Annotated in this window: 50 protein-coding genes and 3 tRNA genes (2 of these 53 only partly in view); 15 read left to right on the top strand and 38 right to left on the bottom strand. The window is 57.1% G+C overall.

Translation table 11 applies throughout. The features are described from left to right. Positions 1 to 85, top strand: partial view of an MFS transporter gene (locus ASF29_RS14680; protein ID WP_062451407.1) — the 3' portion only. 1,088 nt of this gene lie to the left of the window's left edge; the window shows 85 of its 1,173 coding nt (coding positions 1,089-1,173); its start codon lies off the left edge, out of view; its stop codon occupies positions 83 to 85. Between the two features lie 89 nt (positions 86 to 174). Beyond that, positions 175 to 342 carry a 50S ribosomal protein L33 gene (gene rpmG, locus ASF29_RS14675; RefSeq protein ID WP_003496403.1) on the top strand — a complete coding sequence of 56 codons (168 nt, stop codon included), beginning with the start codon at positions 175 to 177 and terminating at the stop codon, positions 340 to 342. Between the two features lie 772 nt (positions 343 to 1,114). On the opposite strand, the gene ASF29_RS14670 is transcribed toward rpmG, so the two are convergent. Both ASF29_RS14670 and ASF29_RS14665 read right to left on the bottom strand, forming a co-directional pair. Next, positions 1,115 to 2,482: a PleD family two-component system response regulator gene (locus ASF29_RS14670; protein ID WP_062451406.1), complete on the bottom strand. Its 1,368-nt coding sequence runs from the start codon at positions 2,480 to 2,482 to the stop codon at positions 1,115 to 1,117. A 15-nt stretch (positions 2,483 to 2,497) separates the two neighbouring features. Next, positions 2,498 to 2,869, bottom strand: a complete 372-nt coding sequence (locus ASF29_RS14665) for a response regulator (RefSeq protein ID WP_062451405.1) — start codon at positions 2,867 to 2,869, stop codon at positions 2,498 to 2,500. A 129-nt stretch (positions 2,870 to 2,998) separates the two neighbouring features. Here ASF29_RS14665 and ASF29_RS14660 point away from each other — a divergent pair, with 129 nt between their 5' ends. From ASF29_RS14660 to ASF29_RS14645, 4 genes are all read left to right on the top strand, one after another. Continuing rightward, complete coding sequence (locus tag ASF29_RS14660; RefSeq protein WP_062451404.1) at positions 2,999 to 3,307, top strand: DUF3572 domain-containing protein; 309 nt, start codon at positions 2,999 to 3,001, stop codon at positions 3,305 to 3,307. Positions 3,308 to 3,524: 217 nt separating this feature from the next. Next, entirely contained in the window at positions 3,525 to 4,811 is a 1,287-nt protein-coding gene (locus ASF29_RS14655) for a DNA polymerase IV (RefSeq protein ID WP_062451403.1), read from the top strand. A 151-nt stretch (positions 4,812 to 4,962) separates the two neighbouring features. Beyond that, the gene (locus tag ASF29_RS14650) at positions 4,963 to 6,204 is read left to right on the top strand and encodes a L,D-transpeptidase family protein (protein WP_062451402.1); all 1,242 of its coding nucleotides are present in this window, start codon (positions 4,963 to 4,965) and stop codon (positions 6,202 to 6,204) included. Between the two features lie 95 nt (positions 6,205 to 6,299). Continuing rightward, positions 6,300 to 6,590: a hypothetical protein gene (locus tag ASF29_RS14645; protein WP_062451401.1), complete on the top strand. Its 291-nt coding sequence runs from the start codon at positions 6,300 to 6,302 to the stop codon at positions 6,588 to 6,590. Positions 6,591 to 6,628: 38 nt separating this feature from the next. Here the strand turns inward: ASF29_RS14645 and dnaE are convergent, their stop codons facing one another. The 25 genes from dnaE to ASF29_RS14520 all read right to left on the bottom strand — a co-directional run bounded on the left by dnaE (position 6,629) and on the right by ASF29_RS14520 (position 34,020). Then, positions 6,629 to 10,123, bottom strand: a complete 3,495-nt coding sequence (gene dnaE / locus ASF29_RS14640) for a DNA polymerase III subunit alpha (RefSeq protein WP_062451678.1) — start codon at positions 10,121 to 10,123, stop codon at positions 6,629 to 6,631. A gap of 419 nt (positions 10,124 to 10,542) precedes the next feature. Further along, positions 10,543 to 11,226, bottom strand: coding sequence for an ABC transporter ATP-binding protein (locus ASF29_RS14635; RefSeq protein ID WP_062451400.1), 684 nt, complete (start codon positions 11,224 to 11,226; stop codon positions 10,543 to 10,545). Positions 11,227 to 11,241: 15 nt separating this feature from the next. Beyond that, positions 11,242 to 12,549, bottom strand: a complete 1,308-nt coding sequence (locus ASF29_RS14630; protein WP_062451399.1) for a lipoprotein-releasing ABC transporter permease subunit — start codon at positions 12,547 to 12,549, stop codon at positions 11,242 to 11,244. A gap of 20 nt (positions 12,550 to 12,569) precedes the next feature. Then, complete coding sequence (proS, locus tag ASF29_RS14625; protein ID WP_062451398.1) at positions 12,570 to 13,892, bottom strand: proline--tRNA ligase; 1,323 nt, start codon at positions 13,890 to 13,892, stop codon at positions 12,570 to 12,572. Positions 13,893 to 14,541: 649 nt separating this feature from the next. Then, positions 14,542 to 14,811, bottom strand: a complete 270-nt coding sequence (locus ASF29_RS14620; protein ID WP_062451397.1) for a DUF1467 family protein — start codon at positions 14,809 to 14,811, stop codon at positions 14,542 to 14,544. Between the two features lie 100 nt (positions 14,812 to 14,911). Then, complete coding sequence (gene mce / locus ASF29_RS14615; RefSeq protein ID WP_062451396.1) at positions 14,912 to 15,316, bottom strand: methylmalonyl-CoA epimerase; 405 nt, start codon at positions 15,314 to 15,316, stop codon at positions 14,912 to 14,914. Positions 15,317 to 15,337: 21 nt separating this feature from the next. Further along, positions 15,338 to 17,005 carry a ribonuclease J gene (locus ASF29_RS14610; RefSeq protein ID WP_062451395.1) on the bottom strand — a complete coding sequence of 556 codons (1,668 nt, stop codon included), beginning with the start codon at positions 17,003 to 17,005 and terminating at the stop codon, positions 15,338 to 15,340. A 187-nt stretch (positions 17,006 to 17,192) separates the two neighbouring features. After that, positions 17,193 to 17,948: a biotin--[acetyl-CoA-carboxylase] ligase gene (locus ASF29_RS14605; RefSeq protein ID WP_062451394.1), complete on the bottom strand. Its 756-nt coding sequence runs from the start codon at positions 17,946 to 17,948 to the stop codon at positions 17,193 to 17,195. 11 nt (positions 17,949 to 17,959) lie between these two features. Continuing rightward, complete coding sequence (nuoN, locus tag ASF29_RS14600; protein ID WP_062451393.1) at positions 17,960 to 19,402, bottom strand: NADH-quinone oxidoreductase subunit NuoN; 1,443 nt, start codon at positions 19,400 to 19,402, stop codon at positions 17,960 to 17,962. A gap of 18 nt (positions 19,403 to 19,420) precedes the next feature. Further along, positions 19,421 to 20,932 (bottom strand): NADH-quinone oxidoreductase subunit M, encoded by a 1,512-nt coding sequence (locus ASF29_RS14595; RefSeq protein ID WP_062451392.1) that lies wholly within the window; start codon positions 20,930 to 20,932, stop codon positions 19,421 to 19,423. Beyond that, positions 20,932 to 22,929, bottom strand: a complete 1,998-nt coding sequence (gene nuoL / locus ASF29_RS14590; RefSeq protein WP_062451391.1) for an NADH-quinone oxidoreductase subunit L — start codon at positions 22,927 to 22,929, stop codon at positions 20,932 to 20,934. Before nuoL ends, ASF29_RS14595 begins: the two co-directional genes overlap by 1 nt. A gap of 7 nt (positions 22,930 to 22,936) precedes the next feature. After that, positions 22,937 to 23,245, bottom strand: a complete 309-nt coding sequence (gene nuoK / locus ASF29_RS14585) for an NADH-quinone oxidoreductase subunit NuoK (RefSeq protein WP_042619655.1) — start codon at positions 23,243 to 23,245, stop codon at positions 22,937 to 22,939. Positions 23,246 to 23,272: 27 nt separating this feature from the next. Next, the gene (locus ASF29_RS14580) at positions 23,273 to 23,887 is read right to left on the bottom strand and encodes an NADH-quinone oxidoreductase subunit J (RefSeq protein ID WP_062451390.1); all 615 of its coding nucleotides are present in this window, start codon (positions 23,885 to 23,887) and stop codon (positions 23,273 to 23,275) included. A 135-nt stretch (positions 23,888 to 24,022) separates the two neighbouring features. After that, positions 24,023 to 24,514 carry an NADH-quinone oxidoreductase subunit NuoI gene (gene nuoI / locus ASF29_RS14575; RefSeq protein WP_003512679.1) on the bottom strand — a complete coding sequence of 164 codons (492 nt, stop codon included), beginning with the start codon at positions 24,512 to 24,514 and terminating at the stop codon, positions 24,023 to 24,025. A gap of 38 nt (positions 24,515 to 24,552) precedes the next feature. Further along, on the bottom strand, positions 24,553 to 25,596 hold the full coding sequence (gene nuoH, locus ASF29_RS14570) for an NADH-quinone oxidoreductase subunit NuoH (protein ID WP_045230686.1): 1,044 nt from the start codon (positions 25,594 to 25,596) through the stop codon (positions 24,553 to 24,555). A 12-nt stretch (positions 25,597 to 25,608) separates the two neighbouring features. After that, positions 25,609 to 27,690: an NADH-quinone oxidoreductase subunit NuoG gene (nuoG, locus tag ASF29_RS14565; protein WP_062451389.1), complete on the bottom strand. Its 2,082-nt coding sequence runs from the start codon at positions 27,688 to 27,690 to the stop codon at positions 25,609 to 25,611. 172 nt (positions 27,691 to 27,862) lie between these two features. After that, positions 27,863 to 29,167, bottom strand: coding sequence for an NADH-quinone oxidoreductase subunit NuoF (nuoF, locus tag ASF29_RS14560; protein ID WP_062451388.1), 1,305 nt, complete (start codon positions 29,165 to 29,167; stop codon positions 27,863 to 27,865). An 11-nt stretch (positions 29,168 to 29,178) separates the two neighbouring features. Next, entirely contained in the window at positions 29,179 to 30,297 is a 1,119-nt protein-coding gene (locus tag ASF29_RS14555; RefSeq protein ID WP_062451387.1) for an NADH-quinone oxidoreductase subunit E, read from the bottom strand. A gap of 16 nt (positions 30,298 to 30,313) precedes the next feature. Then, positions 30,314 to 30,568 carry a hypothetical protein gene (locus ASF29_RS14550; protein WP_062451386.1) on the bottom strand — a complete coding sequence of 85 codons (255 nt, stop codon included), beginning with the start codon at positions 30,566 to 30,568 and terminating at the stop codon, positions 30,314 to 30,316. Continuing rightward, positions 30,568 to 31,758, bottom strand: a complete 1,191-nt coding sequence (locus ASF29_RS14545; protein ID WP_062451385.1) for an NADH-quinone oxidoreductase subunit D — start codon at positions 31,756 to 31,758, stop codon at positions 30,568 to 30,570. The genes ASF29_RS14550 and ASF29_RS14545 overlap by 1 nt, the downstream gene beginning before the upstream one ends. Continuing rightward, positions 31,755 to 32,357, bottom strand: a complete 603-nt coding sequence (locus ASF29_RS14540) for an NADH-quinone oxidoreductase subunit C (RefSeq protein WP_062451384.1) — start codon at positions 32,355 to 32,357, stop codon at positions 31,755 to 31,757. Before ASF29_RS14540 ends, ASF29_RS14545 begins: the two co-directional genes overlap by 4 nt. A gap of 17 nt (positions 32,358 to 32,374) precedes the next feature. Continuing rightward, positions 32,375 to 32,959 carry an NADH-quinone oxidoreductase subunit B gene (locus ASF29_RS14535; RefSeq protein WP_062451383.1) on the bottom strand — a complete coding sequence of 195 codons (585 nt, stop codon included), beginning with the start codon at positions 32,957 to 32,959 and terminating at the stop codon, positions 32,375 to 32,377. Beyond that, complete coding sequence (locus ASF29_RS14530; RefSeq protein ID WP_042619792.1) at positions 32,950 to 33,315, bottom strand: NADH-quinone oxidoreductase subunit A; 366 nt, start codon at positions 33,313 to 33,315, stop codon at positions 32,950 to 32,952. The genes ASF29_RS14535 and ASF29_RS14530 overlap by 10 nt, the downstream gene beginning before the upstream one ends. Positions 33,316 to 33,821: 506 nt before the next feature. Beyond that, positions 33,822 to 33,898, bottom strand: a tRNA-Asp gene (locus ASF29_RS14525). Between the two features lie 45 nt (positions 33,899 to 33,943). Beyond that, a tRNA-Asp gene (locus ASF29_RS14520) sits at positions 33,944 to 34,020 on the bottom strand. 550 nt (positions 34,021 to 34,570) lie between these two features. On the opposite strand from ASF29_RS14520, the gene ASF29_RS14515 reads away from it, so the two are divergent. Further along, positions 34,571 to 34,646 (top strand) — tRNA-Val (locus tag ASF29_RS14515). A 76-nt stretch (positions 34,647 to 34,722) separates the two neighbouring features. Here the strand turns inward: ASF29_RS14515 and ASF29_RS14510 are convergent. Further along, the gene (locus ASF29_RS14510) at positions 34,723 to 34,941 is read right to left on the bottom strand and encodes a hypothetical protein (RefSeq protein ID WP_062451382.1); all 219 of its coding nucleotides are present in this window, start codon (positions 34,939 to 34,941) and stop codon (positions 34,723 to 34,725) included. 104 nt (positions 34,942 to 35,045) lie between these two features. Then, positions 35,046 to 36,641: a S8 family serine peptidase gene (locus tag ASF29_RS14505; protein ID WP_062451381.1), complete on the bottom strand. Its 1,596-nt coding sequence runs from the start codon at positions 36,639 to 36,641 to the stop codon at positions 35,046 to 35,048. Between the two features lie 277 nt (positions 36,642 to 36,918). On the opposite strand from ASF29_RS14505, the gene ASF29_RS24425 reads away from it, so the two are divergent. From ASF29_RS24425 to ASF29_RS14480, 4 genes are all read left to right on the top strand, one after another. Continuing rightward, positions 36,919 to 38,046: a hypothetical protein gene (locus ASF29_RS24425; protein ID WP_156462682.1), complete on the top strand. Its 1,128-nt coding sequence runs from the start codon at positions 36,919 to 36,921 to the stop codon at positions 38,044 to 38,046. 136 nt (positions 38,047 to 38,182) lie between these two features. Then, on the top strand, positions 38,183 to 39,304 hold the full coding sequence (locus ASF29_RS14490) for an aminoglycoside phosphotransferase family protein (RefSeq protein WP_062451378.1): 1,122 nt from the start codon (positions 38,183 to 38,185) through the stop codon (positions 39,302 to 39,304). Further along, complete coding sequence (locus ASF29_RS14485) at positions 39,301 to 40,353, top strand: T3SS effector HopA1 family protein (RefSeq protein WP_062451377.1); 1,053 nt, start codon at positions 39,301 to 39,303, stop codon at positions 40,351 to 40,353. Before ASF29_RS14490 ends, ASF29_RS14485 begins: the two co-directional genes overlap by 4 nt. Positions 40,354 to 40,365: 12 nt before the next feature. Next, the gene (locus ASF29_RS14480; RefSeq protein WP_062451376.1) at positions 40,366 to 41,640 is read left to right on the top strand and encodes a lanthionine synthetase LanC family protein; all 1,275 of its coding nucleotides are present in this window, start codon (positions 40,366 to 40,368) and stop codon (positions 41,638 to 41,640) included. Between the two features lie 394 nt (positions 41,641 to 42,034). On the opposite strand, the gene ASF29_RS14475 is transcribed toward ASF29_RS14480, so the two are convergent. Next, positions 42,035 to 42,835 carry an NAD(P)-dependent oxidoreductase gene (locus ASF29_RS14475; protein ID WP_062451677.1) on the bottom strand — a complete coding sequence of 267 codons (801 nt, stop codon included), beginning with the start codon at positions 42,833 to 42,835 and terminating at the stop codon, positions 42,035 to 42,037. 283 nt (positions 42,836 to 43,118) lie between these two features. Between ASF29_RS14475 and kdgD the strand changes: the two genes are divergently transcribed. Both kdgD and ASF29_RS14465 read left to right on the top strand, forming a co-directional pair. Beyond that, positions 43,119 to 44,024, top strand: coding sequence for a 5-dehydro-4-deoxyglucarate dehydratase (gene kdgD, locus ASF29_RS14470; RefSeq protein ID WP_062451676.1), 906 nt, complete (start codon positions 43,119 to 43,121; stop codon positions 44,022 to 44,024). Next, on the top strand, positions 44,021 to 45,154 hold the full coding sequence (locus ASF29_RS14465; RefSeq protein ID WP_062451375.1) for a mandelate racemase/muconate lactonizing enzyme family protein: 1,134 nt from the start codon (positions 44,021 to 44,023) through the stop codon (positions 45,152 to 45,154). The genes kdgD and ASF29_RS14465 overlap by 4 nt, the downstream gene beginning before the upstream one ends. Positions 45,155 to 45,237: 83 nt before the next feature. Here the strand turns inward: ASF29_RS14465 and ASF29_RS25110 are convergent, their stop codons facing one another. The 8 genes from ASF29_RS25110 to clpP all read right to left on the bottom strand — a co-directional run bounded on the left by ASF29_RS25110 (position 45,238) and on the right by clpP (position 54,499). Further along, complete coding sequence (locus ASF29_RS25110) at positions 45,238 to 45,408, bottom strand: acetyltransferase (RefSeq protein ID WP_348271311.1); 171 nt, start codon at positions 45,406 to 45,408, stop codon at positions 45,238 to 45,240. Between the two features lie 5 nt (positions 45,409 to 45,413). Beyond that, positions 45,414 to 45,656 (bottom strand): hypothetical protein, encoded by a 243-nt coding sequence (locus ASF29_RS24700; protein ID WP_200925541.1) that lies wholly within the window; start codon positions 45,654 to 45,656, stop codon positions 45,414 to 45,416. A gap of 26 nt (positions 45,657 to 45,682) precedes the next feature. Further along, positions 45,683 to 46,321 carry a VOC family protein gene (locus tag ASF29_RS14455; protein ID WP_062451374.1) on the bottom strand — a complete coding sequence of 213 codons (639 nt, stop codon included), beginning with the start codon at positions 46,319 to 46,321 and terminating at the stop codon, positions 45,683 to 45,685. Between the two features lie 188 nt (positions 46,322 to 46,509). Further along, positions 46,510 to 48,708 carry an esterase-like activity of phytase family protein gene (locus ASF29_RS14450; RefSeq protein WP_062451373.1) on the bottom strand — a complete coding sequence of 733 codons (2,199 nt, stop codon included), beginning with the start codon at positions 48,706 to 48,708 and terminating at the stop codon, positions 46,510 to 46,512. A gap of 228 nt (positions 48,709 to 48,936) precedes the next feature. Beyond that, a complete protein-coding gene (gene hupB / locus ASF29_RS14445) occupies positions 48,937 to 49,212 on the bottom strand; it encodes a DNA-binding protein HupB (RefSeq protein ID WP_042619695.1) in 276 nt (91 codons plus the stop codon). Positions 49,213 to 49,413: 201 nt separating this feature from the next. Next, positions 49,414 to 51,831, bottom strand: coding sequence for an endopeptidase La (gene lon / locus ASF29_RS14440; protein ID WP_062451372.1), 2,418 nt, complete (start codon positions 51,829 to 51,831; stop codon positions 49,414 to 49,416). 408 nt (positions 51,832 to 52,239) lie between these two features. Further along, positions 52,240 to 53,517, bottom strand: coding sequence for an ATP-dependent Clp protease ATP-binding subunit ClpX (gene clpX / locus ASF29_RS14435; protein WP_062451371.1), 1,278 nt, complete (start codon positions 53,515 to 53,517; stop codon positions 52,240 to 52,242). Between the two features lie 349 nt (positions 53,518 to 53,866). Further along, the gene (gene clpP / locus ASF29_RS14430; RefSeq protein ID WP_062451370.1) at positions 53,867 to 54,499 is read right to left on the bottom strand and encodes an ATP-dependent Clp endopeptidase proteolytic subunit ClpP; all 633 of its coding nucleotides are present in this window, start codon (positions 54,497 to 54,499) and stop codon (positions 53,867 to 53,869) included. Positions 54,500 to 54,974: 475 nt separating this feature from the next. On the opposite strand from clpP, the gene ASF29_RS14425 reads away from it, so the two are divergent. After that, positions 54,975 to 56,201 carry a GGDEF domain-containing protein gene (locus ASF29_RS14425; RefSeq protein WP_244473566.1) on the top strand — a complete coding sequence of 409 codons (1,227 nt, stop codon included), beginning with the start codon at positions 54,975 to 54,977 and terminating at the stop codon, positions 56,199 to 56,201. Positions 56,202 to 56,264: 63 nt separating this feature from the next. Beyond that, positions 56,265 to 57,671, top strand: partial view of a gamma-glutamyltransferase gene (gene ggt, locus ASF29_RS14420; RefSeq protein WP_062451675.1) — the 5' portion only. The gene runs 351 nt beyond the window's last position; only the first 1,407 of its 1,758 coding nucleotides appear in the window; it begins with the start codon at positions 56,265 to 56,267; the stop codon falls past the right edge of the window.

Raw genomic sequence — 57,671 nt, 5'->3', positions numbered from 1 at the left:
TTTTGCCTGGGCTTTGGCGATGTTTTTCGCGCTTTACGTGGTTCTTTCCATTGCCCGTTCAGTTTTCGGATCAAATCGGACTTGACTTTTCGAGCGCGATCCGTAGTTTCGCGCCAGATTTAGCCGGGGTCCAACAGGTCCGCGGACTCACTATTTGTTAAAGGCAGGACGACCATGGCGAAAGCTACAACAATCAAGATCAAGCTGCTGTCGACGGCCGACACCGGTACTTTCTACGTCACCACCAAGAACAGCCGTACCTTCACGGACAAGATGACGAAGACTAAGTACGATCCAGTCGTACGCAAGCACGTTGAATTCAAGGAAACGAAGATCAAGTAATTTTCTTGATCATCGCATGCCAAGAACGCGCCCTTTGAGGCGCGTTTTTTGTTGCCTGATCTTCAGACACGACTGTTACCGAATGCAGCCACAGAGGCGCAGGATGCGACGCTGAAGAGGGAATGAAATGTCTGGAAATAGTGGGTCGACCGGGACGGCAAAGACGGCACGAGGAACCGTTCTAGAGCATCACCGGTCGACCGACCCCAAGACCCAGGAAGTGCGGCGGACCTGAGCACCATGGGGTATCTGAACCGACAGCCTTTCCAAGGAGAGGCAACCTGTCAAAAACCGAACTGTCTGTCAGCTTGCAGTCTAAAGTAAAGGCGACACATGCGGACGTTCTTGATAGGATGAAGTGTCGCGTAACATCTGAAGAAAATCAACAAATTCTTAATCGAATCACATTTCGACAACCGGATATGGTTAAATATCCCGCGATGAAACAAAAAAACTACTAATTTAAATTCGGATGATACACGCTGCTCGTCAGAATTGACGACCGTTTTTCTATCTCATTTACACTATAAAATTTACCTTACGCTACGTCAGGCGATCAGGCGAAGATTGAACGCAATAAAACGGGCTTTTCAGCTTACGCGGAATACTTCGCCTTACCTGCCGAAACACAGCGTCCGCGTCGTCGCATAGAGAATTGATGACGGTTTTCGCTTCGCGTCACCAGCGAGACCGCGTTCGCATCACGACTACGTCAAACAATGATTGTTGTTGTGGATAACCTTCTTCGTGACCGAGAATCGTCACAGGGAAATCAGGCAGCGGCAGCGACTACGCGGTTACGACCTGCGCTCTTGGCCTCGTACAGCGCCCTGTCTGCCTGCCGCATGAGTTGCTCCGGCGTTTCAACAGCGACAGCGTTGGTGGCGATGCCGAGAGAGGCCGTTATATGCAGCTCCTGCCCGGAGCGCAGAACAAATGGCGCACCTTCGATGATGGAGCGCAAGCGTTCTGCGACGGATGCTGCGAGATCGACGGACGTGTCCGGCATAACCACGACGAATTCTTCGCCGCCATAACGGCATGCCAGATCCGCACCGCGGACGGTGGACCGAAGCCTGGCCGCAAATTCGCGCAGCACCTCGTCGCCAGCCTCGTGACCATAGGTATCGTTGACCTGCTTGAAGCGATCGATATCCGTAATACAAACCGACAGCGGACGCTCTCGAAGTGCGGCGCGGTTGAACAGGATTTTCAGGTGACTATCGAGATAGCGCCGGTTGTTAAGGCCAGTGAGCGCGTCGATGACAGCCAGCTCCATCGTCTGATCGAGATTTTCGCGCAGCCGGTTGTTAAACCGCTTGCGCCGGATTTGCGTCAGTGAGCGAGCGACAAGTTCATTGGGATCGATTGGACGAATGATGTAGTCGTTAACGCCGAGTTCCAGCGCACGCACGATCATGGCCTCGTCTCCCTGCTCCGTAACCAGCAGCAAAGGCAGGAACCGCGTCCGCTCCAGCGAGCGCAATTGCGAACAAAGCCGCAGCGGATCAAAATTGTCGAAGTTGGAATTGACGATGACCATCTCATAGTCATTTTCAGCGGCCTCGAACAAGGCCGTGGCGGGTTCCGTTAAGGCAACGACCGTCGCAACGGGCTTTAACGCCTTGATGATCCGCTCCTGCGAACTTGCGCGGCCATCGATCAAAAGCACACGGCCGGGCTGTTCGATCTGCGAGGCTTCGGAAATCGGATCGCCGACGCCGATGGTCTGGGCGGTCTGAGCGCGTGCACGCAACTCGTCACTCATCGTCTTGAGGCGGACGAGGCTTTTCACCCGTGAAATCAATTGGAGATCATTGACTGGCTTGGTCAAAAAGTCATCTGCACCGGCTTTCAGACCGCGCACGCGGTCTGCCGGCTGATCGAGCGCGGTGACCATGACCACAGGAATATGGGCCGTCGCCGGGTTAGCCTTCAGGCGTTCGCAGACTTCGAACCCGTCCATATCCGGCATCATGATATCGAGAAGGACGATATCGACCTGCTCCGTATTGCAGATCGCCAGCGCTCTGGTGCCATTGTCCGCGCACAGGACATCGAAATATTCAGCCGACAAGCGCGCTTCGAGCAACTTCACATTAGTCGGGATATCATCGACGACCAGAATTCTTGCAGTCATGCACCCAGCCTCGCCTCACACGTCGCCAAGATATGTTTTAATGGTTTCGATGAATTTCGGAACGGAGATCGGTTTCGACACATAGGCTTCGCACCCGCCCTGACGAATTCGTTCTTCATCGCCCTTCATCGCAAAGGCCGTAACGGCGATGACGGGAATGACGTGCAGCTCGTCATCTTCCTTCAGCCATTTGGTAACTTCGAGACCGGAGACTTCCGGGAGTTGAATGTCCATGAGGATAAGATCGGGACGGTGCTTGCGCGCCAGATCGAGCGCTTCCATACCATTGCGTGTCTGGATAGTGGTATAACCAGACGCCTCGATCAGATCACGAAAGAGCTTCATATTCAGCTCATTGTCTTCAACTATCATGACCTGTTTGGGCATGGGACCAGTCCTCGTTTCACTTTGAAACCTATTCACAGACATATAGAGTGCCAGAGAAGCGATTCCATTATCCCCCAAGGATGCACGCTAGTGGGATTTGGTTGAGAAATAGGTAACTTCAGTAAACAAATGTCGCACGATACAAAAAACGGCAAAAAAGCCCCTAAAGACAGTCATGAAACGGCAATCGCCATACTTGGCTGGCTCGCCAGCGAGCCGGATATGCTTGCCAGATTTCTGGCCCTCAGCGGCTTGCAACCCAATATGCTGCGACAGGCGGTCAATGATCCCGGTTTTCTCGCTGGCCTAACGGACTTTCTCATGAGCCATGAGCCAGACCTGATGGCCTTCTGCGATGCCACAGGCACAAGACCTGAAGACGTCGAAGCGGCCTGGCACCACTATTCCGGACCTGGCCTCAGCTCTGGCGAATATTAACCGCCACCGCCATCCACCCACACGCTTCAGAACATTCCTGGCTTACGCATCGAGCGCGACTTCTGCATTAATCATTGCCCAGCCAAGTTGAGTGCCGCAGCGACGCCTTCCCCAGCCATTCAAGAACGTCATAAACTGACTGGCATGTAGGATGCACTCTTGAGCGCAGGAAAGCAAAGGAATAAGGTGGGTAACGTTCCCTTTTTGTTTCTGAGCCATGGCCCCAGTGATTTCGAGCTACGATCCCGGTTTTTGCCGTGACTGCCTTGCCGGACAGCGGGAGGGGTTGAGACGGTGTGCGCGATGCGGAAGCCCTCGCCTCGTCTTTCATGCGGAACTCTACGACCTGCCGATTGCCCACATAGATTGCGACGCGTTCTATGCTGCGGTCGAAAAACGAGACAATCCCGAACTGGCGGACAAGCCGGTGATTATCGGCGGCGGCAAGCGCGGCGTCGTCTCCACAGCCTGTTATATTGCTCGCATCCATGGCGTGCGCTCGGCCATGCCGATGTTCAAGGCGCTGGAAGCGTGCCCCCAGGCGGTGGTCGTCAAACCGGACATGGAAAAATATGTGCGCGTTGGACGGCAGATACGGGCGATGATGCAGGATTTGACACCGCTCGTGCAGCCGATTTCAATCGATGAAGCGTTTCTTGACCTGTCCGGCACCGAACGGCTTCATCACGACCCGCCTGCCCGGGTTCTGGCCAGCTTCGCCAGACGTGTGGAGAAGGAAATCGGCATCACTGTTTCCGTCGGGCTTTCTTATTGCAAGTTTCTGGCCAAGGTGGCGTCGGATTTGCAAAAGCCGCGCGGGTTTTCTGTCATCGGCGAGCAGGAAGCCTTGTCGTTTCTGGCGGCGCGTCCGGTAACGACCATATGGGGCGTCGGAAAGGCCTTTGCAGCGACACTGGAGGCCGATAGCATCCGGATGATCTCACAATTGCAGCAGATGAATGAAGGCGATCTCATGCGCCGCTATGGCACGATGGGCCAGCGTCTGTTTCGCCTGTCGCGCGGCATAGACGATCGCGATGTTCACACCAACGACCCGGCAAAAAGCGTATCGTCGGAGACGACCTTTTTCAACGACATATCCCGGCACGATGAGCTGGTTTCGATCCTGCGGTCCCTTTCGGAGAAAGTCGCGTGGCGGCTGAAGAAGAACGAGGTTGCGGGCCACACGGTCGTCCTGAAGATGAAGACCTCAGACTTCAAATCCCGAACGCGCAACAAGCGGCTGGAAGACCCGACACAGCTTGCCGACAGGATTTTTCGAACCGGCATCTCCTTGCTGGAAAAGGAAACAGATGGAACCAAGTTCAGACTGATCGGCATTGGCGTGACCGACCTTTGCAACCCCTCGCTGGCCGATCCGCCGGACCTTGTCGATGCCCATGCCGGGCGACGCGCGGCGGCGGAAGCCGCAATGGACAAGTTGCGAGACAAGTTCGGGAAAGGCGCAGTCGAGACCGGATACACTTTCGGCACGAAAAAATAGTCGCCCGACACACAGTCGTGATCGACATTTAAAAGTTTCCTTAAATCCCCGCTGTCATTCTACCTCCACGAAAGCCGCACTGGACTTATCCGGTTCTCGAGGCTCCCGCGCCCACTGTCCGGGCGTGTCTTGTAATGCGTTGGAGTGACACATGATGTTGCGTGCCTTTGTGGGAGCCTGTCTCCTTTCGACATCCGTTCTGGTTCAGACGGCGCTTGCGGGTGATGCCCGCAGCCTGCAGATCGTCGTCTCCAAAAGCGAGCAGACACTTTCGCTCTACGAGGACGGTGAGATAGTCGCCACATCGAGAGTTTCCTCCGGCAAGCCGGGTCATCAGACACCGAGCGGTATCTTTTCCATTCTCGACAAGCGCAAATACCACGAATCCAACATCTATTCGGCAGCCCCCATGCCCTTCATGCAAAGGCTGACATGGTCCGGCATCGCCCTGCATGAGGGACGCGTGCCGAATTATCCCGCTTCGCATGGCTGCATTCGCCTGCCGGCAAAATTTGCCAAGACACTGTATGGCATGACGGCACGGGGCGTGCATGTCATCGTGGCCGACGACCCAGGCGCTCTGCGTGCCATCGACCACCCTGCCCTGTTGCAGCCGCGAGACGCGCCTGCGGCAGACGGGCTTATGCTGTCTGATGTGGAATTGCGTCCGGCAAGCTTCGATGCATCGCTGAAGCTGGTGGAGGTTGCCGTCAACCAGACGACAAGCTCGGTCAAGCGCAAACCGGTCGCCAGCAAGGACCTCGCTCCCCTGCGCATTCTCATCACCCGGCGCGGTGACCGTGAAAGGATCATGGACGTTCAACGCCTTTTGACCGATCTCGGCTTCGATGCGGGTGTCGCGGATGGGTATGCCGGGACGATGACCGTCAGTGCCGTGAATGGCTTCAAGCGCTGGAAAGACATGAAGACCACCGGCCCGCTGCTGACCGACGCCTTCATGGATGCGCTTTACGCCTCTGCCGGCGCAGAAGCAGCGCCAAACGGCCAGCTTATGGTGCGGCGCAATTTCAAGCCGCTGTTCGAAGCGCCGATCCACATCAAGGATCCGCATATCGCGCTTGGAACGCATTTCTTCGAAGTCATTAATATCGACCAGGACCAGGGAAAAGCCGAGTGGAACGGCCTGACGCTGGACAATCATCTGCCGACAGCTGCACGCAAACGTCTCGGCATCGATGTGGCCGATGCACCGGGGCGCCCAAATTCTCTGAGCGCGGTTCTGGACCGTCTCGACATACCGGAAGGGATTCGCGACAGGCTGGAAAGCGAGCTGACGACAGGCAGCTCAATCACGGTTTCCGATCTCAGTCACGGCCTTGAAACCGGCGAAGGCACTGACTTCGTTACCATCACAAAGGATGGTCCAACCTGATATGCAGCAGCGCGGCGCGTGACTGCACGTAGAGCGGGAACGAAGTGGCTGCCAAGGCGTTCAAATGGCTCGGCAAGACAGCTTGGAGAGCCCACATGAACCTCAAATATCTCGCTGCGGCAGTTCTTGGACTGGCCTGTGTATCGGCCGCTGAAGCGCCGCAGAATTACAGCATCTATGCCGGACCTCCGGTGACGAGCGATCCCGTTATTCTCGATATTTACGACCAGGCCCTGGTAAGGTGCACGGCAGAAGCCAGCACGCCACCTCGCGGCACGGCATACGCCAGCTCATATTACTATAACGCAGCCTTGAGAGCGTGCCTGTCACGACAGGGTTTCATCGACAATGGCGCCTATGCCTATCCGACCAACAGCCTGTTTTGAAACCACTTTAAAAAAATTCAATAACAGGTTGCAACCAATCAGATAAGCTCAACATCGATCACACCTGATGCGGAGCGGAATGCAGCACCGATCTCCGGCGAGATTCGATATTTACCGGGCAGTTCGAGTTCGATCTCGCGCTGCCCGTCGTCCTTGATCAGAACAAAATAAACCGAGCCGTCGCCCTTGTTGAGGTGGTGCGCCAGCGCCTTCATCGGGCCGGAATCGCGCAAATAGACACGCAAGGCCTTCTGCATCTGGACGGACTTCTCCTCCAGCGACTGCGCCGTCTGAATGCGCAGGCCGATGCCTTCGGGGCGCTCTTCGGCCTGCACGGTGATGACAAGCGATTTGCCGACTTCCAGCAGATCGCGATACTGACCGAGCCCTTCGGAAAACAGCACGGCTTCATACTGGCCGGACGCATCCGAGAACGTGACGATGCCCATCTTGTTGCCGGTGCGGGTCTTGCGCTCCTGCTTGCCGGTCACGGTACCGGCCAGACGGCCAGCGGTGGCGCCCTGTTTTACCGAAGCGGTAAAGTCGGCGATATTCTGCACGCGCAGCTTGTCGAGAACGGCGCGGTAGGTATCGAGCGGGTGGGCGGTGAGGTAGAAGCCCAGAACCTGATACTCCCGCAGAAGCTTTTCCGAGGCGAGCCAGGGTTGATAGGCGGGCAGAACAAGCTTTTCCGGGCCGCTTGCACTGCCGGAACCGAACATGTCGTGCTGGCCGCTGACGCGGCGGCTCTGGGCGATCTGTGCATAGCCGATGATCCGGTCCAGCCCGCCGATGAGTTCGGCACGGTCCTTGCCGAAGCAATCGAAAGCGCCCGCATTGACGAGACTTTCCAGAACACGGCGGTTGATCTGTTTCGGATCGATCCGCAGGCAGAAATCCTCAAGGCTGGTAAACGGCTTGTCGGCGCGCGCCTCGACGATGTGGTCGACAGCCCCTTCGCCAACGCCCTTCAGCGCCGCCAGCGAGTAATAGATGCGGTTTTCACCCGGCTCGAAGCGGCGGTGGGATGTCTGCACCGAGGGCGCGACGATCTCGATGCCAAGGCGACCCGCGTCCTGTCTGAAGTCGTTGACCTTTTCCGTGTTGGCCATATCCAGCGTCATGGAAGCCGCGAGGAATTCGACCGGGAAATGCGCCTTCATATAGGCGGTCTGATACGACACGATGGCGTAGGCGGCGGCGTGGGATTTGTTGAAGCCGTAATTGGCGAATTTGGCCAAGAGGTCGAAGATCATGTCGGACTGCGCCTTCGAGACGCCGTTCTTCATGGCACCGTCCACGAAGCGTTCTCGCTGCTGGTCCATTTCCTCCTTGATCTTCTTACCCATGGCGCGGCGCAGAAGATCGGCCTCACCCAGAGAATAGCCCGACAGAACCTGGGCGATCTGCATCACCTGTTCCTGATAAACGATAACGCCCTGTGTTTCCTTCAAGAGATAATCGATGGTCGGGTGGATCGACTCGATCTCTTCCTCGCCATGCTTGCGGGCATTGTAGACCGGGATGTTTTCCATCGGGCCTGGACGATAAAGAGCGACGAGCGCAATGATGTCTTCGATGCAGTCCGGGCGCATGCCGATCAGCGCCTTGCGCATGCCTGCACTTTCCACCTGAAACACGCCGATGGTTTCACCACGCGACAGCATCTCATAGGTCTTCACGTCATCGAGCGGGATCGCCGCCAGATCAACGGAAATGCCCCGCTTGGCAACGAAGTCCACCGCGACCTTCAGTACGGTCAGCGTCTTCAGACCCAGAAAGTCGAACTTGACCAGACCGGCGCTTTCCACCCATTTCATGTTGAACTGGGTAACGGGCATGTCCGAGCGCGGATCGCGATACATCGGCACGAGCTTGGATAGCGGACGGTCGCCGATGACGATACCGGCGGCGTGGGTGGATGCGTGGCGGTAAAGGCCTTCGATCTTCTGGGCGATATCCAGCAGGCGGGCAACGACCGGTTCCTTGTCGGCCTCTTCCTGAAAGCGTGGCTCTTCCTCGATGGCCTTGGAAAGCGGGGTGGGATTGGCCGGATTGTTGGGCACCAGCTTGCAGATGCGGTCCACCTGACCGTAGGGCATTTCCAGCACGCGACCGACGTCACGCAGAGCGGCACGCGCCTGCAACGATCCGAAGGTGATGATCTGCGCCACCTGCTCGCGGCCATACTTCTTCTGGACGTAGCGGATCACCTCTTCACGGCGGTCCTGACAGAAGTCGATGTCGAAGTCGGGCATCGAAACGCGTTCCGGGTTGAGGAAGCGTTCGAACAGCAACGAGAAGCGCAGGGGATCGACGTCGGTGATGGTGAGCGCGTAGGCGACCAGCGAGCCCGCACCTGAGCCACGACCCGGGCCGACCGGGATGTCCTGGCTTTTGGCCCATTTGATGAAGTCCGCAACGATGAGAAAGTAGCCGGGGAATTTCATGCGCTCGATGACGCCGAGTTCGAAATCCAGCCGTTCGCGATATTCCTGCTCCGTGTAGCCGGGTGCCATGCCCAGCGCCGCCAGACGCTGATCCAGCCCTTCGACAGCCTGACGACGCAGTTCGGCTCCTTCGGCACGATCCGCCTCATCGGGATTTTCGCTGGCACCGGTGAAGCGCGGCAGTATGGGCCCACGCTTTTTCAACACGTAGGAGCACCGCTGGGCGATCTCGACCGTATTGTCGAGCGCTTCAGGAATATCGGCAAAGAGCGCGATCATTTCCTGCCGGCTCTTCAGGTAATGATCCGGCGTCAGACGAAAGCGGGTATCGTCGGAGACGATGGCGTTGTGGGCGACCGCCATCAGAGCATCGTGCGCATCATAATCGGCGCGTGATGGAAAGAAAGCTTCGTTGGTGGCAACCAGCGGAATGTCGTGATCATAGGCAAGCGCAATCATGCGCCGTTCATGCGCCTTGTCAAAATTGCCCTGACGCTGCAATTCAATATAGAGGCGGTCCCCAAACAGTTCCTTCAGCGCCAGCAGCCTGCGGGTTGCATGGCTGGCATTGCCGTCTTTCAACACCATATCGACCGGACCGCCCGATGCGCCTGTGAGCACGATGAGGCCGGAATTGTCGCCCTCTTCCAGCCATGCCTTGGTGATGTGAACGGAATGCCCCGTTCCCTCACCGTCCAGATAGGCGCGGCTTATGAGATCCACGAGACGTTCATAGCCCTCGGCGTTGGCAGCAAGCACGACGATAGACGGCAACTTGGCGAGATTGTTGTTGCCCCGCTTGTCGTCTGTCGCATCCTGCATGTCGATGGACATCTGGCAGCCGATGATGGGCTGCAAACCTTCATCGCGCGCCTTTTCGGAAAACTCCAAAGCGACGAAAAGATTGTTGGTATCGGTGATGGCGATGGCGGGCTGACCGTCGGCGACAGCCTTGGACATGATCTTTTTCAAGGGCAATGCGCCCTCGAGCAGAGAGTAAGCGGAGTGAACCCGCAGATGGACGAAGCCGGGCGTTTGCAAATCCTTACCAGCCATATCGCCGGTCGCTGAAGTCTCGCCCATATCATCAAATCCCGTCATTCTGAGTCAGCGGGATTTTCGGCTTTTCCGAAGGCAGAGTCTACCGCCTTTGGTTCGATTTACACGTCATTTCAGGATGAAACGACAGCGGCACATCACATCGAAGTGAGGATGACCGAAAAGCTGGTAACGAAGACGGCGATGGAAGCGAAGGCTGCGATGTCACGGATGATGTCAGTCATTTGTCTCTCCATACTCTTTATGTTCTAATTTTGTTCTCATTTAGTTCTATTGTCAACCGCTTATTTGTCACCCTTGTCTTGTCAACGCCCTCAGAGTCGTGCCGGTTCCGCTCTCGATTCGCTGCAAGCCGTTGAGTCCAAAACGAAAAACCCCGCGCAAAAAATCTGCGCGGGGTTTCAGATAGATTTTCGGTAACGCCTGCTAGTGGCAGAAGCCGATCAGAACTCGACGATCTTGCCTTCGCTGAGGGTCACACGACGGTCCATGCGGCCTGCAAGTTCATGGTTGTGGGTCGCGATCAGTGCTGCGAGGCCGGATTGACGAACCAGGGCCTCCAGAGCGCCGAAAACATAGGATGCAGTTTCGGGGTCAAGGTTGCCGGTCGGCTCATCGGCCAGCAGCAGAAGCGGTGCGTTGGCCACGGCGCGGGCGATGGCCACGCGCTGTTGCTCACCGCCCGATAGTTCCGACGGGCGGTGATCGCCCCGGTGACCGATGCGCATATAGTCGAGAAGTGCGCTGGCGCGTTCCTTGGCTTCCGCATGCTTCAGCCCGGAAATGAGCTGCGGCATCATGATATTTTCGAGCGCCGTGAATTCCGGCAGCAGATGGTGAAACTGGTAGACGAAGCCGATATCGCTGCGGCGGATCAGGGTGCGTTCCTCGTCCGAGAGATCGCCGCAGGATCGCCCGTTGACGATGACCTCACCGGCATCTGGATGCTCCAGCAGGCCTGCCAGATGCAGCAGCGTGGATTTGCCCGTGCCCGAAGGCGCGACGAGCGCAACGATCTCGCCGCTTCTCAGCTCCAGATCGGCGTTCTTGAGGATGGACAGACTGGTTTCGCCCTGCCCGTAGGTACGTTCCACGCCGGAAAGCTTCAACGCTGTTTTCTTGACCATGGTGTGAAGCAGTCCTTATTCGTAACGCAGGGCTTGGACCGGATCGAGCTTGGATGCCCGCCAAGCCGGAAAGATCGTTGCCAGGAAAGACAGGCTCAACGCCATGATGACGACGGTCATGGTTTCGCTCAACTGCATTTCCGCCGGAAGCTGGCTGAGGAAATAGAGCTGGGGATCGAACAGCACCGTACCCGAAATCCACGAGAAGAACTGGCGGATCGATTCCACGTTGAGACAGACGAGGACGCCGAGCCCCACGCCCGCAAACGTGCCGACGATGCCGATGGCAGCACCCGTCATGAAGAAGATGCGCATGATGGAACCGGAGCTTGCGCCCATGGTGCGCAGAATGGCGATATCGCTGCCCTTGTCCTTCACCAGCATGATGAGGCCGGAGATGATGTTGAGCGCTGCGACCAGCACGATCAGCGTCAGGATCATGAACATGACGTTGCGCTCCACCTGAAGGGCGGAGAAGAAGGTCTGGTTACGTTGTCGCCAGTCGGTGATATAAATCTGCCGCCCGGCTGCCGTCTCTACCAATGGCCTGATGCCATCGACATTGTCAGGATGGGTGACGAAGAGCTCAATGGACTGAACGATGCCTTCATTGTTGAAATAGAGCTGCGCTTCGGACAGCGGCATATAGATCATCGAGGCATCGTATTCCGACATGCCGATCTCGAAGACACCCGAGATCGTGTAGGATTTGACACGCGGATTGACGCCCATCGGCGTCACGTCACCTTCCGGTGATATCAGCGTAATCTGGTCGCCTGCCGTCACACCGAGCGATGAGGCGAGACGCGAACCGACAAGAACGCCCTGCCCCGACATAAAGCCGACGAGGTCGCCGACCTTAATGTTGCCGGAGACTTCCTTGATCTTCTCGATATCTTCGGCGCGCACGCCGCGGACAAGCGCACCGCTGCCCGCACCGCCACGACCTGATGCCAGCGTCTGTCCTTCGACCAACGGCAGGGCCATGGTCACACCGGGAACACCTGCGAATTTCTTGGCGAGATCGTCATAGTCCTTCAACGGCTGATCGATGGGCTGGACGATCATATGGCCGTTGATGCCGAGAATGCGGGAAATCAGCTCCGTGCGGAAGCCGTTCATGACCGCCATGACGATGATCAACGTCGCAACGCCGAGCATGATGCCGACGAAGGAAAATCCTGCGATGACGGAAATGAACGCTTCCTTGCGGCGCGAGCGCAGGTAGCGCCACGCCACCATGCGCTCGAAGGCCGAAAATGGTCGGGCGGCTTTATCCTTTACGGAAGAGCCTGCACCGTTATCAGCCTCGGCTTTTGCCATGTCGTCTCCTTATCGGCTTTTCAGCCAAGCACCCTGTTCATTGCCGCTTCGACGGTCACGGTCTCGCGTGCGCCGGTCTTGCGATCCTTGACTTCCACCTCGCCAGCCGCGATCCCGCGCGGGCCAACGATGACCTGCACCGGAACGCCGATGAGATCAGCCGTTGCAAACTTCTGACCGGCACGGTCGTCCGTATCGTCGTACAGCACATCCTTGCCGGCGTTGGTCAGCGAGTAATACAGCTTTTCACAAGCGGCATCACAGGCAGCGTCACCTGCCTTCATGTTGATGATGACGACATCGAATGGAGCAACCGATTCTGGCCAGACGATTCCGTTCTCGTCATGCGATGCTTCAATGATGGCGGGAACAAGGCGGGTCGGGCCAATGCCATAGGAACCCATGTGGACAAGGTGTTCCTTGCCATCCGGGCCCTGAACTTTCGCGCCCATCGGCTCGGAATATTTCGTGCCGAAATAGAAGATGTGACCGACTTCGATGCCGCGCGCCGACAGACGTTCGCCTTCGGGAATCGCGTTAAAAGCGGCTTCATCGTGCATTTCGGATGTGGCGGCGTAATCTGTCGTCCATTCGTTGAAAATGCCCTGCAGACCATCGACGTCATCGAAGTTGGTGTCGTCGGAGGGAATGCCACGATCGAGGAAGCTCTTGTGGCAGAACACTTCCGATTCACCGGTGTCAGCCAGAATGATGAATTCATGGCTGTGGTTACCACCGATCGGGCCGGTATCGGCGCGCATGGGAATGGCGCGCAAACCAAGGCGCGAGAAGGTGCGCAGGTAAGCGGTGAACATCTTGTTGTAGGAGTGGATTGCGTCTTCCTTGGTCAGATCGAAGGAATAGGCATCCTTCATCAGGAATTCGCGCGAGCGCATGGTGCCGAAACGCGGGCGAACCTCGTCACGGAACTTCAGCTGAATGTGGTAGAGGTTCAGCGGCAGGCTCTTGTATGACTTTACATAGGACCGGAAGATGTCCGTGATCATCTCTTCATTGGTCGGACCATAGAGCATCTGGCGGTCCTGACGGTCCTTGATGCGCAGCATTTCCTTGCCGTAATCATCATAGCGACCGCTTTCCTGCCACAGCTCAGCTGTCTGGAGCGTCGGCATCAACAGTTCAATGGCGCCGGAGCGATCCTGCTCTTCGCGGACGATCTTGTTGACCTTGTCCAGAACGCGTTTACCCAGCGGCAGCCAGGAATAGATGCCCTGGCTCTGCTGACGGACCATGCCCGCACGCAGCATAAGGCGGTGCGAGACGATTTCCGCTTCCTTGGGATTTTCCTTGAGGATGGGCAAAAAGTAACGGCTGAGACGCATGGGTGTTTCCATTTTGTGACGACGCCTCGCCTATGCGCGGGAATCGCCGGAATAACGGGATATTTGCGCCGTACATAGCGGTTTCCTTATCAGAAGGGAACCCGCTGCCCTGTGCGTAACGTGCCTGCCTATCGATTCCGCCTGAAGCATGATCCAAGCGGACAAATGAGTGGCACTCCTTCGCATTTGCTAAAGGGAGATTTACCTTCATGGCGCTTTTGCGACGATTTTGTGAGACAGTGTTCGCGCCTGAACGGTTACAGGAGGAATAATTTTGCATTAGGGCTGCGACATATTGCATCAAGAGGAATTTTTTGCCGACTGTAACAAAAATGCAAAAAATCTGATGACAATGATGAACCAATGGGCTAGCTTTAGCTCACAAAACAGGCAGGAAGTTTAAATTCTTGCCGATTTCGCGGTCAGTCTTGGGAGGATGAGATCTTAGGCGCGTTCATTCGCTGCCCCGGCAACGGTTACAGATCACGCGAAACTGAAAAACAAGGCTGAAATGCCTTGTTTTTTTTTGGAAATTCCAGAACCACAGTAAAATGATCGAAATAATTACGGCGGAACTGTGCTTGTCAACCTAACCAAAGGTTGCGTTATGCCTGTATGACGGGCAGACATGACAGTTAGATGACAAAACCTAGTCATAAACCGGGATAATGCGTGGCAGGTCGTCCATGCTGAAACCGAAGTACCATGTGCTGGCATACCAGATCCCGCAAATCGCCAGCGATATCACTGTCGTCATCAGCACGATCTGACCGCCCTTGAAGCGCGTTGGCGCGCTGGCGACCGTTCCCAGCGCCACATCCCCATCTTCGGACTGCGTGCGCAGGCCAATCGGCAGCACGATGAAGAGAACCGTCCACCAGACGATGAAAAATATGGCAAACGCCGAAAGCCACTGCATGTGATAATCCTCCCGTTACAAATCTCTGGACTTCTTTGTCTTCCTCATTCCTGTTCTTGTCACAGGAATGAGGGAAAAAAGCCCGCCAGCCCGCACCACGTCACACTTGCTCCAGCTCAATCAAAGTCCCGAAGAAATCCTTGGGGTGAAGAAACAGCACCGGCTTGCCATGCGCGCCGGTCTTCGGCTCTCCATCGCCCAGCACACGGGCGCCACCAGCTTTCAGGCGATCACGGGCTGCCAGAATATCGTCAACCTCGTAGCAGATATGGTGCATGCCGCCGGAGGGGTTCTTTTCGAGAAACGCCGCGATGGGCGAGCTTTCGCCCAGCGGTTCGAGCAGTTCCACCTTGCTGTTGGGCAACGCCACGAACACGACGGTTACGCCGTGTTCAGGCAAGGCTTGCGGCTGCGAAATCGCAGCGCCCAGCACATCGCGATAAATCGCGACCGCCGCTGCCAAATCCGGCACGGCGATGGCGACATGATTGATGCGTCCCAGCATGGCCCCCTCCTCTGGGAAAGCTTAGACTTTGGTGACGAAGACGGTCACGATCGGCTTCTTGCCCCAGACCTGATTGGCGGTGGCACGCACAGCGCGGCGGATGGATTCGCGAACGATGTTCAAATCTTTGCGGCGCGCACGCGGAATGCTTTCGACCGCACCCAGCACCGAGTCGTAGAGCGTGTCTTCCATCGCTTCGCCTTCATCATCGAACTCGGGCAGGCCGAAGGCAACGACATCGGGGTCACCGACAAAATCGAAACGACTGTCGAGCAGGACATTGATCGAGACGTGACCGGCAAAGGACAGCTTGCGACGGTCGCCGATGCCCATTTCTTCAAAATCGCCCAGCAGGCGGCCATCCTTGAAGATGCGGCCATGCGGTGCGTCATCGATGACTTCGGCAGGACCGGGTGCCAGACGCAGGATATTGCCGTTGCGAACCCGTGGAACCTGCCCGATGCCAGCCTGTTCGGCCAGTTCCTTCTGCGCCACCAGATGCGCGGCTTCTCCATGCACGGGCACCAGAATTTGCGGCTTGACCCACTCATACATCTGCAGAAGCTCGCTGCGACGCGGGTGGCCGGAAACGTGAACCAGCGCCTCGTTATCGGTCACGATGTGAACGCCCTGCTCGATCAGGCCATTCTTGATGTCCTGAATGGCTTTTTCGTTGCCCGGAATGGCACGCGATGAGAAGACGACCGTATCGCCAGACGCCAGCGCCACATTGCGCATTTCATCCCGCGACAGCTTCGCCAGTGCAGCGCGCGCTTCGCCCTGCGAACCGGTCAGGATCACGACAACCTTGTTGCGGGGAATATAGCCGAACTCGTCTTCGGCCAGAAACGGCTTGATGCCTTCCATGATACCGAGATCCTGGGAGACATTGACCACGCGTTTCAGCGAAGAGCCGAGCAGCAGCACTTCGCGCCCTGCCCGTTCGGCTGCCTGCGCGATGGAGCGGATACGCCCGACATTGGAGGAGAAGGTGGTGATCGCCACGCGTCCCTCGGCATTTTCGATGATCTGGCGCAGACCTTCTGATACCTGCTCTTCGGATGGCGAAACGCCATCGCGCAGCGCATTGGTGCTATCGCACATCATGGCCAGCACCCCTTCTTCGCCAATGGCGCGGAAGCGTGCTTCATCGGTCAAAGGTCCGAGCGATGGCGCATGGTCGATCTTCCAGTCGCCCGTATGCACGGCATTGCCGAGCGGCGTGCGGATGACGAGCGACATGGGCTCAGGGATCGAGTGATTGACGCCGATGGCTTCGATTTCGAAGGGGCCGACATTGATACGGTCGCCCGCCTTGAACGGCGTGATCGGAATTTCGGCGCGGGTGCCCTCGTAATTGCGCTTGGCTTCCAGCATGCCAGCGGTAAAGCCCGACGCGTAGACAGGAACCTTGAGGCTTGGCCACAGGTCGTTCAGCGCGCCGTAATGGTCTTCATGCGCATGCGTGATGATGATGGCTTTGAGGTTGCCGCGCTGTTCTTCGATGAAGCTGATATCGGGCAGCACGAGGTCGATGCCCGGCAGATCGAGCCCTGCAAAGGTCACGCCGCAATCGACCATGATCCATTGGCGCTTGGAGGCAGGACCATAGCCATAAAGCGCCAGGTTCATCCCGATTTCACCAACGCCGCCCAGCGGCAGGAATACGAATTCGTCTTTTGTTGTCATTACTCTCTTTATCCAATCATGCTTCGTCCCGCCGCATCTAACGACACGTACGAGCGAAGCGAAAAGCACCGTTCAGCAATCGCCTGAAGAGGGCCGGTGCAGGGCCAAGCAAGCGTCCTGCATTTACCGAGCAGCAGGAATGCTCCAGATTACCGTGTCGAACCTCGGCGCTCTCGCACCGCGCAGTTCAACCGAAAAATACGTCCCCGGCTGCGATGGCCCTCACAGGACCATCATCTTCTTCCAACAGAAGGAAACCCTTATCATCAATTCCGGCAAAACGCCCGCGGATAGAACGGTCGGGCAGATTGACCGTGATCGGCTCGCCGATGCCGCAAGCCGCAGCCCGCCACAGGCGCATGACCTCTGCCACACCCTGCCCGCGGTCCCATATTTGAAGAACGTAAGCGACTTCGCGAAACAGATGAGCGAAAAGCTCTTCCGGCGCACAGGCCGCGCCATGTTCACCGAGCCGCGTGACGGGATAGGCAGGATTGTCAGGCATATGGGCGATGTTGATACCGATACCGATGACGAGCGCCGTGCGGCCATCCGGCAAAGTTTCCGCTTCCATCAGAATGCCGCAGGTCTTCTTGCGTCCGATGAGAATGTCATTCGGCCATTTTATCTCAAGCGGCGCGCCACCGGCGGGCAGCACGGCCCCCACGGCGCGGTAAACCGCCAGCGCAAAGGCCAGCGGCAGGGAGCCGATATGCTCGATGGATGCGGGATCGATCAGAAGAAGAGAAGCGTAGAGATTGCCGGGTTCCGACACCCACGGCCTGCCGCGACGGCCACGACCGCCGCTCTGGCGGATGGCGGTCACCCAGAGATTACCGCCATCACCTGCCCTTGCGCGGGCAAAACATTCCACATTGGTCGATGTCGTCTCGGCCAAGGCTTCGTGCCGGAAGTCATCGACTGACACCCGGCCCGTTTTCATGCGTCTATCGCTCAAAAGAACGTCTTTGCAGCTGCGGTCACCGCGTTGCCCAGCACACCACCGAAGAGGATGAAGCCGAGAACGAAGAGGCCGGACAGCGCGTAAACGATGCGAAGTTCACCAGCGGCCTTTTCGAAGCCACCCTTTGCTTCATCGAACCACATGACCTTGACGATGCGCAGGTAGTAATAGGCACCCACGACCGAGGCGATCACGCCGATGACGGCGAGCGGGTAGAGATGCGCTTCGATGGCGGCCAGGAAGACGTAATACTTGCCGAAGAAGCCAGCCAGTGGCGGAATACCTGCAAGCGAGAACATCATGATGGTCATGACGAGCGCCATGAAGGGATTGGTGGAGGCCAGACCCGCGAGATCATCGACGTCCTCGACATTGCCGACATCCTTGCGGCGCATGGCGAGAATGCAGGCGAAGGTGCCGAGTGTCATGCCCATATAAACGGCCATGTAAAGCAGCACGCCGGCAACACCGGACTGGCTACCGGCGGCAAGACCCACCAGCGCATAACCCATGTGGCTGATGGACGAATAGGCCATCAGACGCTTGATGTTGCGCTGACCGATGGCCGCGAAGGCGCCGAGCAGCATGGAGGCGATGGAAACGAAAACTACGATCTGCTGCCAGTCGGCAAAGACAGGCTGGAACGCATCGACAACGATACGAACGAAGATCGCCATGGCGCCGACCTTTGGTGCAGCCGCCAGGAACGCCGTGACCGTTGTGGGTGCACCTTCATAAACGTCTGGCGTCCACATATGGAATGGAACGGCAGAGATCTTGAACGCCAGACCGGCAAGCACGAAGACCAGACCGAAAACAAGGCCGAGCGAGCGTGTCTCAGACGACAGAACGGCGGCGATTTCATTGAAGCCGGTGTTGCCGGTAAAGCCATAGACCAGCGACATGCCGTAGAGCAGCATGCCCGACGATAGCGCGCCGAGAACGAAATATTTCAGACCGGCTTCCGTCGAGCGCAGGCTTTCGCGGTTGATGGCGCAGATGACGTAAAGCGCCAGCGACTGCAGTTCCAGCGCCATGTAAAGCGAGATCAGGTTGTTGGCCGAGATCATCAGCAGAATGCCGAGCGTGGCGAGAACCAGCAACACGGGGAATTCGAAACGACCGATCGGCTCCACGCGGCTGTGACCGACCGACAGGATCATGGCGACGATGGCACCGATCAGCGCCAGCACCTTCATGAAGTTGCCGAAGGCGTCAGCGACGTAAACGCCACCGAAGGCCTCACCGGTGGCCGGTGCAAAGATGATCCACAGCCCGACGACGACCAGCAGTGCTACGGAAAGTCCCGTAACCGTATTGGTCGACTTGTCCCCGGAGAAGACCCCAATCATGAGCAGCACCAGAGCGCCGACCGCAAGGATCAGCTCGGGCGTCGCGATGCGCAGACTGGCAAAAAGAATTTCAGCGGTCATGTCCTACGGGTCCTGTCGTCAGTTCAGAGAAAGCGCAACATTCTGCGCTGCCTGCAATGCGGCCGTATAATTATTGATCAGAAGGTCCACCGACGCTGCCGTAGCATCGAAGACCGGTGCCGGATAGACGCCGAAGAAAATCGTCAGCACCACCAGCGGATAGAGAATGACCTTTTCGCGCGTCGAAAGGTCGAGCATGGACTTCAGGCTTTCCTTTTCCAGCGCACCGAAAATGACGCGGCGATAGAGCCACAGGGCGTAGGAGGCGGAAAGGATAACACCCGTTGCCGCGAATAGCGCAACCCAGGTGTTGGCGCGGAAGACGCCCACGATCGTCAGGAATTCACCGACGAAGCCGGATGTGCCGGGCAGACCGACATTGGCCATGGTGAAGACCATGAAGGCGACGGCATATTTCGGCATGTTGTTGACGAGACCGCCGTAAGCGGAAATCTCGCGGGTGTGCAGACGGTCATAGACGACGCCGACGCAGAGGAAGAGCGCACCGGAGACGATACCGTGCGACAGCATCTGGAAGATCGCACCCTGCACGCCCTGAACATTGGCGGCGAAGATACCCATGGTCACGTAGCCCATGTGGGCAACCGACGAATAGGCGATCAGCTTCTTGATGTCGTCCTGCATCATGGCAACCAGAGAGGTGTAGATGATGGCGAGAACCGACAGCGTGAAGACGAAGGGCGCAAAATAGTCCGAGGCAAGCGGGAACATCGACAGCGAGAAGCGGATGAAACCATAACCACCGAGCTTCAGCATGACACCGGCCAGAATGACCGACCCTGCGGTCGGGGCCTGAACGTGCGCATCGGGAAGCCAGGTGTGGACAGGCCACATCGGCATCTTGACCGCAAAGGCCGCAAAGCAGGCGAGCCAGAGCCACGTCTGCATGCCAGCCGGGAAGCCATGCTTCAGCAGTTCCGTCATGTCCGTCGTACCAGCCTGCCAGTACATCGCCATGATGGCGAGCATGGTCAGAACCGAACCCAGCAGCGTGTAGAGGAAGAACTTGTAGGAGGCGTAAACGCGATCCTTGCCGCCCCACACACCGATGATGATGAACATCGGAATGAGCGTTGCTTCGAAGAAGACATAGAAGAGAACCGTATCGAGCGCGACAAACACGCCGACCATGACCACTTCCAGAAGCAGGAAGGCGATCATATATTCCTTTATACGCTTCTCGATCGCGTTCCAGCTGGCCAGAACGCAGAAGGGCATCAAGAACGTCGTCAGGATGACGAACAGCATGGAGATGCCGTCGACACCCAGGTGATAGGCAGCAATATCACCGAACCATGCGTGCTTTTCCACCATCTGGAAGCCCGGGTTCGAATTGTCGAAACCGATCCAGACGAAGAGCGAGACGATGAAGGTGAAGACGGTCGTCAGCAGCGAAACGTTGAGAACGTTGCGGCGTCCGAACGGACCGTTCGCATTGGTCAGAAGCAGGAGCACCACGCCGACGAGCGGCAGGAAGGTGACCGTTGAAAGAATAGGCCAATCGGTCATTACAGGGCACTCCCGAGCATCATCCATGTGACAAGCCCGGCAATACCAATCAGCATCGCGAAGGCATAATGATAGAGGTAACCGGATTGCAGGCGAACGACGCGGTTGGTCACATCAGCCACGCGTGCGGCAATACCGTTGGGTCCGTAGTGGTCGATAACCGCGACGTCACCCTTCTTCCACAGGAAGCGGCCAAGCGCCTTTGCGGAACGAACGAAGAGGAAGTCGTAGAGTTCGTCGAAATACCACTTGTTGAGCAGGAACTGGTAAAGGCCACGGTTGGTCTCGGCCAGGCGCTTCGGCGTCTCAGGCGACTTGATGTAGAAGTACCATGCGGTGACGAAACCAAGCGCCATGGCGACGAACGGGCTCCACTTGACCCACAATGGAACGTGGTGGAACTCTTCGAGGATTTCGTTGGATGGAAGCGTGAAGAGTGCGCCCTTCCAGAATTCCGCATATTCATGGCCGAAGAAATAGCCTTCGAACACGACACCGGCGAGCACTGCACCGACCGTCAGAACGAAAAGCGGAATCAGCATCACCATCGGCGATTCATGGACGTGGTGCATGACATCTGCGGAAGCGCGCGGCTTGCCGAAGAAGGTCAGGAACGCCAGACGCCAGGAATAGAAGCTGGTGAACAACGCCGCGACGACCAGAAGCACGAAGGCGAAACCTGCGACCGCATTGTGTGAAGCATAGGCGGATTCGATGATCACGTCCTTGGAGAAGAAGCCCGCAAAGCCGATCATCGTGCCGGGAATACCAACGCCTGTCAGCGCCAGGGTGCCGACCGTCATCGTCCAGAAGGTGATGGGGATGTGCTTGCGCAGACCGCCCATGTGACGCATGTCCTGCTCGCCATCCACAGCGTGAATGACCGAACCGGCGCAAAGGAACAGCAGCGCCTTGAAGAAGGCGTGCGTGAAGAGGTGGAATACGGCAGCGCCATAAGCACCAGCACCGAGCGCCACGAACATGTAACCGAGCTGCGAGCAGGTCGAATAGGCAATGACGCGCTTGATATCGTTCTGAACCAGACCGACCGTTGCGGCAAAGAAAGCCGTGATCGCGCCAATCAGCATCACGAAAGTCAGGGCATCCTGCGACAGTTCGAAAATCGGCGACATGCGCGCAACGAGGAAGACACCAGCCGTGACCATGGTTGCGGCGTGGATAAGCGCCGAAACAGGTGTCGGGCCTTCCATCGCGTCCGGCAGCCATGTGTGCAGCAGGAACTGCGCCGACTTACCCATGGACCCCATGAACAGCAGCAGGCAAACGCCGGTGATGGCATGGGCCTTGTCCAGCTGCATGCCGAACAGGTTGATCACGACATCCGTCGATGCTGCGCCATCGGCAGGCAGATAGGTGCCAGCGGCTGCGAAGATCGTTTCGAAATTGACCGAGCCGAACAGCACGAACAGGCCGGAAATGCCGAGGATGAAGCCGAAGTCACCGACGCGGTTGACGATGAAGGCCTTCATGGCGGCAGCAGAAGCGGATGGCTTTTTGTACCAGAAACCGATCAGCAGATAGGACGCCAGACCAACACCTTCCCAGCCGAAGAACATCTGCAACAGGTTGTCGGATGTGACCAACATGAGCATGGCGAAAGTAAAGAGCGACAGGTAGGCGAAGAAGCGTGGACGATGCGGATCGTGGTGCATGTAGCCGATGGAATACAGATGCACGAGACAGGACACCGTGTTGACCACGACGAACATGACGGCCGTCAGCGTATCGATACGGAAGGCCCATTCGACATCGATGCCGCCGGACTGGATCCAGCGCAGCACGGTCACCTTGATGACTTCGCCTGCTTCATGGGTCAGCAGCGCAACATCAATGAACACGATCCAGGACAGGATCGCGACGACGATCATCAGGCCGGTTGTGACATATTCCGAGGCTTTGGCACCGATGGAGCGACCGAAAAGGCCAGCGATCAGGAAGCCGATCAGCGGAAGAAAGACGATAGCTTTGTAGATCATAGCCTTATCAGCCCTTCATCATATTGACGTCTTCCACGGCAATCGATCCGCGGTTGCGATAGAAGACAACGAGTATTGCAAGACCGATGGCCGCTTCCGCAGCAGCGACGGTCAGAATGAACAATGCGAAGACCTGGCCGACGATATCGTTGAGGAACGACGAGAACGCTACCATGTTGAGGTTGACCGCAAGCAGGATGAGTTCGATCGACATGAGGATGACGATGACGTTCTTACGGTTGAGAAAGATACCGAAGATGCCGATCGTGAAGAGGACCGCGCTGACCGTGAGGTAATGGGAAAGACCGATTTCCATATTCTATGTTCCTTGGATCCGTTCGCCTCAGATGCCCTGACCCGGCTTGACCTTGACCGTAGTCACGGCAGTCTTGGGGTCGCGACCAACCTGCTTGGAGATGTCCTGACGCTTGATATCGGTGCGGTGGCGCAACGTCAGCACGATGGCGCCGATCATGGCCACCAGCAGCACGAGACCGGCCAGCTGGAAGAAGTAGACGTAGTTCGTGTAGAGAACGTCACCGAGTGCTGCCGTGTTGGCGCGCTCCAGCGGGTTCGGGATCGGCATGGTGATCGATTTGGCCGCCTGCGGGTTGAGCACGCTGCCGCCCACGACGATGATGAGTTCTGCAGCCAGAATGATGCCGATCAGCGCGCCGATGGGCGCATATTGCAGCACGCCGGAGCGCAGCTCGGCAAAGTCCACATCCAGCATCATGACGACGAAGAGGAACAGTACCGCCACAGCGCCGACATAAACCACCAGCAAGATCATGGCGAGGAATTCAGCGCCCGTCAGCAGGAAGAGAGCGGCTGCGTTGAAAAAGGTCAAAATGAGGAAGAGAACCGAATGAACGGGGTTCTTCGAAGCAATGACCATGAACGCAGACGCCACGGCGACGAAAGCGAAGATGTAAAAGAATACAGCGTGCAGACCCATGTTGGTGCCTTTTTGTCCTCACCGGACAAACGCGACCCTGAAGCCGCATGCCCGTTTCGTTCCCGCCAGCGATAACCGACGGGCATTGACTGTTTTACCCTCTCCGAAGCAGCGCTCCGAAGACATCATGCTGCCTTAACGGTAAGGCGCATCCAGAGCAAGGTTGCGAGCGATTTCACGTTCCCAACGGTCGCCATTATCGAGAAGCCGTTGCTTGTCGAAATACAGCTCCTCGCGGGTTTCCGTGGCGAATTCGAAGTTCGGGCCTTCGACGATGGCATCGACCGGGCATGCTTCCTGGCAGAAGCCGCAATAAATGCACTTCACCATGTCGATATCGTAACGAACCGTGCGGCGCGTGCCATCGTTGCGGCGTGGGCCGGCTTCGATGGTAATGGCCTGGGCAGGACAGATCGCTTCGCACAGCTTGCAGGCGATGCAGCGTTCTTCACCGTTGGGATAACGGCGCAGAGCATGTTCGCCCCGGAAGCGCGGGCTGACCGGTCCCTTTTCGAAGGGGTAGTTCACCGTTGCCTTCTGTTTGAAGAAGTGACGCATCGTCAAGAAAATGGCGCCAACGAATTCCTTGAGGAACAGTGAATTGACGGCTTGGGAAAGACTGGCCATCTCAACCTCCAAATCTGCAAGCGAGGACTGCGGACATCTTATGCGCCCGCCGTCAGCTTGAGTACGAATGCAACAATCACGACCATGGCGAGCGACAGCGGCAGGAAGACCTTCCAGCCAAGGCGCATCAACTGGTCATAGCGGTAACGCGGGACGAATGCCTTCACCAGACCGAACATGAAGAACACCATGCCACCCTTGAGGATGAACCAGATGATACCCGGTACCCAGTTGAGGAACCAGACATCCACGATGGGAAGCCAGCCGCCCAGGAACAGGATGGTCGTCAGGCAGCACATCAGAACGATGGCAGCATATTCGCCCAGCATGAACATCATGTACGGGGTGGAGCCATACTCCACCATGTGACCGGCCACAAGTTCCGATTCCGCTTCGGGCAGATCGAAGGGTGGACGGTTGGTTTCAGCCAGGGCCGAAATGAAGAAGATGATGAACATGGGGAAGAGCGGCAACCAGTGCCAATCCAGGAACGATGCCGGCAGGCCGAGCGACGTGCCGATGCCCGAATGCTGCGCGTTGACAATGTCAGTCAGGTTCAGCGAACCGACGCAGAGCAGAACGGTGACGATGACGAGGCCGATGGAGACTTCGTAGGACACCATCTGCGCGGCAGAACGAAGCGCGCCGAGGAACGGATACTTCGAGTTCGAAGCCCAGCCACCCATGATGATGCCATAGACTTCCAGCGACGAGATCGCGAAGATGTAGAGAATGCCGACATTGATATTGGCGATGACCCAGCCCTGATTGAACGGGATCACGGCATAGGTGGCCAGAGCCAGCGTCACGGCAACCAGCGGCGCCAGCAGGAAAACGGCCTTGTTGGCACCGGATGGAATGACCGGCTCTTTCAGAATGAACTTCAAAAGGTCGGCGAAAGACTGGAAGAGACCGAAGGGACCAACGACGTTGGGACCACGGCGCAGCTGGACAGCCGCCCAGATCTTACGGTCTGCGAGCAGAAGGAAGGCGATCGACACCAGCAACAAAACGAGAAGAAGCAGGGACTGGCCGACAATAATCAGCGCTGGCCAGACGTAGCTCCAGAAAAACGATTCCATAGTCCCCTACCCTTACTCTGCCGCAGCCTTGAAATTGTTGCGGGCCAATGCGGAACATTCGGCCATGACGGCGGACGCTCTCGCAATCGGGTTCGTCAAATAAAAGTCCTTAACCGGCGAGGCAAAGCCCGCCTTGTTCAGGGTGCCAGCCTGTGTGGCCAGCGTTTCAATCGCTGCTGCGTCGGACACGGCAATCTCGTCAGCATCGGCAAAATGCGGATGCGCGATGTAAAGCTGGGCGCGCAGTGCAGACAGCGAGTCGAATGGCAGCTTGTGGCCAAGAACATCCGACAGGGCTCGCAAGATTGCCCAGTCTTCGCGGGCATCACCCGGTGCGAAACCGGCGCGGTTGCCCATCTGGACGCGACCTTCGGTGTTGACCCAGATACCGGACTTTTCGGTATAGGCCGCACCCGGCAGGATGACGTCGGCATTCATTGCGCCATTGTCGCCATGCGAGCCGATGTAAACCGTGAGCTTCGCGCTTTTTGCAGACAGATCGATTTCGTCAGCGCCGAGCAGGAAGAGAACCTCGGACGATGCAGCGATAGAAGCAGCATTGACCGACTTGTCTGCCGGAACGAAGCCGAGATCGAGACCACCGACGCGGGCAGCAGCCGTGTGGAGAACGGAGAAACCGTTCCATTCGCCCGAGACTGCACCGACAGAAACGGCAAGCTTTGCAGCCGCAGCCAGCACAGCCGCACCATCTTCACGCGACAGAGCGCCCTGCCCGACGATGATCATCGGGTTCTTGGCAACCTTCAGCTTTTCGATGAAGCTGTGCGAACCGGATGCCAGATCGGACAGTGTGTCCGTGCCGGAGCCGAGATATTCGTAGTCGTAACGCAGCTCGCCCGCTTCACCGATAACAGCGACCGGGAAGCCGCCACGACGCCAACGCTTGCGAATGCGTGCGTTGAGCACGGAAGCTTCGTAGCGCGGGTTGGAGCCGATGACCAGCAGCGCGTCGGCATGTTCGATGCCTTCGATGGTGGCGTTGAACAGATAGCTGGCACGACCGAGCGAAGGGTCAAGCGCTGTACCATCCTGGCGGCAATCGACATTTGTCGAACCGAGCGATGCCAGCAACGACTTCAATGCAAACATTTCTTCGACGGAAGCGAGATCGCCAGCGATAGCGCCGATCTTCTCACCGGAGGTCGAGGCAACGCCAGCCTTGATGGCGGCAAAAGCTTCGCCCCAGGTCGCAGGCTGCAAGCGGCCGTCCTTGCGAACGTAAGGCTTATCGAGACGCTGCGTCTTGAGACCATCCCAGATAAAGCGGCTCTTGTCAGAAATCCACTCTTCGTTGATGGCTTCGTTGACACGCGGCATGACGCGCATGACTTCGCGACCACGGGTATCGACGCGGATGGCAGAACCGAGCGCATCCATCACGTCGATGGTTTCGGTCTTGCCGAGTTCCCAAGGACGGGCGGTAAACGCAAATGGCTTGGATGTCAGCGCGCCGACTGGGCACAGGTCAACGACGTTGCCCTGAAGCTCTGAGGTCATAGCCTGTTCCAGATAGGTCGTGATCTCGGCATCTTCGCCGCGACCGATGAGGCCGAGTTCGGAAATACCAGCCACCTCAGTGGTGAAGCGAACGCAGCGCGTGCAGTGAATGCAGCGGTTCATGACAGTCTTGACGAGCGGTCCGATATATTTGTCTTCCACGGCGCGCTTGTTTTCAGCGTAACGCGAACCGGCGATACCGAAGGCCATGGCCTGGTCCTGAAGGTCGCATTCGCCACCCTGGTCGCAGATGGGACAATCGAGCGGGTGGTTGATGAGCAGGAATTCCATCACGCCTTCGCGGGCCTTCTTGACCATCGGCGTGTTGGTGAAAACTTCCGGCAATTCGCCGTTCGGGCCGCCGCGGATATCGCGCACGCCCATGGCGCAGGATGCAGCAGGCTTGGGCGGTCCGCCCTTCACCTCGATGAGACACATGCGGCAGTTACCCGCGACCGACAAACGCTCGTGAAAACAAAAGCGTGGAACTTCGGCACCAGCCTCCTCGCACGCCTGCAACAGCGTGAAATGATCTGGAACTTCGATCTCTTTACCGTCAACCTTGAGCTTTGTCATGGTCCTACTTACGTCCTGTTGCCTGTCCGTCCCGCACAGTCATGCGTTGCCCGACAAATCCTGATCGCACCCGGCAAGACTCACAAAGCGCCAGATGCTTTAACGATGTAAGGGACCGGTACACCCGATCCCCGCCCCTCGCAACACCCTTGAGGTGTTACTTTGGCCGGTGTTACTCGGCAGCCTCAAGCACAGCGCCATCATCCATGGCTCTGTAGGTATATTGATCGATCCGCTTTTCGATTTCCGGGCGGAAATTGCGGATCAGCGCCTGAACCGGCCATGCAGCCGCATCACCCAGCGCACAGATGGTGTGGCCTTCGATCTGCTTCGTCACTTCGAACAGCATATCGATTTCGCGCTTCTGCGCATTGCCCTTGACCATGCGCTCCAGCACGCGCCACATCCAGCCCGTGCCTTCACGGCAAGGGGTGCACTGGCCGCAGCTCTCGTGCTTGAAGAAGGCCGCGATACGGGCGATGGCCTTGATAACGTCGGTGGACTTGTCCATGACGATCATGCCGCCGGTGCCGAAGGAAGACTTCACTTCGCGCATACCGTCGAAGTCCATGATGGCGTCCTTCATGTCCTCACCGCGAACGATGGGGCAGGATGCGCCGCCAGGGATAACGCCGAGCAGATTGTCCCAACCACCGCGAATGCCACCACAGTGACGCTCGATCAGTTCCTTGAAGGACAGGCCCAGCGCATCTTCGAAAGTGCACGGACGCTCGACATGGCCGGAGACCATGAACAGCTTGGTGCCGACGTTGTTCGGACGACCGATGGAGGAGAACCACGATGCGCCACGACGAAGGATGGTCGGCGCAACGGCGATGGATTCGACGTTGTTGACCGTGGTCGGGCAACCGTAGAGACCCATATTAGCCGGGAACGGAGGCTTGAGGCGCGGCTGGCCCTTCTTGCCTTCGAGGCTTTCGAGAAGCGCCGTTTCCTCGCCACAGATGTAGGCACCTGCGCCGTGGTGAACGTAGATATCGAAATCCCAGCCGTTCTTGTTGTTTGCGCCCAGCAGACCGGCGTCATAGCACTCGTCGATTGCAGCCTGCAGCGCTTCACGTTCGCGCATATATTCGCCGCGAACATAGATATAAGCCGTATGCGCACCCATAGCGAAACCGGCGATAACGCAGCCTTCGATCAGCGTATGCGGATCGTGGCGCAGGATTTCGCGGTCCTTGCAGGTGCCGGGCTCGGATTCGTCGGCATTGACGACGAGGTAATGTGGACGACCGTCGCTTTCCTTCGGCATGAAGGACCATTTGAGGCCCGTCGGGAAGCCCGCACCACCACGACCACGAAGGCCGGATGCCTTCATCTCGTTGATGATCCAGTCCCGGCCTTTTTCGATGATCTGCTTTGTGCCATCCCAATGACCGCGTGCCAGCACACCCTTCAGCGAGGTGTCCTTAAGGCCGTAGAGATTGGTAAAGATACGATCCTGATCTTTTAACATGATTCAACCTCTTACCGCGGCTTCTTGCCGAAGACCTTGATATATTCGGCTTCGCCACCCTTGGCGAGCGCCTCGGCCTGACGGACCCAATCATCGCGATCGATACGGCCCTTGAAATTCAGATAACGATCGACCCACTGACGCTCTTCAGCAGACCAGCCGGCCACCTGCAAATAGGTGTAGATGCCAAGCTCGTTTAGCGTTGCCTCGGACTTCGGACCAACGCCGGAAATCAGCTTCAGATCGTCAACCTTTTCAGGTCTGTCGATCTTGCCGGGGCGGTTGGTGTCTTCCAGCGAAGGCTTAGGACTGGCCTTGACCTCGCCAGAGCCTTCCGACGCAGCCGCCTTGGCATTGCTTTCGGACGCTTTCGGATCGGTCACTGGCGTCTTCAGCTTCGGATCGGTTTCCGGTGTGTCGGTCTTCGGCTTGGCCGCATTGGATGGCGGCGTCGAAGCAGCGGCTTCAGGTGCAGCCGGAGCCTCGGCAGGCTTGTCGAGATTGGAGCGATCCGGCTTCGTCTCTTCCGTCAGCGTGGTGAGAGGACCGATCGGTGCCGACAGGTGGCGGTCGATCTGTGGACCCGTCTTGACGGTGTCGCCCTTGCCTGCCTCGAATGCATCGATGATCTCTTCCAGACGCTCGGGCGTCAGGTCTTCATAGGCATCCTTGAAGATGATGACCATCGGCGCGTTGACGCAGGCGCCCTGACACTCCACCTCTTCCCACGACAGCGTACCGCTCTCATTGGGTGTCAGCGGATCATGGTGGATCTTGTGACGGCAGACATCCATCAGCGCTTCGGAACCGCGCAGCATGCAGGGTGTGGTGCCACAGACCTGAATATGCGCCTTGGTGCCAACGGGCTTGATCTGAAACTGCGTATAGAACGTCGCCACTTCCAGCACGCGGATATAGGCCATATCCAGCATGTCGGCGATTTTCTCGATGGCGGCGCGGGTGACCCAGCCGTCCTGTTCCTGCGCACGCATCAGCAGCGGAATGACCGCAGACTGTTGACGGCCCGCAGGATATTTCTGGATCGTTTTTTCCGCCCAAGCGACATTCTCCGCGTTGAACGCGAAATCCACAGGCTGGAACTGATCTTCGGCTAGTCGACGAACGGACATACTTCCTCACGCCCCATCAATTGAGCGACTCGCACCGCGATTTCGTCACCGTGACGAATTCGCAGGCATAGGCCGCTTTGTCTTTTTGCATGAACACAATGAATTTTCCGCCATTAGGAAGCGAGGACTTGATCTCGTATCCTTGTGACAGAAGCTGCTTGACAGTTGATGAACCGCCGCTTGATTGCGACGGAACACTCTCTTGCGCCGTTTGGGCGAAGAGCGGTGCAGTCGCAGCAAGAAAAGCCGAAGTGGCCAGCGGCAAACGCATCAGCGGTCAACCTCCCCGAACACGATGTCGAGAGAGCCGAGAACAGCGGTGACGTCGGCAAGCTGATGGCCTTTGCAAAGGAAGTCCATTGCTTGCAGATGCGCATAACCCGGAGCGCGGATCTTGCAACGGTAAGGCTTGTTTGAACCATCGGCAACGACATAGACGCCGAACTCGCCCTTTGGCGCTTCGACGGCTGCGTACACTTCGCCAGCCGGAACGTGATAGCCTTCGGTGTAAAGCTTGAAGTGGTGGATCAGCGCTTCCATCGAACGCTTCATTTCGCCACGCTTGGGCGGAACGACCTTGCCATCCAGCGATGACACAGCACCAATGCGATGCTTGCCCTGCAACAGCTCGACGCACTGTTTCATGATCTTTACCGATTCGCGCATTTCCTGCATGCGGATCAGGTAACGGTCATAACAGTCGCCGTTCTTGCCGACGGGAATGTCGAATTCGAGATCGGAATAGCACTCGTAAGGCTGCGCGCGGCGCAAGTCCCAGGCAGCGCCCGAACCACGAACCATGACGCCGGTAAAGCCCCAGGCAAAGGCATCTTCCAGAGACACGACGCCGATATCAACGTTACGCTGCTTGTAGATGCGGTTATCCGTCAACAGGCCTTCGATATTGTCGAGAACGGTGATGAATGGATCGCACCATTTGCCGATATCGTCCACCAGTTCAGGCGGCAGGTCCTGATGAACGCCACCGGGACGGAAATAGGCGGCGTGCAGACGGGCACCCGAAGCGCGCTCGTAAAACACCATCAGCTTTTCGCGCTCTTCGAAGCCCCAGACGGGTGGCGTCATCGCGCCCACGTCCATGGCCTGCGTCGTGACGTTCATGATGTGCGACAGAATGCGGCCAATCTCGGAGAACAGGACGCGGATCAACTGGCCACGCATCGGAATCTCAAGACCGAGAAGCTTTTCAACTGCCAGCGAGAAGGCATGCTCCTGGTTCATCGGCGCAACGTAGTCGAGGCGGTCGAAATAGGGCAAAGCTTGAAGATAGGTCTTGGTCTCGATCAGCTTTTCCGTGCCGCGGTGCAGCAGGCCGATATGCGGATCGACGCGCTCGACGATTTCGCCGTCGAGCTCGAGGACGAGACGCAACACGCCGTGCGCGGAAGGATGTTCCGGGCCGAAGTTGATCGTAAAATTGCGAACGTTATGTTCTGTCATGGCTTAGCCTTTTCATCGCCCGGAAGAACATAGTCTGTTCCTTCCCAAGGGGAGAGAAAGTCGAAATTACGGAATTCCTGCTTCAGCTCGACCGGCTCGTAGAGAACGCGCTTCAACACGTCATCATAGCGCACTTCCACAAAGCCCGTGACCGGGAAATCCTTGCGCAGCGGATGACCTTCAAAACCGTAGTCGGTCAGAATGCGACGCAGGTCAGAATGGCCTTCGAATGGAATGCCGTACATGTCCCATGCTTCGCGCTCGAACCATTCTGCACCGTAGAAAACGGAGGTCGCCGAAGGAACGGCTTCGTCTTCCGCCACCTGAAGCTTGATGCGAACGCGCAGGTTCTGGCGCGGCGACAGCAGATGATAGACGACGTCAAAACGCTTTTCGCGGCTCGGCCAGTCTACACCACAGATATCGATGATGTTGACGAAAGCGCACTGCACGTCGTCACGCAGGAAGGTCAACAGCGCGATAACGTTTTCAGGCGTGGTGTTCAGCGTCAGTTCGTCATAAGCAATGACCGCGGATTCCACCAGGGAACCGCGTGCTTCCTGCACATAGGCGGAGAGATCGTTGAGAGCTTCGCTCATTTGTAAGTCCTCTGCCCTTAACGCTCGATCGTACCGGTACGCCGGATTTTCTTTTGCAGCAGAAGCACGCCGTAAAGCAGCGCCTCCGCCGTGGGGGGACAGCCCGGCACGTAGATATCGACGGGAACCACACGGTCGCAACCACGCACGACGGCGTAGGAATAATGGTAATAACCGCCGCCATTGGCGCAGGAGCCCATCGAGATCACGTAACGCGGCTCCGGCATCTGGTCATAGACCTTGCGAAGCGCAGGCGCCATCTTGTTGGTGAGCGTGCCGGCAACGATCATGACGTCCGACTGGCGCGGTGATGCACGCGGTGCAACGCCGAAGCGTTCCATGTCGTAACGTGGGCCGGAAGCCTGCATCAGACCTTCAACGGCGCAGCAGGCCAGACCGAACTGCATCCACATCAAGGAGCCAGTGCGCGCCCAGGTGATCAGCTCGTCCGTGGACGTGACCAGAAAACCCTTGTCTGCAAGCTCGTCGTTGATTTCGGTAAAATAGCCGTCATCGCTGCCGACAGGCTTGCCCGTCGAAGGATCGATGATGCCCTTGGGCTTTGGCGCGACAAGCGTGGTGTCGTTCTGAACTACGCCCATTCCAGTGCCCCCTTCTTCCATTCATAGATAAAGCCGATGGTGAGAACGCCGAGGAAAACCATCATGGACCAGAAACCGAACCAGCCGATTTCACCGAAGGACACAGCCCACGGGAACAGGAAGGCGACTTCGAGGTCGAAGATGATGAACAGAATCGACACCAGATAGAAGCGAATGTCGAACTTCATGCGTGCGTCGTCGAACGCATTGAAACCGCACTCGAAGGCAGACAGCTTTTCCGGGTCGGGGTTCTTGTAGGCAACGGCGAAAGGCGCAATCAACAGCGCCAGACCGATGACAAGCGCGATACCAATGAAGATTGCGATCGGAATGTAGGAACTGAGGAGTTCAGTCATTGTCTCTTCCTTACTCGAACGAGCGTCGAGCATATCCCTTTTGGATGAGAATCCGTAGGGTCGAAATTATGTTGCAACGCCGCAGTGGTTATCCCAGCCACGCTCTCTCTGCAAGCATTTAAGTGTCATTTCAGGTCAATCGTGAACTCGAGCAGACCAGATGCCACCTAAATCATCCATCACAGACCGCGAAAATCACCGCTAACTCTTTGGGAAGACGCAAATTAAAGCGCTTCCTAAGATAGAAGTTTTGTCGCATGATCACAGGAGAAAAGATAGATGATTTTCTCAGCGGCTGACCCGTTAAAACATGACGAAAGGGCACAAGAAATCACGCCCTTCTGCTGCCAAAAATTACATCGTGGGGATACGGGAATACCCTTTTCGCGCGCAGCACAAGACTGAACAAGCATCAGCATCAGATGCGGTAATATGTGAAAAGTTTGGGGAAGACGCCTGGCGTCAAATCACTGTTTGAGACATTTCAACTTGCTGAGAAGAAGAAATGGCGCGAGTGACGGGGCTCGAACCCGCGACCTCCGGCGTGACAGGCCGGCACTCTAACCAACTGAGCTACACCCGCGCATTATGTCGGACTGTTGGAAGTCCGTAGATCTCGAGGAAGGAATGGCGCGAGTGACGGGGCTCGAACCCGCGACCTCCGGCGTGACAGGCCGGCACTCTAACCAACTGAGCTACACCCGCACATTCCCTAAAGACTGGCCGAAACCGGTCTTACGAACTCGCCTCGGCTGTTCGTTGAGCGGCTAACTAAGGCGTTCGCGTTGGGGTGTCAAGCAGCTTTCACGACAAAAGAATAAGCTTCGTCATTTTGATTTCACAAAGCTTCCGGAAGGCCCGGTTTCCCGGCACTTTTTCTTCCATCGTTTTTTGTTGCCGCCGCACCGCACTTATCCACAGCGTCTCAACGCGAGAGCAGACGGGCAAATAAAAAGGGTGACTCGCTGGAATTTTCAGTGCGCGAGGTTCATCGGCCCAACCTTTCGCTCCATATGCATCGCGCCTGCTGCAACAAAGCGCTCTTTATGTCTGTGGAAAAGGTCGAGCGCTCCGCAGGACGCGCCAAACTCCCTTTTCGCTTGGCATTCTGAAAGGTCTTGGCACCGCCGGTCACAGTTCGGCTTTCATAAAAATCGAAAAAAACAAAAAAACTTCACAAAAGCTCTTGCGGTTTTTTTCCGATACCAATACATCACGGCCACCGACGCGGCGGACACGATCCGCAAGACGCGAAGGGCGATTAGCTCAGTTGGTAGAGCGCCTCGTTTACACCGAGGATGTCGGGAGTTCGAGTCTCTCATCGCCCACCACTCATCTCCACATCATTCAAATTTTCAGCAGAATATGTCCGTGATCACCCGGCATGTAGGTCATTGCGCTGAACCATCAAAAATATCGAGGAATTTCCTCTTCTATGATGGCGTCCTGCCCCAGCGTTGCGCGAGCTTTGGTCAGGGTTTCGGCGGTGCAGGTGATCCGGGCGTAACGGCCTGTCGTGGATAACAGCCTCAGGCCGGGAATTTTCGACAGGTTGGATTGCCAGTCTGGCGGCTGAGGAGCGTCGTGGCGGAAGGTGATGAGGTAGATTTTTTCCGATTCGGTCATGTCGTCCTCCGTGGAGCGCGGAGTATCGCACATGGCGGTGCCATTCGACATCCCTCGAGATCGAATGGCACCGCTTGGTGATGGGTCGGTCGGGTCATCCCTGTCTAGCGGCTGCGGCTCAGCCCGTGACCTTGGTATTGTTGGGCCAGACCTATGTTAAGCGCGCTCTGCTCCAGAATCGAACGTGCATATTTTGCCCGGGCGGATGTTCGTTGCAGGGTGTTATAGACCGCATCCTGCGACAATCTGGCAGCAAGCGCACCCGTTGTGACGGGCGTGGCCATGGATGTGCCGGACATATCCGCATAGGGCGCAGGATCGTCGGTCGTTGCCGGAACCGCGGAAATGACGGCCGAGCCACCCGCGGTCACCGCCATCTGCCGGCCGACATTGGAGTATGTCGGCAGGAAAAGACCGCCCGTGCCATAATGATCCGGCTGCGCTGGCCGCGTGAGGTTGGCGAGGTTGCTGACAGGAAATGTGCCCGGCATCGTGACAGCGGACACCGCCACCGACAGCGGGTAACTGGCAGGAGCAAGCACGGGCTTGCCGAAATCGTTTCCTGCCGCACAGATACAGAGCGCACCGCGACCATATGCGGCGAGCACGGCGTCATATTCGATGGCGGAGGCCGCGCCTCCCAGACTAAGATTGATCAGATCGACTTCGTGGCCATTGACCATGGCATCGATTGCTGCGGCAATATCACCCTGGTTTGCCCCCCTGCCCGGCGCAAACACCCGAGCAGTGAAGATATCCGCCCCCGGTGCCAACCCGGCATATCCTCCGGTATCGGCTGGCGGACGAGCGCCGATGAGGCCCGATACATGCGTTCCGTGCCAGAGCACGTCGGCAGTAGCGAGAGCGCCAGGTTGAAAACCACCATCGATGAAAGCGCCTGCCGTAACGATGTGGTCCAGATAGGCATGCGGCCCCAGCCCCGAATCGATGACGCCCACACGGATGCCTGCACCCGCCTGCAGATCGAAATCGCTGATACCCGCCAGGTGATGCCACCATCCCAGCGGCCCCGACGCTGGCAGAGAGCCGAGATCCATCGTACCGCCCGATAAGGGTCGCACGAGCATGCCGGACCATGCCGAACCGTGCGGCGAAATCTGCGCGGTGACGGGAACGTACTGCGTCTCGTCAAATTGAAACGAGGCAGAACCCTGCGCATCCGTGGCAACGCAGATGCTGGAGGGCTGCGCACCCGGCGTCAGAGCCGCCAGCCCAAGCTCAACCTGCGCACCCACCAGCGGCACCCCGTCGGACGTCACGGTCAGCGTAAAAGGACTCGTGTTTACCGGGGGATTGCCCACCGACTGCACCTGCGATGTCGAGGATATCGGCGTTGGAGTACCCCAGGGGGCCATGCGCAACGATGCAGGCCAACGCAAGGCCTCCCGCTCCACGATCGTGTCCGGCGAAAGCTCGCGTGTCTTTGCCAGAAGCTCTGCCTCATCCGCGTCGATGACGAGCACGCGGCGGACGTCGTCTCTTTCCACACCGTTGTCGCTGACGATATCCATCGCTCCACCCAGTGTGCGCGTCAGCCGCTCACTGAAATTACCCTTCGCGGAACGCCTTGCGCGGCCATCGCGATAGGGTGCCATGCGGTGTGAAATGATGAAGCGGCTAGAGGAGCGACCCGGCTCAACCGGGCCGTCATCGTTGATATCGGCTGTATCGGAAGTCATGGCTATCTTCTCCTGAACCGGGAGGTGAACACTTCGGAAAACGCCGCATTTGCTGGGAATTCATCGTCTCATCCCTACACGCAATCCGACTATATTTTTCCAAATACTCGTTATAAATGTATTTTTTAATTGCACAACTTTAAAAAGTACAATAGAAAATTTCTCGTCAAAGGAGAATTAGAAGAATGTCAGGAAATTACCGGTGGTTGCCATCGACATGCTGCGCTCTCCAGACGCGTCACAGAGCTCCCTTAACGAAAAACACGGGAATTGATCGATGACCTACACCTCATTTGGCTGCCAACCGGCAGCCGCGCAAACCATCATCGGCCCTACGGCCTACTGGCATTGCCCACCAACAAGCCTTCCCGGTTGCCAGACCGCGGTTCAGCATTGCCAGCCGCCTGCCGGTCAGAACCAGCAGGAACCAATCGGCCCAACAGCTTATTGGCATTGCCCGCCAACCAGTCTTCTCGGTTGCCAGACCGCAGTTCAACATTGCCAGCCGCCTGCCGGTCAGAGCCAGCAGGGAACCGTTGGCCCAACGGCTTATTGGCATTGCCCGCCGACCAGTCTTCTCGGCTGCCACACGGCTGTTCATCCTTGCCCACCACCAGCGGGCCAGAACCAGCCGGGAACGATTGGGCCAACAGCTTACTGGCACTGCCCACAGACCAGCCTGCTCGGTTGCCAGACCGCAGTTCAGCATTGCCAGCCGCCAGCCGCTCAGGACCAGCAGGGAACCGTTGGCCCAACGGCTTATTGGCACTGCCCGCCGACCAGTCTTCTCGGTTGCCACACGGCTGTCCATCCTTGCCCTCAACTCACAGTCATGCCGCCTCAGCCGGCCGGTGCACCTCAGCAGCAACAGCAGAGCATCACACTGACGCCAGTCTGCTCCACAGGCATTCCGATCATCTGCAGCGGCGCTGCGGCAGCACCGCAGGCTGAAATGCCCCAGCAGCAACAGAACATTACACTGACGCCCGTTTGCCAGATCACCAACATCACACCGATTTGCCCACCGACCGGCGTTCCCGTTATTTGCCACGGCGCTGCCGGAGTGCAGCAGGCAACACCGCCCCAGCAACAGCAGGGCATCACGCTGACACCTGTTTGCCAGATTACCAATCTCACGCCGATCTGCCCGGCAACCGGCGTCCCCATCATCTGCAATGGCGCTGCCGGAGTGCAGCAGGCAGCAGCACCTCAGCAGCAGCAGAGCATCACGCTGACGCCTGTTTGCCAGGTAACCCTGACGCCGATTTGCTCAACGGGTATTCCGATCGTTTGCAGTGGCGCCGCCGCCGCTCCGCAGGCGACGGTCACACCACCGACGTCAATCGGCTGCGGTACATTCGCTACTGTATGCAACCCGACGCATATGCATTGCACGGGCCAGTAAGAACATCGGCAGTCACCTCTAGGTGACAATGCTCTGCCCATCGGCCTTCCCCGGCCGATGGGATCGTTTTGAGTCAGCGTTGCGACTGACATTCATCGGCTTTATGCGAAACGCGCCTCCGACCTTGGGGAAAGACATGTATCTGACAAGCGGCACGCTCGTGCCTTATCTCATGGACCGAAACGTTCTTGCAGCAAGTGAGCTTCTCGACGATGACATCACGATTGTTGAAGCAGGGCGACGCAACAGAAACTTCAAGCTTTTCCGACGGGATGGAACCGGCTTTTTCGTGAAGCAAATCCCCCTTGCCGCCACCGAGACGATGCAGTCCGTGCAACGCGAGGCAACGCTTTACGCGCTGGCGGACGACAGTTCCGTCAATGCGAATCTGCGTGCTTTAATGCCGCGTATCCGCCATTACGACAGGCAGAGGCATGTGCTGGCAGTCGATCTGGTGCCGAATTCACAGAGCCTAACATTTTATCAGATGCAGGTAGCCGCTGTTCCAGGCGCGATGGAGGACATCGCAACCCAGCTAGGAAACCTCCTGTCCGTGTGTCATCGACACACACCCGACACCCTCGAAGAGCCCTCAAGCCGAGGTATCTTTCCCGCGCAGCCACCGTGGATTCTCAGCTTTTCCGATTTCGGCGAAAGCATGATGCCGAATATGAGCGGCGGTGCGAAAGGTGTTCTGGCAGCACTGCGCGCCCAACGTTTATTGAGTGAGCAGATGACGCTTCTGAAGACAGAATGGCGGCGCAACTGTCTCATCCACGGCGATCTGAAATGGGAGAACTTTCTTGTTTCTTCCGGGCAAAAGGGCACGAGCAAAGCCACCGTTCAACTGATTGACTGGGAACTGGCGGACCTTGGGGACGCAGCGTGGGATGTCGCCTGCGTGCTGGCGAGCTTCGTGCAGCCCCTCATCGTCGGACGGTTTTCGGCCCAGGGGCAGGCTCTGGGTCCGGCACCAGCACATGAGATTGCTGGTGCACAGGCCTGCTGCAAGGCATTCTGGAATGCCTATGCAAGCGCATTCTCCCTGACACCGCAACAGCAGATGCAGGCGCAACATCGCTGCGCGCGCTTTGCGGCTGCGCGCCTCGTACTGACCGCCTATGAAATCGCGCAATCGACCGCAGAAATTTCTCCTCCGGCCATTCAGGCTATCCGCACGGCGAACGAGATTTTCAACCATCCACCCAGTGCAGCGCGACACCTGTTTGGCCTTGATCACACGGGAGTAGCAGCATGAACGCCATGGACAGACAATTCGAGGTCACACAAGACACTCTTGCTACACCAGACGCCTTGCAGACGTCATTGATCGAAATCTTCGGTGCGGTCAAAATCATCAATGTCAGCCAGTTTCAGATCGGTCGTCGCCAGGTGGTGACACTTCCACCAATCAATCCGGCAGCACCCGCCATGTCCGTGACGAAAGGCCTGTCGGACGCGCTGTGGCCAGCACTTTACGATGCAGCCTATGCGCGGCCTTTCGCTCTGGATCCGCCAGCGACCGACAGCGATATCACGGATGCCGACCTTCTCAAGCAGTTGCAGGCCGCATTTCCCGAAAGCATGCAGTGGTCGCACCATTGGCAGGTCTACAAGGTCGATGCAAATGGCGCGGTCCATGTGCGAAAAGGCGAATGCTACCGACAGGTACAGCCGGGCGCCTTCACCCTCGCCTTACCCGGACCGGTACAAATCCATTCGATCGTCTCTATCATGCTATCGCTGGCATCGTCGCGGGTACAATCGGCCTTCTATCACATCACCGGACACGCACCGCATTGCGACCATGACGACGCGGCGCTGGCGCGCCTATATCTCAACACGAGACCGGAAACGGTGGCGATTTTGATGCAAAGGCTGGTGATGGCTCTGGACGGCCACGCAGTTCCCTTCCGAGCAAAGACGCTCCTCGCACCGTCGGCATATGGCCGCACGGACAGTACAGTCTTCTATTTCGCCCGGCGACATCTGGCATTTGCGCTGGCGCTCTTTCGGGATGCCTTTGCGGAATCACCACCGGATCTGGGCAGCGGCGTGCCGCTTTTCTCAAAGCCTCTTCACGATGGCATGGGCGGAGCCGACGATCCCGGTTTTGGTATGAGTTTTGGGCAATCCCGGACGATGCTGATGGCGGATGCCATCGTGGCGGCCTGGGCTGCAGGCGAACAATCAGCCGAGGCGCGCTTCGATTTTCTGGCGCTACGCTTCGCAGAAGAAGGCCTTTCTCTGACCACACCGCATTTGGCCGCAGGCAACACCGATCTCTATACCTTCGAGAGCCGATAAGGATTCCGGATAATGAACCTTCCAAGAGAAGCGCAGACCGAACAACCTCATCATGATTTTCTGGAAGCCGCCGACCGCATCGGCAAGCAGCTTTGCCGCGATGCGGTCTGGCATGAGGGCCGATGCACATGGATGGGGTGGGCGATGACGATCGCGGACGGCAGTGCTATTGCGGCCTATCGCACGAGTTCGGCTGCACTTTACGACGGGGTTGCAGGTATCGCGCTGTTTCTGTCTCGGCTTGCTGTCCACTCCCCCTCTCCGCGGCTGCTCGCAACAATCGATGGTGCCATCCGCCAAATGCAGGCGCGGTTGGAGGATTTCGACACGCATGCACAAAGAAGTTTCTACACTGGCCGCCTGGGGGTAGCCCACACGCTGTGCGAAACAGGCAGCGTGCTCGACAGGCTGGACTGGGTCGAGCAGGGACTGGCGCTGGCCGAACGTGACGTCAACCAATCCTTTACGGACGACGCGCTGGACGTCATTGCGGGCTGCGCAAGCGCGATCCCCGCCCTGCTACACCTAGGCAGACGCTATGCACGCCCCGAACTGTTGGATGCGGCGGTGATGCATGCTGGACGACTGCTGGCTGCAGGCGTGATGGATGCGAATGGCTTGTCCTGGCCCTCTTTGATGCCGAAACACCGTAATCTCCTTGGTTACGCCCATGGTGTTTCCGGCATGGCCATCGCCCTGCTTGAAGCGCACGCCGTCAGCGGAGACGTGTCTCTTCTGCACGGTGCGCAAGAAGCGCTACGCTATGAACGAAGCTGGTTCGATACCTCAAGACGCGGGTGGCCGGACTTTCGCGTCGACACCATCACTGCTGGTGCAGCGACGCTACCACCCGGCTGCAATTGTACATGGTGCGCAGGCTCGGCTGGTATTGGAATGTCGCGCCTGCGGGTGATGGAACTGCTGCCAGAGGACGCGGCGGCGCGGGATGAAATTAATGTTGCTCTACAGGACGCATCGCGCCTGCTGACCGGGGGAATGGCGCCACAGGCCATGGATCTCTGCCTATGCCATGGACTGACCGGCATCGGAGATTTCGTGTTGTCTGCCGGCGTGCAACTGAAACGCGACGATATCGCAATCTTTGCAGATCACGTCGGGCATTTCATCATAGAGCATTTCTTGACGCCTGAACTACCGCTTCCCTGCGGCGTACAGCAACGAGGTAAATCACCAAACCTGCTGCTCGGCAAGGCCGGTATCGGCTATTTCTTCCTGCGCCTGCTGGAGCGAGAGACATTGCCATCGATGCTCCTGTTGAAGCCATAGAGCATTTTCTCGTTGGATCGACCGTTCATGCAGAGAGTTGGTGCGATGATAAAGCGAGACGGGCAAGTTTACGAATTGACGTTTCATTAACGATCTTTCGGACTTGCTGTGAAAATGTCCTGTCTTAAAACATCATCGCACCGGCCGCCCTATGATTTTACCCGTTAGATTCAATATTTCTCAATAATTTATCGCTCATAATCATTGCGTCGACTTCATGATGAAGCCGCGTTGCTATGGGATGAACCATGTTTGCGAACTCGATCTTTACACTCGCGCTGATTGCGCTGCCGATCTACTTCTTTTTCCGCTGGGTGCAATACGACTCAGAGAACCAGGATAAGCCGAAGTAGCAGCATAGCCCGGCAATCTCCCCCTCCTTTTATGCCCACGATCAACCGTCTGCCGGATGTCCAAGTTTGGTGAATGCACCACCTTGGTAGATGTGGGCCGGGTCCTTTGGATCTTCCTTTCCGGCTTCGCTCAAGACCTCGGCGCGCCACTTCGCCGAGTTGTCCTGCGGCTTCCAACCCAGGAATGCCGCGTCGCTGTTGTCCCACCAGCTTTCATCATTGTTGGAAGCGCCATACACCACTGCATTGCCCAGCCGCGGTGCTTCGAACCCACGGGCGCAGAGCGAAACGAAATCTCTGGCGCTGAGCCATGTCGCAAGCATACGGGTCGTCTGGGGTTTCGGCGTCAGCGAACCGATTCGCACGGACAGCGTCTCCTGCCCGAACTTGTCGAAGTAGAAGCTGGCCATATTCTCCCCGAAGCATTTCGAAACGCCATAGAGCGAATCCGGCCGCATCAATGTCTTGCCGTCGAGCTTTTGATCGCGCCGGTGATAACCTATGGTGTGGTTGGAACTGGCAAAGACAATACGTGGCTGACCATTGTGTCGTGCGGCCTCATACAGGTTGTAGACGCCTTCTATATTGCCCTTGAGGATGAGTTCGAACGGCCTTTCGACCGAAATGCCGCCAAGATGGATGATCCCGTCAACGCCTGTTAAGGCTGTGTCGACTTCCGCGCGGTTTGACAAATCGCATTTCACAAAGCGCTCATGCGCGGCCAAATCTGCAATGTCCACCATGTCGGACAGCACCACTTTCTCGGCGATTTCAGCCAATAGTGGGCGAATGGCCTTGCCGACACCGCCAGCAGCACCGGTCAACAACAATGTTTTGAGCATGAGTTCCTCCAAATCTGCCATGGCATGATCAAAGCTTATTGCCTTGTGGTCATACCTGAATATGGTTGTCATCCTACCTCTACGCCCGAACGATGTTTTTTCAAGAGGCTGACCGTCAATGGAACAGAAATTCTATTGTCTGTATTTTTTTCCGAATTTGGAATGGGCGGCACTACGCTCGACGTGAACGAGCAACTCAACTTGTATTATAAGTTCTTGACACAGGTAGTATCTCGAATATTATCCGTCTCAGCTAACAATCGGAGACTCGAAATTCATGGCTATGGACCCACAGGAACTCAAAGTCGCGCTCGGTGCGGGACTGCTTTCTTTCCCCGTTACCCCATTTACGAAAGACGGCGAATTCAACGAAAAGCCATATGTCGAGCATGTCGGCTGGTTGTCCGGTTTCGATGCTACCGTCCTGTTTGCCGCTGGTGGTACGGGCGAGTTCTTCTCGCTAGCGCCTGAAGAAGTGGGTACGGTCGTCAAGGCTGCAAAATCCGCTGCCGGTTCCGTCCCGATCGTTTCCGGTTGCGGTTACGGCACCAAGATCGCCATTCAGATCGCACAGAGCGCCGAAAAGGCCGGTGCTGACGGCATTCTTCTTCTGCCGCATTATCTGATGGATGCCTCCCAGGCTGGCCTTTATGCCCACATCAAGGCGGTATGCGATTCCATCTCCATCGGCGTGATGGTCTACAACCGCGACAACTCCATTTTGACTGCCGAAACGCTGCAGAAGCTGTGCGACGCCTGCCCCAATCTGGTGGGTTTCAAGGATGGTTCGGGCGACATTGGTCTCGTGCGCAAAATCACCGCGACAGTTGGTGACCGCCTCACCTATCTCGGCGGCATGCCGACGGCAGAACTGTTTGCCGATGCCTATCTGGGTGCCGGCGTTACGACTTATTCGTCCGCCGTCTTCAACTTCGTGCCTGCCCTCGCACAGGATTTCTACAAGGCCCTGCGTGCAGGCGACCGCGCAACGACCGACCGAATCCTCATCAACTTCTTCTATCCCTTCATGGAGATCAGAAACCGCCAGAAGGGTTACGCCGTGTCCGCCATCAAGGCTGGCGTTCGCCTTCTGGGCTTCGATGCAGGCCCAGTCCGCGCTCCATTGACGGATCTGACGGATGAGGAAGTCGGCATGCTCGAAAAGCTGATCGGACCGTACAAGCCATGAAGATAGAAGCGGTCCGCACACACCTGCTCGATTACAAGCTGGGCCACGCCTTCGAAAGCGCCTCGATGCGCTTCGATAGACGTATCCATTGCCTCGTCGAGATCATCTGTGATGATGGCACCGTGGGCTGGGGCGAATGCCTCGGCCCGGCAAAGCCGAATGCGGCAGTTGTAGCTGCCTACACGCCCCACCTCATTGGCAGGGACCCGCTGGACATCGAAGTCATCTGGCACCAGCTCTATAATCTGCTGCGTGACCAGGGTCAGCGGGGACTGACGGTCACGGCACTAAGCGGCATCGATATCGCGCTTTGGGATATCAAGGGCAAGCGGTTCGGCACCTCCGTGTCGCGCCTGCTGGGTGGGCGTTTCCGCGAAAGCGTTCAGGCCTATGCCACCGGCTCCTTCCGCAAGGACGGTGTCGATGCGGTCTCGGACGTGGCGGCGGAAGTTGCCGGTTATGCAAGCCAGGGCTTCCACGCGGTCAAGATCAAGATCGGCTTCGATGTTGCCGAAGACATCGCCGTCATCCGAGCCGCACGTGAAGCCGTAGGGCCAGACGTCCGCATCATGATCGACGCCAATCATGGCTATGATGCGCTCGAGGCCATCGAGGTCGGCAAGGCGCTCGCACCGCTGGGTATCGACTGGTTCGAAGAACCTGTCGTACCGGAACAGCTGGATGCCTATCAGGCGGTGCGTGCCGGTCAGCCCATTCCGGTTGCCGGTGGCGAAACATGGCATGGCCGTTATGGCATGCGCGCGCCACTGGAAAACCGTGCAGTGGATATTCTGCAGCCCGATCTTGCCGGGACGGGTGGCTTTTCGGAAACGAAGCGCATCGTCGATCTCGCAAGCCTCTATGGCGTGCGCGTCGTGCCGCATGTCTGGGGCACGGGCGTCGCCATTGCAGCAGCTTTGCAATTAATGGCATCACTGACACCGGACCCTGCGCGCCGAAACCCGCGCCCGCCGATTCTCGAATTCGACCGAACCGAGAACCCCTATCGCCAGGCGGTTCTCACCAGCCCGCTGGATCATGTCGACGGCGTGGTACAAATACCGGATGGACCGGGTCTCGGGATCGAGATCAATCGAGATGCGCTGGAGCGATATGCTTTGAGAGACTAACGAGAGGCCGGGTGCGCAACACCCGGCACCTCATTTGAAATTTCTCAGCAATGTCGTACCGTACGTGATGCCGTCTCTAGCTATCAAAAGGTCTTCTTAAGCCATATGCAGGCGTGACCGGCGGGAAATCCATCGATTCGTCCGAAGTCTTCGTATCCGATCCGACGGTAAAAATTCGGTGCCTGAAAACTGAATGTAGAGACGTAAGCGCCAACGCATTGACGCTCCAGCGCGGCACTCTCTGCCTTTTGCATGAGCTTCACACCAACGCCCTGCCCCGCGTCTCTGAGGAAACCCACAGCCAGTCGATGAAAAGCCAGGCGTAAGATGAGCGCCCTTTCAGGCCGCCGATCAGCCTTCCATTGGCGTCCCGCGCCATAATCCATAAATCCTGCGGATTGTCCGGCCCGACTTTTGCGAAATTGAAAATGTCCAGTCCCTCATCGATAAGGCGTTGGTCTCGCTCATCCGGCTGGCTTTCGATTTCAATTCGTATTGACAAATATTCCGCTCCTCAAATTTTTCCGGTCAGGTCAGTTCCCGCAATCCAGTAGGTGTATCGATAAGCGCCCGGTAACGGATTGACGGGCCTTGGACGACCCCCGGTGGATGATCAATGCCGAGATCGCGATAGAGCACCTCAATACGACCGGGATCTGGATGCTCAAGCGTAAGAGAGCGAAGTCGCGCGCCCAGATCGGGAATTGTGGCCACATAGGCGGTGTCTCCCTGATGGTCGATCACAGATGGAGCGACGCCGTCCAAAGGGAGCGAACCATCCATGGGGATGGCGAAGTGAAATGTCGGATTGTCCTGCGGTAGAGAAACCTTCTCGCCCAGAATTGCGCCATGGGTCAAAATGACAGAATCGATCCCATCCGTATTGGCAACCCAGCCACGTAAACGTCGCCCTTCATCCCAGTCTGCTCTGACCTTCTCCTGACTGTCGAGACCGAACCAGCGCGCACGATTGGGTGCTTTGCCATCTGGATCGAGCGCCACAATCTCGAGATAAACGGAATTTCCCAGCTGAAGGCGATGATTGTGGGTGCCCATATATTCATGGCGCGTCCCGAAAGGTACGCGGATGCCAAGACAATTTTCGACATGCAAAACCCCTTCGCTTAAGGTCGGGGCGATGACTGTGAGGTGGTCTAGCGTCAGCATGCGAGAACTCCGATACACCGGTTGCAAATATCACTGACGCGACAGTGGCTGCCAGGATGCGTGGTGACAATATGTCCCTCAGCAAAAACGCCCGCAATCTGTCGATTGCGAGCGCTTCACTATTAATGCCGACTAATCATGTCGCCCAGACGCCGAGACGTTAACGTTCCCGGTTATCCGACTTGCGCTTAGTGCGTGCCCTTCAAATCGACCGGGAAAAACAAAGTCTCGCCCGAAGAATCATCCACGCCGTCATTATCCGTTACCGCAAAGGCCTTGCCGGACTTGTCGAAGGTGAAGCCTTCCAGCTTGTCGACCACATAGCCGTTTGTCTGGGCCTTCAGGTCAGGCAGGAAGTCGTGGACTTCCGTTTTCTTGACGAGCGGCAGTTCGCCGCCGATCTTGCCGGGCTTCAGGTCGGCAATGGCGACGCTGTAGAGCTTCTTGATCTTCGCCTTGTCGCCGATCTGGTTATCGCGCTCGACGATGTAGACATTGTCGCCGTGCGCGGTGATTTCGGAAAGGCCGACCCAGCCGTCATCAGCCTTGTCCAGCGGATAGTGCACGGCACCCCACTCCTTGGATTTTGGATTGTAGGAGACGAGCTTGACCATGCCCTTTTCAGCCTTGCCCCATTCGCGCTGAACAGCCATCCAAAGGGTAGCGTCATCGCCCTTGCCGATCATGGTCACGCCTTCGAAGCCGAATCGGGTTTCGCCTTCCAGCAGTTCCTTTGGCAGAGCGATTTCAGCCTTGATCTCGCCCTTGGCATTGACGTTGTAGAGCGCGTGCGGAACGAGCTTTTCGGTGTTGCCTTCGGAAGCGACCCAGAAGCCGCCCTTACCGTCCAGCGTGATGCCTTCCATATCCAGCTTCTGTGCTGCCAGACCATCACGCTTTACGCGCAGAACGCTGGTGATGACCGCAGGTTTCTTGGTGGCGTCGATGGTGTAGATCGACGGCTGGTTGCCGTAGACCGAGTCGGAGATCGCATAGAGAATGCCGTCCTTTTCCGCATCAGCCGTCAGGCCGGACAGCGCGCCCCAGCCAATCGGTGCGCCATCGACAGTGGCGGAGGTGAGCTGCGGATAGGCCGCCTGCCCTTCCGAGCGCTCATAGATCATGACATGCGAACGCGCGCCGCCATCTTCGACCAGATCGGCCTCGTTGGCGGTGACGAGAAGGTTGCGCGAGGGAATGGCGACCGCGCCTTCAGGCGAAATGCCCGATGGGAGGATTTGCGTCAGCTGGGGCTCTGCGCCCGTGTCCTTGTAAACGCCGACCACAGATGCACGCTCGGCCAGAACGAAGAAATACTTGTCATTGCCGAATGTTGCGGCTTCCAGACCTTCAGGCTCGATGCCCTTGGCCTTGGAGCGCTTTTCAGGATAGTGGCCGAGGGCGGCAACGGCATGTTCGAAGGAAGAGTCAGCTTCGTAAAGCAGCTTGCCCGTCTTGTCGAAAATGGTGAAGCCGCGTGAACCGCCCTGCCAGTCACCCTCGTTGGCGATGACGATTCGGTCGTTGTCCAGCCACTTCACCGCATCCGGCTCGCGCTTGCGGGCGTCCTGGCTGTCGGTGAATTTCAGCTGGCCATCGGTCTTGGTGTCGATGCCCTTCAGATCGACCGTGCCTGCGGAAAAGTGGCTCGTAACCTTGCCGCTTTTGCCATCGACGATGACGATATGGTTGTTTTCCTGAAGCGTCAGGGCAATTTCACCATTGGCATTGATGGAAACGAATTCGGGTTCCGGATCTTCCGGCGAAATCTCGGCAAGCCCGGTGACATCAATCTTCTTGAGCGTCGAGCAATCCGGTGCGCCGTTTTTGAGGCCGATGGTCACGAGGAAGCCGGCAGGCATCTGCGGCAGTGCGCCGTCATTGACCTCTTCGTTACGCTCGTTTTCGATGGCGATGGCAATGAAGCTCTTGTCCGGGGAAACAGCAACGGAATCCGGCTGGCCGCCGAGCTCACAGCTGGCTTCGATCTTGCGGGTGGCGATATCGACCGTCACCAGCTTGCCAGCTGGCTTGACGTAGCTTTCGGACGTGTTGACGCCAGCCAGAACCTTAGCACCGGACACGGCAACCGATGTCGGCTCGCCATCCATCATCAAAGCGCCCAGCGCCTTTGGTGCCTTGGCATCCTTGATGTCGACAAAGCCGATACCGCCCAGCGGGCTATCGGAATAGATCAGCGTATTGCCATCTTCACTGGCAGTCACGATTTCCGCCGACGTGATCGTCTTCTTGTCCTTGTAGGAAGGAAGGTTCAACGAGACAGGAAACGACGAGATACGGTTGAAAACCTGCTCGGCTGCCACTGGAAACGCGGCAGAAGCGAAAAGCGCTGCGGTCAGCGCAGCACTCGAAAAACGAAATGTCATGATGTCCCCTTCGGTGCACTGGAAAAATGCATGACTGGGCTTTTGCGACACAGACGTGACAGGCAAATGACAATTAAACAAAGGCTGATAAACAAAAAGCCCGACATGACGCCGGGCTCTTCGCATTTCGATGGTTTCATCTCGCAAAACTGCGCGACGATTCCTGTTTATTCCTCGTATACCTGAGCACCACCCGCACGCCGCAAGGGACGGCCGGTGTCTGGAAAATTACGAGTTGACGGCGTCCTTCAGGCCCTTGCCTGCGGAGAACTTTGGAACGTTGCGAGCCGGAATATCGACTTCTGCACCCGTGGATGGGTTACGGCCCTTGGAGGCTTCGCGACGGCTTACGGTGAAGCTGCCAAAGCCTGCGAGACGGATGTCGCCACCGGCCTTCAATTCGCCCTGTACGGTTTCGAAAACTGCGTCGACAGCAGAAGCGGCATCGGCCTTCGTGAGACCAGCCTTTTCGGCAACTGCAGAAACGAGCTCGTTCTTGTTCATGTTTCCACCCCTTTCAATGGTTTGAAACGACTCAAAATGGATTGGCGCAGAATACTTATCTATTCGCGTACCGCCACCCAAAAGCGCCGGAATGGCCTGAAAAACAAGGGGTCTGGCAATCTTTTCACAAAAAAGGCTGGCATTTCTGCCAGCCTTTTTGCGTTTTTGTGCTAATTTAGCACCAGACCTGTCAGTCACATCTCAATGTGCGATTGTCTGACCGCTGTCATCCACACCTTCGACGGTGGCGATCACAGGTGTCTCGATGCTGCCATCCCATTCGATTGGCTCCGGCATACGAACGAGAGCATGTCGCAGCACCTCGCCCATGCGCGAAACCGGGATGATTTCCATCTCGTTTTTGACGTTGTCAGGAATGTCCGCCAGGTCCTTGGCGTTCTCTTCCGGAATCAACACCTTCTTGATGCCGCCGCGCAGCGCGGCGAGCAGCTTTTCCTTCAAGCCACCAATCGGAAGGACGCGACCACGAAGAGTGATTTCACCCGTCATCGCAACGTTCTTATCGACTGGAATACCCGTCATGATCGACACGATTGCTGTTGCCATGGCCACACCGGCGGATGGACCATCCTTCGGTGTTGCGCCTTCCGGCACGTGAACGTGAATGTCCGACTTGTCGAAACGTGGAGGCTCGATGCCGAAATCAACCGCGCGCGAACGGACATAAGATGCCGCAGCCGAAATCGATTCCTTCATCACTTCCTTCAGGTTACCGGTTACGGTCATACGACCCTTACCCGGCATCATGACACCTTCGATGGTCAGCAGCTCGCCGCCCACTTCGGTCCATGCCAGACCGGTGACGACACCGACCTGATCTTCCCGTTCGGCTTCACCATGGCGGTAACGCGGTACACCCAGATAGTCCTGAATGTTGGCTGCGCTAACAGCAACGGATGTCGTCTTACCCTTGATGATCTCGGTTACCGCCTTGCGGGCCAACTTCATCAATTCACGTTCGAAGCTACGAACGCCGGCTTCGCGGGTATATTGCTGGCTGATGGCCATCAAGGCATCATCGCTGACGGAGAATTCTTCCGGCCGCAATGCGTGCTCCTTGATTGCCTTGGGCAGCAGGTGCCGCTTGGCGATCTCGCGCTTTTCGTCTTCCGTGTAACCGGCAATACGAATGACTTCCATACGATCCATCAACGGGCCAGGAATATTCAGCGTATTGGCAGTCGTCACGAACATCACGTCCGACAGGTCATATTCCACTTCGAGATAGTGGTCCATGAATGTCGAGTTCTGTTCCGGATCAAGCACCTCCAGCAGAGCGGATGAAGGATCGCCGCGGAAGTCCTGACCCATCTTGTCGATTTCATCGAGCAGGAAGAGCGGGTTGGATTTCTTGGCCTTCTTCATCGACTGGACGATCTTGCCAGGCATGGAGCCGATATAGGTCCGGCGGTGACCGCGGATTTCCGCTTCATCGCGAACGCCACCCAGCGCCATACGCACATATTCACGACCGGTCGCCTTGGCAATCGACTTGGCAAGCGAGGTCTTACCAACGCCGGGAGGACCGACGAGGCAGAGAATCGGGCCGCGAATCTTCGATGCACGAGCCTGTACGGCCAGATACTCGACGATGCGTTCCTTGACCTTGTCCAGACCGAAGTGATCCTGCTCGAGAACGGCTTCCGCAGCGTTCAAGTCGGTCTTGATCTTGGACTTCTTGCCCCACGGGAGGCCAATCAACCAATCCAAATAATTGCGAACCACGGTCGATTCCGCAGACATCGGGCTCATCTGGCGCAACTTCTTCATCTCGGCATCCGCCTTTTCGCGGGCCTCCTTGGAGAGCTTGGTCTTGGAAATGCGTTCTTCCAGTTCGGCCATCTCGTCACGGCCATCCTCGCCGTCGCCGAGCTCCTTCTGGATCGCCTTCATCTGCTCGTTCAGATAATATTCGCGCTGGGTCTTTTCCATCTGGCGCTTGACGCGCGAGCGGATACGCTTTTCGACCTGCAGAACAGAAATCTCACCTTCCATGAAGCCGAGTGCTTTTTCGAGGCGCTGCTTCACGCTTACCGTCTCGAGCATCTCCTGCTTCTCGACAATTTTGATCGAGAGATGCGATGCAACGGTATCGGCAAGCTTGGAGTAGTCGTCGATCTGGCCAGCAGCGCCAACAACCTCAGGCGAGATTTTCTTGTTGAGTTTGACGTAGCTTTCGAATTCGGAGACGACGGAGCGCGACAAGGCTTCGATCTCTACCGGGTCTTCTTCAGGCTCGCTGAGCTGAACCGCTGTGGCTTCGTAGAAATCTTCGCGGTCAGTGTATTCTTCGATCTTGGCGCGGCCCTTGCCCTCCACGAGGACCTTCACGGTACCATCGGGCAGCTTGAGCAGTTGCAGCACGTTGGCAACCGTGCCGACGCGGTGAATGGCAGATGTGTCAGGATCATCGTCGCTGGCGTTGATCTGGGTGACAAGCATGATCTGCTTGTCGGAACCCATGACCTCTTCCAGAGCACGGATGGACTTTTCCCGGCCAACGAACAGCGGAACGATCATATGCGGGAAAACGACAATGTCGCGCAGAGGAAGTACGGGATACGTACCACCAGATGCAGCAGACGTAATGTTCGTCATATCATTTCCTTTCAATGGTCCCCTTGGGAGGGACGCCTGCCGGACTTTCTTTGGGAGTTTCCGGCATATTCTTTGTCGTGACTGAAAGTGGAGTTCGTCACTGTCATTTTCAAGTCACTAGGAGCATATACCCTGCCCCACCGGGCCGGATAAAATCTGGAACACGCAATACATCACGGTACGCTTTGTCTCCCGTCGCTCTTCCGCCTGGACGAATCGGGAAAACATCAGACATTCAAAATAACGTCATAAAGCGCGGCAAATCACTTCTAAAACTCTATCAGGAAAGCGCAATCCGCTCCAAACGCAAAATCGTGCGAAGCCGCGATAATCCGGCCTTTCCCGTGCATAATACGCAAAAAAGGCCCGCCAGAGGCGGACCTTTTAAAATCGATGGTCTCTGCCAGATCAGGCCGAAACGTTGGCCTTCTCGTCCTGACGGTCGGCGTAGATGTAAAGCGGACGCGCCGCACCGCTAACCACTTCGTCAGAGATGACGACTTCACGAACGCCTTCCAATGTCGGCAGTTCAAACATGGTGTCGAGCAGGATCTTTTCCATGATCGAACGCAAACCACGCGCACCGGTCTTACGGGTGATTGCCTTGCGGGCAATTTCGCGCAGAGCATCGCCCTGGAATGTCAATTCCACGTCTTCCATCTCGAACAGGCGCTGATACTGCTTGATCAGAGCGTTCTTCGGCTCCGACAGAATCTGGATCAGCGCATCTTCATCGAGGTCTTCGAGCGTTGCCAGAACCGGCAGACGACCGATGAACTCGGGGATGAGGCCGAACTTGACCAGATCTTCCGGTTCCAGCTCACGCAGCACTTCGCCAACCCGACGATCGTCTTCCGCCTTTACCGTCGCGCCAAAACCGATGGAGGTCTTTTCGCCACGGGCAGAAATGATCTTGTCGAGACCGGCGAAGGCACCGCCGCAGATGAACAGGATGTTGGTCGTATCCACCTGCAGGAATTCCTGCTGCGGATGCTTGCGGCCACCCTGCGGAGGAACGGATGCAACCGTGCCTTCCATGATCTTGAGCAGCGCCTGCTGAACGCCCTCGCCCGATACGTCGCGCGTGATGGACGGGTTATCGGACTTGCGGGAAATCTTGTCCACTTCGTCGATATAGACGATGCCGCGCTGGGCGCGTTCAACGTTGTAATCGGCAGACTGGAGCAGCTTGAGGATGATGTTTTCAACATCCTCACCCACGTAACCGGCTTCCGTCAGCGTCGTTGCGTCAGCCATGGTGAAGGGAACGTCGATGATGCGAGCGAGCGTCTGGGCAAGATAAGTCTTGCCGCAACCGGTCGGGCCGACCAGCATGATGTTCGACTTCGCCAGTTCGATGTCGCCGTTCTTGGACGAATTCGCAAGGCGCTTGTAGTGGTTGTGAACCGCCACAGACAGGATCTTTTTCGCCTGCTTCTGGCCGATGACATATTCGTCGAGAATCTTGATGATGTCCTGCGGGGTGGGAACACCCTCGCGCGACTTCACCATCGAGGTCTTGTTCTCCTCGCGGATGATGTCCATGCACAATTCGACGCATTCATCGCAGATGAATACTGTCGGCCCGGCAATGAGTTTCCGGACTTCGTGCTGGCTCTTGCCGCAGAATGAACAATAGAGTGTATTTTTAGAGTCGCCGCCGTTGCTGCCGCTGACTTTGCTCATATCTCTTTCCTTCCAGCACGCCGCTGTTTCGCAAGGCGAAACGCGGTCAACTTACCGTCTGCAGACGTGGTCGCTTCCCATAAGCATCCACATCCGCTTCGTTCCCGGGGTACTAACCGTGCCAGATACGAGACCTGACGAGCGGCGGCAACGAATTCCCCTTCAAACTCCGAAGCGATGAACCTCGGCATTTTGTTTCGTGACCAGTCCCAAACCCAAATGAGGCTTTTGTGGGATCGGCTCCAAGCTATGTCATAAAAATTCAACACAGCCTTAATATCTACTATTAGCGCTTTATTTTTCGGTTGAAACCCCGAATTTCACTTCGAGGCTTCAAACATCAAACGCCTTAGCTTGCAGTTGCGCCTTCAATTTCCTGACGAGATGTCAGAATTTTGTCGATGACGCCCCAGTCTTTTGCTTCGTCCGCATCCATAAAGTGGTCACGGTCGAGCGTATTTTCAACTTCTTCGAGCGTGCGTCCCGTGTGCTTCACGTAGACTTCATTGAGGCGACGCTTCATCTTGATGATGTCGCGCGCATGACGCTCGATATCGGAGGCCTGCCCCTGGAAACCGCCCGAAGGCTGGTGAACCATGATGCGGGCATTCGGCGTGCAGAAGCGCATGCCCTTTTCACCGGCTGCCAGAAGCAGCGAACCCATGGATGCAGCCTGACCGACGCAGAGCGTGGAAACGGCAGGACGGATGAACTGCATCGTATCGTAGATCGCCATGCCGGCAGTGACCACGCCGCCTGGCGAATTGATGTAAAGCGCGATTTCCTTTTTCGGGTTTTCCGATTCCAGAAACAGCAGCTGGGCGCAAACGAGCGATGCCATGTGGTCTTCGACCGGACCTGTCAGGAAGATGATCCGCTCTTTCAGAAGACGCGAATAGATATCATAGGACCGTTCGCCGCGATTGGTCTGTTCCACGACCATCGGCACCAGAGCCATGGCGGTATCAACTGGATTTGTCATGTCCGTCCTTTGTCAACTCTAACCCGGCAAGCCTTCGCACCCGGAATCAATTCTATTCGTCTACTCTCTACATAGAGTGTCATTGCCCGGTTCTTCAAGACTGAGGTGACGGATATCCTTAATGTCGTCCCGGCAAATATTGCCTGTGCCCATACACGGCCACCTGAAAACGCACCAATGGCATTCCGACTGCGAGTGGCGTCATCAACGATGAAACGAAACAGTGGTCAACCAAAGGTTAAACACATCATCATACATCATATGCAGACTTTCGTTACGTGAAGTAGAAACCACTTCTTAGGTTTTGATACGGATAGTGAAAGCCGAACCGATTTTACCACCCGTTCGTGGCCAAAGGTTTTTGACAGGCATTTATTGAGAATCAGCAAAAGCGCGTCCCTTTCGTCAGGCGTCGAGCTATCATCCATGCAAAGCAACAGATGGGATTTGGTCTTTGTTAGACGCCAGAACGGGCATGCTACTTTGGTCGATGGAGACATTGACCCTTTCGGCAGTTCTAGCCGTTCTGTGGCTGCATGACCGGGCCAAGCGGCATCATCTATGTTTCAGCGCGGGATTTGCTCTGGTCGGGCTGGGCGCCATTCTGGTCGCCTTGCGCGGCAGTATTCCCGATTTCGTCTCCATTCAGTTCGGAAACATATCGGCGTTGGCGGGCTTCAGTCTCTGGCTGGCAGGGTTACTGTTGCTCGAACGCAGGCCTGTCGAAGGGTGGGTTGCCATCCCTCCCCTGGTCTGGATCGCCTTCATGTTCGTTCCGCCCGTACGCGACAGCGTGAATGCCCGGATCGTCCTCTACCATGCCTGCGCCGGCATCGGCTATCTCCTGCTGGCGGGTGCGCTGCTGACGTCGAAAGACTTCATATCTAAAACCCGCAAACTTCTGGCGACGGCGCTGATCATCCAGGCTTTCGTCGGGGCACTCGCGGCCTCCCTCGTCATTCCCTACAGTATGATCAACAATCAACTCGTGCCGCTGACGGCACCGATCGCGATCGTGGGCGCCTTCGGCTTCACCGTGCTCATCATGATCAGTGTCAAGATGTTCATGGAGGATACCGAACGTCGCCTCGAACATCTGGCTATGACGGATCACCTGACGGGAACTTTGAACCGCCGCGGACTGACGCAGGCCTTCGACGCGCTGAAGCAGAAGCTGTCGGGCACGTCGAAATTCATCGGCTTCATTCTATTCGACATCGATCACTTCAAAAAGATCAACGATGACTACGGCCATCAATGCGGCGACGAGGTGCTGGTGAAATTCTGTTCGCAGGCGAGCCTGATAGCAGAAGATCAAGGCGTCCTTATCCGCATGGGTGGAGAGGAATTCGGCTGCCTTGTGGAGACGGACGATTCCTCCAAGGTCGCCAGTCTGGCAGAGAGCATACGCCTTCAGTTCAGTTGGATGGAGATGTATGTGGATGGAAAGAGGTTCTCCGTCACGGTCAGCGCCGGTGTCTTCTGCCAGAGCGCTGCGAATGCGGATCTGAGCACGATGCTGACGATGTCGGACCGGGCGCTGTATGGCGCTAAAAAAGAAGGGCGAAACCGCACCGTCGTTCGAGAGGGCTCCATCCACGTCGTCGTGCCCGCGGAAGACCGCGACGAAGACCCCTGCGACAACAATGCCAACCGTCAGGTTGCCGCCCTAAACCGCATCTCCAATATCGCTAATCGGTAGGCTGGTTCTTGACCTCGACGTGCAAGCGCCATCATCATGGCAGCCAGCAACGGAGGCTTTGCCATGCAAATCAGGTTTCTCACGAGCATCTTGATGTCCGCAGCGCTGGTGGCCGGATCGGTCCAGGCACAGCAGGCGTCCGACAAGCAAGCACCGGAACGGGCAACGGGAACGACGACTGCGAGCCGCGTGGAGGCGAAAAATTTCATGGTTGCCGCCGCCAACCCGCTGGCCGCGGAAGCCGGACGCCAGATCATTGCCAAGGGCGGCAACGCGATTGACGCCATGGTGGCTGTCCAAACCGTGCTGGGTCTTGTCGAGCCACAGAGTTCGGGCCTCGGCGGCGGCAGCTTCCTCGTTTATTACGATGCGGCAAACAAAAAGCTGACGACGTTCGACGGTCGTGAAACAGCACCGATGGAAGCCACTCCGAAGCTGTTTCTGGACGAGAAGGGCCAACCGCTGAAATTCATGGACGCGGTCGTGGGCGGTCGATCCGTCGGGACGCCGGGAACCGTGCGCCTTTTATCCGATGTCCATAAGACATACGGAAAGCTTGAATGGGCCGAGCTGTTCAAGCCCGCAGAAATGCTTGCCACCGATGGCTTCAAGGTATCACCACGCCTCGCCTCTCTCATTGCTTCGGAAGGCGACAGGCTCAAAAAATACGAAGGTCCGCGAGGCTATTTCTACGACCAGTCCGGCGCGCCGCTCAAGGCTGGTGCGGTTCTGAAAAATCCTGCCTATGCGGAAACTCTCAAAACCATCGCCACCCACGGACCTGATGCTTTCTACAAGGGACCGATTGCCGAAGCCATCGTCAAGACAGTCCGCGAGGCGAGCGGCAACCCCGGCGTCTTGTCGCTGGCCGATCTTGCCAATTATCGAACCCGTGAACGCGAACCGGTGTGCGTGTCGTATCGCGCGCTGGATATCTGCGGAATGGGACCACCCTCCTCCGGCGCCGTTGCGGTGGGCCAGATCCTCGGAACGCTCGAAAATTTCGACGTCAAGTCGTTGGGGCCTGACAATGTCCAGAGCTGGCGGCTGCTGGGCGATGCCCAGCGCCTTGCCTTTGCGGATCGTGAACGCTACCTCGCCGACCCGGATTTTACACCGCTGCCGATAAAGGGTCTGCTGCGCAAGGATTATCTTGGTGGTCGCGCCATGTTACTGGATGGTGACAAGGCTCTTGCTGCAGATGATGTGAAGGCCGGGGAGCCCGAATGGGATCATGCCTTGAATTTCGGTCGCGGCCCCGCGCTGGAGCTTCCCTCGACCAGCCATTTCGTCATCGTCGACAAGCAGGGCAACGTTCTGTCCATGACGACGACGATCGAAAGCGGCTTTGGCTCGCGTTTGATGACCAACGGCTTTCTGCTCAACAACGAGCTTACGGATTTTTCCTTCAAGACACATGATGGCAGCCTGCCGGTTGCCAACCGCGTGGAACCGGGAAAACGACCGCGC

This window comes from Rhizobium sp. Leaf262 (genome assembly GCF_001422245.1).
GTDB lineage: Bacteria > Pseudomonadota > Alphaproteobacteria > Rhizobiales > Rhizobiaceae > Agrobacterium.
Note: the sequence above shows the minus strand (reverse complement) of the source record. Positions and strands in the feature narration are given on the sequence as shown.

Excerpts from the sequence above, each read along its gene's own strand:
- rpmG (WP_003496403.1), top strand. The coding sequence starts at position 175 with ATGGCGAAAGCTACAACAATCAAGATCAAGCTGCTGTCGACGGCCGAC.
- ASF29_RS14670 (WP_062451406.1), bottom strand. The coding sequence starts at position 2,482 with ATGACTGCAAGAATTCTGGTCGTCGATGATATCCCGACTAATGTGAAG.
- ASF29_RS14665 (WP_062451405.1), bottom strand. The coding sequence starts at position 2,869 with ATGCCCAAACAGGTCATGATAGTTGAAGACAATGAGCTGAATATGAAG.
- ASF29_RS14660 (WP_062451404.1), top strand. The coding sequence starts at position 2,999 with ATGTCGCACGATACAAAAAACGGCAAAAAAGCCCCTAAAGACAGTCAT.
- ASF29_RS14655 (WP_062451403.1), top strand. The coding sequence starts at position 3,525 with ATGGCCCCAGTGATTTCGAGCTACGATCCCGGTTTTTGCCGTGACTGC.
- ASF29_RS14650 (WP_062451402.1), top strand. The coding sequence starts at position 4,963 with ATGATGTTGCGTGCCTTTGTGGGAGCCTGTCTCCTTTCGACATCCGTT.
- ASF29_RS14645 (WP_062451401.1), top strand. The coding sequence starts at position 6,300 with ATGAACCTCAAATATCTCGCTGCGGCAGTTCTTGGACTGGCCTGTGTA.
- dnaE (WP_062451678.1), bottom strand. The coding sequence starts at position 10,123 with ATGGGCGAGACTTCAGCGACCGGCGATATGGCTGGTAAGGATTTGCAA.
- ASF29_RS14635 (WP_062451400.1), bottom strand. The coding sequence starts at position 11,226 with ATGGTCAAGAAAACAGCGTTGAAGCTTTCCGGCGTGGAACGTACCTAC.
- ASF29_RS14630 (WP_062451399.1), bottom strand. The coding sequence starts at position 12,549 with ATGGCAAAAGCCGAGGCTGATAACGGTGCAGGCTCTTCCGTAAAGGAT.
- proS (WP_062451398.1), bottom strand. The coding sequence starts at position 13,892 with ATGCGTCTCAGCCGTTACTTTTTGCCCATCCTCAAGGAAAATCCCAAG.
- ASF29_RS14620 (WP_062451397.1), bottom strand. The coding sequence starts at position 14,811 with ATGCAGTGGCTTTCGGCGTTTGCCATATTTTTCATCGTCTGGTGGACG.
- mce (WP_062451396.1), bottom strand. The coding sequence starts at position 15,316 with ATGCTGGGACGCATCAATCATGTCGCCATCGCCGTGCCGGATTTGGCA.
- ASF29_RS14610 (WP_062451395.1), bottom strand. The coding sequence starts at position 17,005 with ATGACAACAAAAGACGAATTCGTATTCCTGCCGCTGGGCGGCGTTGGT.
- ASF29_RS14605 (WP_062451394.1), bottom strand. The coding sequence starts at position 17,948 with ATGAAAACGGGCCGGGTGTCAGTCGATGACTTCCGGCACGAAGCCTTG.
- nuoN (WP_062451393.1), bottom strand. The coding sequence starts at position 19,402 with ATGACCGCTGAAATTCTTTTTGCCAGTCTGCGCATCGCGACGCCCGAG.
- ASF29_RS14595 (WP_062451392.1), bottom strand. The coding sequence starts at position 20,932 with ATGACCGATTGGCCTATTCTTTCAACGGTCACCTTCCTGCCGCTCGTC.
- nuoL (WP_062451391.1), bottom strand. The coding sequence starts at position 22,929 with ATGATCTACAAAGCTATCGTCTTTCTTCCGCTGATCGGCTTCCTGATC.
- nuoK (WP_042619655.1), bottom strand. The coding sequence starts at position 23,245 with ATGGAAATCGGTCTTTCCCATTACCTCACGGTCAGCGCGGTCCTCTTC.
- ASF29_RS14580 (WP_062451390.1), bottom strand. The coding sequence starts at position 23,887 with ATGGGTCTGCACGCTGTATTCTTTTACATCTTCGCTTTCGTCGCCGTG.
- nuoI (WP_003512679.1), bottom strand. The coding sequence starts at position 24,514 with ATGGCCAGTCTTTCCCAAGCCGTCAATTCACTGTTCCTCAAGGAATTC.
- nuoH (WP_045230686.1), bottom strand. The coding sequence starts at position 25,596 with ATGGAATCGTTTTTCTGGAGCTACGTCTGGCCAGCGCTGATTATTGTC.
- nuoG (WP_062451389.1), bottom strand. The coding sequence starts at position 27,690 with ATGACAAAGCTCAAGGTTGACGGTAAAGAGATCGAAGTTCCAGATCAT.
- nuoF (WP_062451388.1), bottom strand. The coding sequence starts at position 29,167 with ATGTTAAAAGATCAGGATCGTATCTTTACCAATCTCTACGGCCTTAAG.
- ASF29_RS14555 (WP_062451387.1), bottom strand. The coding sequence starts at position 30,297 with ATGTCCGTTCGTCGACTAGCCGAAGATCAGTTCCAGCCTGTGGATTTC.
- ASF29_RS14550 (WP_062451386.1), bottom strand. The coding sequence starts at position 30,568 with ATGCGTTTGCCGCTGGCCACTTCGGCTTTTCTTGCTGCGACTGCACCG.
- ASF29_RS14545 (WP_062451385.1), bottom strand. The coding sequence starts at position 31,758 with ATGACAGAACATAACGTTCGCAATTTTACGATCAACTTCGGCCCGGAA.
- ASF29_RS14540 (WP_062451384.1), bottom strand. The coding sequence starts at position 32,357 with ATGAGCGAAGCTCTCAACGATCTCTCCGCCTATGTGCAGGAAGCACGC.
- ASF29_RS14535 (WP_062451383.1), bottom strand. The coding sequence starts at position 32,959 with ATGGGCGTAGTTCAGAACGACACCACGCTTGTCGCGCCAAAGCCCAAG.
- ASF29_RS14530 (WP_042619792.1), bottom strand. The coding sequence starts at position 33,315 with ATGACTGAACTCCTCAGTTCCTACATTCCGATCGCAATCTTCATTGGT.
- ASF29_RS14510 (WP_062451382.1), bottom strand. The coding sequence starts at position 34,941 with ATGACCGAATCGGAAAAAATCTACCTCATCACCTTCCGCCACGACGCT.
- ASF29_RS14505 (WP_062451381.1), bottom strand. The coding sequence starts at position 36,641 with ATGACTTCCGATACAGCCGATATCAACGATGACGGCCCGGTTGAGCCG.
- ASF29_RS24425 (WP_156462682.1), top strand. The coding sequence starts at position 36,919 with ATGACCTACACCTCATTTGGCTGCCAACCGGCAGCCGCGCAAACCATC.
- ASF29_RS14490 (WP_062451378.1), top strand. The coding sequence starts at position 38,183 with ATGTATCTGACAAGCGGCACGCTCGTGCCTTATCTCATGGACCGAAAC.
- ASF29_RS14485 (WP_062451377.1), top strand. The coding sequence starts at position 39,301 with ATGAACGCCATGGACAGACAATTCGAGGTCACACAAGACACTCTTGCT.
- ASF29_RS14480 (WP_062451376.1), top strand. The coding sequence starts at position 40,366 with ATGAACCTTCCAAGAGAAGCGCAGACCGAACAACCTCATCATGATTTT.
- ASF29_RS14475 (WP_062451677.1), bottom strand. The coding sequence starts at position 42,835 with ATGCTCAAAACATTGTTGTTGACCGGTGCTGCTGGCGGTGTCGGCAAG.
- kdgD (WP_062451676.1), top strand. The coding sequence starts at position 43,119 with ATGGACCCACAGGAACTCAAAGTCGCGCTCGGTGCGGGACTGCTTTCT.
- ASF29_RS14465 (WP_062451375.1), top strand. The coding sequence starts at position 44,021 with ATGAAGATAGAAGCGGTCCGCACACACCTGCTCGATTACAAGCTGGGC.
- ASF29_RS25110 (WP_348271311.1), bottom strand. The coding sequence starts at position 45,408 with ATGCAAAAGGCAGAGAGTGCCGCGCTGGAGCGTCAATGCGTTGGCGCT.
- ASF29_RS14455 (WP_062451374.1), bottom strand. The coding sequence starts at position 46,321 with ATGCTGACGCTAGACCACCTCACAGTCATCGCCCCGACCTTAAGCGAA.
- ASF29_RS14450 (WP_062451373.1), bottom strand. The coding sequence starts at position 48,708 with ATGACATTTCGTTTTTCGAGTGCTGCGCTGACCGCAGCGCTTTTCGCT.
- hupB (WP_042619695.1), bottom strand. The coding sequence starts at position 49,212 with ATGAACAAGAACGAGCTCGTTTCTGCAGTTGCCGAAAAGGCTGGTCTC.
- lon (WP_062451372.1), bottom strand. The coding sequence starts at position 51,831 with ATGACGAACATTACGTCTGCTGCATCTGGTGGTACGTATCCCGTACTT.
- clpX (WP_062451371.1), bottom strand. The coding sequence starts at position 53,517 with ATGAGCAAAGTCAGCGGCAGCAACGGCGGCGACTCTAAAAATACACTC.
- clpP (WP_062451370.1), bottom strand. The coding sequence starts at position 54,499 with ATGACAAATCCAGTTGATACCGCCATGGCTCTGGTGCCGATGGTCGTG.
- ASF29_RS14425 (WP_244473566.1), top strand. The coding sequence starts at position 54,975 with ATGCTACTTTGGTCGATGGAGACATTGACCCTTTCGGCAGTTCTAGCC.